This window comes from Ensifer sp. ENS02 (genome assembly GCF_014851885.1).
Taxonomy (GTDB): Bacteria; Pseudomonadota; Alphaproteobacteria; order Rhizobiales; family Rhizobiaceae; genus Ensifer; species Ensifer adhaerens.
Genome location: NZ_JACVAO010000026.1, coordinates 1 through 57,671, shown reverse-complemented (window position 1 = coordinate 57,671; position 57,671 = coordinate 1). Strand labels below are relative to the sequence as shown.

Below are 57,671 nucleotides of genomic sequence, written 5' to 3'. Positions count from 1 at the left end.
CTCGGTTACTGACTTCGTCACCTCGAACCCAATTTCTCGACTATGCCTAGAGCGGGTGCCAAACTCCTCGGCAGCAGCGCATGTTTGAATCGATGTTGAGGGTCCCGGCATTCATCGCCGTGCTCGCGAGTGCAAGCACGGCGGTTGTTTTCTCAGCTTAAGCTGTCATCTCGCGGTAGTCGAAAACACGATAAGGCGCTACCGCATTTTTATCGACCTCCACGCCCAGTCCTGGTGACGTCGGAATTGAAAGCCGACCATTTGCGACGGCCTTCTCCGGCGGGTTCTCCAATACTTGCACGTAGTCATTGGCATCCGAAAAATATGGGTAGGTTTCAAGCGGCATCGACATAGCCGATGCTGTAATGGCTTGCAGCGATGCTGCAGTGCAGAGTGAGCTTGCACAGTTGTGTGCTGAAACGCGGACGTTATAAGCTTCAGCCATTGCGGCAATCTGAACGAACTCGAACATGCCGCCGCAATTGCCGATGTCAGGCATAATGATATCAACGCCGCCCGTATCGAGCAGATTGCGGAAGCCATTCCGGGTATATATCCGTTCGCCTGCGGCAATTGGTACCGACCAACGTCCTGAGAAATCGCGCAGGCCCTGCAGATTGAATGCGTCGAAAGGCTCCTCTACCCAAATCAGGTCCAGTTCCGCGCACACATCCATGAAGCGGATCAGTTGGTCGTTATTGAGTCCACCCGAGAGATCAAGCATTAGCCCGATGTCTGGTCCGACAACCTTTCTTAGTGTCCTGACGCGATCGACCGCTCGCTTGTAGGCCTCGTCGGAGAGATGTCGACGCTGAACATGGCGTAGGGTGGAGCCTTTAGCTTCAGATGCCAAGGGATAGCACTTCAGAATCCGGTACCCGTCCGAAAGTGGGCGCTCTGCCGACTTCGCCCAGCCGAGGACATCGTCATGCTTGCTGCTCCACCCGTTGGCGTAAACATCAATCGACCCCTCGAACTTTGCGCCGAACAGCTCGTAGACAGGCACTCCTAAGGATTTCGCCTTTATGTCCCAAAGCGCCTGGTCGATTGCGCTCAGAGCTGCGAACACAATGGCGCCGCCACCTTTTGTCCAGAACGAGTTGTCATACACTTCATGCCAAACGTGCCGGGGATAGGTCGCGTCTGCCCCGATAATCTTAGGCGCCAAATCAGACAACATCCCTGCAGCTGCGTTCGCGCCGAGCCCGTAGGCTACTGCAGCTTCGCCATATCCTGTGATCCCATCTTTCGTGACAAGTTCAACGATTACAGGATGGATCCCTCCACCCCGAATGTTGAATACACGCATATTTTCGATGGTCAGCATGATGGTTCCTTTTCCAAAATGGATTTTGTATCGTTTCTCGACGCGGCATTCAGATGCCAATGGCGAAGTTAGATATGGCGGAGCCGCTATTGTTGGCTGTCACGCTAATGGGTGAGGATGCGGTTCAGGAATAGCGCCAAGCGCTCGGTTTTGGGCTGCTTGAAAATTTGTTGTGGAGGCCCTTCTTCTGCGACTCTCCCCCCGTCCATGAACACCACCCGATCGGCGATCCTCTCGGCAAAGCCCATTTCGTGCGTGACGACGACCATCGTCATGCCAGAGGATGCGAGCTCGGACATCGTATCGAGCACCTCCGAGATCATCTCAGGATCAAGTGCAGAGGTCGGCTCGTCGAACAGCATGATGCGCGGTTGCATACAAAGCGCTCGCGCAATGGCCGCCCTCTGCTGCTGTCCTCCGGACAATTGTGCAGGATATTTATGAGCTTGCTCGGAGATCCGCACACGCGCCAGATAATCAAGGCTTCGAGATTCGGCTTCTGCTCGTGAAAGCTTGCGCGACTCCATGGGAGCCAACGTGCAATTTTCGAGGATAGTCAGATGCGGGAAGAGGTTGAAGGACTGGAAAACCATCCCGACTTCACGTCTGATGTGCCGCAAGGTGCGATCGGCAAGGACGACACCCTCGACAGATATTTCCCCCTGTTGATGCCGCTCCAGCCCGTTGATGCAACGGATAAGCGTTGATTTACCGGAGCCTGATGGACCGCATATCACGATCTTCTCACCGCTTTTGACTGAAAGCGAGACGTCTTTCAAAACGTGATGCTGCCCGTAATGCTTGTTCACGCCCTTTAATGCGATGACTTCACTTGGTCCGCCATCGCTCGACGACGTCGATTGCTCAGTCGCATACGGGTTTGAATTACTCATTTCGTCACCTCTGGATTATTCGCCGTGAGGCAGTTGTTGCGCACACACAAGCAATGGTTCCATTGAAAGTTCGCCGGAAAATAGTGCTCGCCGAGACGGGCTGTATTGTGGAACGGAAGTTGGCGTACGAGACGTTCATCACGCCGCGGTCCCCCCGAACAGCCCGATCCGTCCTTTGCCAAAATGGCGTTCAAGCGCTTTCTGCATCAGGCCGTAACCCAAAGCCAACAGAAGATACCAGATCGCAACGACTGCGATGACCTCAAAGTATTTGAAGTTCATACTAAAGATATTTGTCCCTGTAGCGAAGATCTCAGGAATAGCGATAGTAAACAGGAGGGAAGTATTCTTGATCAGATTTATGACCTGGTTGCCGGCGGGGGGGATCGCAATTCTGACCGCCTGCGGAAGAATGACCTTCGTCATCATTGACCGATAGCTCAAACTTAGCGCCTGTGCGGCTTCCCTTTGACCACGCTCGACCGATTGGATGCCCGATCGGACGATTTCGGTCATGTAGGCACCTTCGTTAATTCCAAGGGCGACAATTCCCGCGACCACTGCGGGGAGATTAATTGCATTGTCAGTGAGTGCCGAGAGGCCGTTGTACCAAAAAACGATTTGGACAAGGACGGGAATTCCGCGAATAGTGGCAACGTAAGTGCTGACAATTCTACGAAGGCCAACCCATGGTGATGTCAGGATGATACCACCGATAGTTCCGATGAAGGTGCCGATGATCATCGAAACGGCAGCAATCCAAACGACGGTCAGCACCGGCTTAAGGAATTGCGTGGAGAACAAGAGATTCCAGAAGTAAGTTGCATCAAAATGCAAAGCCGCCACTCCTTTGTGGGTGCAATAGTATGCTGATCGATCACTCGAAGGTTTTGGGTATGATCCCTCCGGACAGGCCCTGCTGCCGCGGAGGGATCACATCAAATCCGATCAGTCGCCCTTCTTGCGGATATCACCGTCTGCGAGGTTCCATTTCGCCAGGAGCCTGTCATAGCTTCCGTCAGCGAGGATGGCGTCGAACGCCGCCGAAAGCGCATCCTGTGTCGACTTTTCACCCCTGCGCACCACGAGACCGTTGCGATTGCGCTCGGTGTTAGGCCCCTTTCCACTGAGGACCGGGCTCGCTTCGATGAAGTCGTTCGGCCGCTGCTGAATCACATATGCTGCGAGTGGCCAATCGACATACGCAGCGCTAACTGATTTCTTTGCGACCTCATTCATGGCCTCGATTTGATTGGTAAACGTCTTCATGGTCATGGGCTTGTCGGAGGGGCACTCGCTCTTCACGCGTTCCAAAGCCGCCATCTGGGTCGACCCTGCCACGATAGCCGTGTCGTGTCCGCAGACGTCGCTCTCCGTCTTAAATCTCAGTTCGCTTCCTTTGTTGACGACCAGACGAAGACCACCTTTGAAAACCGGAACGAAATCGAACTGCTTCTGGCGCTCTTCAGTAATGCCAACACGGGCGGCGATGATGTCAAACTTCTTGGCCAGAAGACCCGGGAACAGGCCGGTGAATGTCAAATCGACAAATTCGGGTTTCAGGCACATTCTCTCGGCGATCTGTGAGACCAGATCACTGTCGAATCCGCTGGGTGTCGTTCCGTCCAGAAATCCCATTGGGGGTCCCGCGAAATTGGTGCCAATCGTCAAAAAGCCTGGCTTCACCAAGCTTTCCGGAGCCGGGAGGCAAGCCGCGGAGGCGAGTTCCGTAGTAAGTGTGAGCAGTCCTATTGCGAAGCAGACGGATGACAAGTTTTTCTGTTTAGACACTGCAGTTCCTCTCTTTGTTTGCTAAATTGCGGCAGGAGACCCGCCAGTTCTCATCGACAATTGCTTGCATTCGCCGATAGAGTTTTGAAACCCGCTCTTTACGCAGCTCTCGGCAAATTCGAGTTCCCCGGCATTTGCTCCCAGACACGTGGATTGACTCTGTGCGTGGCCCCTTGAGTATCAGCAGGAGTAATCGCGATGTCCGCAGCCGCGATGTATCCATCTGTTAAATCGCGTGAACGAGGCTTCCGGCCTTTGGTCAGCGTCGCTTACGCCTCTGGCACCACCAGTCTCGATCCGGATGTTCTCCCGCTGTTAAGAGTGAGATGTTGCGACAGACGATTGGCCGAGCTGGCTTTCTCAGTATTGGTGAAGATTTGCTTTTAAGGCCTGACGCCGTTGTTGTTTTTTTGGCTTCAGACCGTTCCCGACCCAAACCGTAGGGCGATTGCGCTACCACTACAAATAGCGTATGAGACGCAGTCTATTCGAAAATGTTATAGCCATGATCCAACATAGGCAGCTCGAAGCTTTCCACGCCGTCGTTCTAATGGGAGCGACGACGCGCGCGGCTGAGATACTTGGTATTTCTCAGCCTGCAGTTAGCCGGTTGATCAAACATCTTGAGCATTCGACCAAGCTTAAGTTGTTCAAACGCAGCAACGGGCGTCTGATTTTGACGCGTGAAGGGGAGCTGTTTCACTCTGCCGTGAACAGAGCATTCCAGACATTGGGGAGCCTCGGAGCGGTCGCGGAGGATATCCGCAACTTCAGGGCACAACCCCTAAAAATCGGCGCTTTGCCCGCGATGAGCTTCTCGTTCGTCCCCTACGTCGTTGGCGCAGTTCATAAGGCGCATCCTCAAGCAATAGTCAATTTGGAACCTGCAAACTCGGACATTGTGCGAGATCTGGTCGCTGCGGGCCATCTTGACATTGGCTTTGTTGCGGATGAGGTCGATATATCTGGAGTCTTCGCCGAGCAGTTTGCGATGCCCCCGGCCGTGTGTGTCCTTCCGAAAGGTCACGAACTTTCGAACAGGGCCGTCATTCACCCCAACGACTTGGCTGAGCAGCCCTTTATCTCGCTGTCTCATGCTGATCGTGGCAGACGGCGCATTGATCAAATTTTCGATCGGCAACACATATCGCGGAAAATTGTCGCGGAAACGCATTTCGCACTGACGATCTGCCAGTTCGTTCAACAGGGTCTCGGTGTCGGACTCATCAATCCGTATTGCCTGGAATGTGTTGAGCCTCATAGCATTGTCGTTCGGCCATTCCTGCCGCAGATCAGCTTTAAGACAATGATGATCTACGCGCCCACTTCGCCAATTACCGGTCTTGTTGCAACCTTCCGGTCAACCTCTCACGAGATGGCAACCTCTTTTCTTTACGGACTCATGCGCCGGTTCGGGGCGTTTGATAGCTTTGAGGGCGAGAAAGCTTTTGGGAAGCTCACAGAACCCGGACCGTGGATACGTAATCCATTGGCCTAACAGGTCCATGATTCTTTCGGACGTCCGATTGAATTCTATGAGGCTCATTCCGTCGGAAGTGTACTGCGCTTGGCTAGTGCCGGGAACGGTCATGAATAGCAAAGCCGTTCCCGCTATCGTCGCGAACAGCCTCACTTTCGGGTCGAAACAGATCTTTCTGGAGTCTGGAGTTGCGATGATCGTGACATGGCGGCGCCTATCTCAACTGAGCAGCGGGGAAAACAATGTCATGGTCGACAAGAACGTTGAACTTGTAGCCGGCCCTGATCTCGAGGGTCGGCTGGACATCCATGTTGCGCTGGATCGTCCGATCTGCGACGCGCCCGAAGGTCTCCGCGAAGTTTCTCCTCGCTGCATCAGAAGCCGTGTCCTGCGTCGCCAAGGTCGAACTCTGCGGGACCGCCATGTCGATGCCTGTCCCGATCAGGGCAATCAAGACTGCCGAGCCGAAAGTCTTCAGATAGTGATTATTCACCCTGTCGTTGAAGCCGCTATAGCCCTGGGCATCCGTGCCGGCCATACCGCCAATCTGCAACGTCGAACCGTTGGGGAAGATGATATCGGTCCAGACGACGAGCACCCGGCTCTGGCCAAACGAGACCTTGCTGTCGTAGCGGCCGAAGAGCCTCGTACCCTGCGGAATGAGAAGGCGGTGTCCTGTAGCACTGTCGTAGACGTTCTGGCTCACCTGCGCGATGATGCGGCCGGGAAGGTCGCTGTTGATGCCTGATATCAGCGTCGCCGGTATGACCGACCCACGTTTGAGCTCATATTGCGATTGCTGCGGTAGCACCTGGTTCGGCAGATAGCCCGGTTCCCTGATGTCGGCGTTGAAGAAACTCTCCTTCGAGGTCTGGCCGTTCGGATCGACGTTCTGCCCACCAAGGCCGTTTCTCAGAGCGGCGGAATAGAAATCCGACATGCTGGTCGAAGACGCACTGTTCTGGGCGTTGACCGTATTGAACCGATCCGCCGCCACCTCGGAATTCGCCTCGAGCTTGCTTCGATCGAGAGCGAGCGGCGCATCATAAGCGGCGGCATTCGCCTGCAGCCTTGCCATACGCTGACGCTGTCGCTCACGCAGATACTGCTCTTCCTGCTCGCGCTGGAGCCGTGCGCGCCAGACCCCATCCGGTTCAAGTTCGCTTTTCTTCTCTTCCACCGTTGTCGTCGGCTGGGCGCTGAAGGGGTTTTTCTTCGTCTCCTGTCTGGTCTCGACGGGCGTCGGCTGGAAATTCTGCGTCTGCTGCGGCTCGCCGATAATGCCGTCGGTCACGCCCTGCTTCAACTGGTCCGCATAGGTGGAAGCCGGCGTACCCATCGACTGGTCGATGCCCGCATCCTTGCCGAAGTAGAGCCCCCTTCCCGCCAGTCCGAAGAAGATGACGGCGAGGAAGAGAACGGCAAGGACGATCACGATGATGACCGGCAGGCGGTTGACCCGACGCATGCCGGAGGACTGGTTGTTGTTCGAGGCTCCGCCGAGCTGTAACGATTGGACCATCTATCCCTCCCCTATCCGCGCTGCATCACCGAAAGCGGACTTGCCGGTGCAGCACCCGCGGCGGTGATGCTGTAGGCGCGTCCGATCTCGACGCCGGTGGTCGACAACCGCGCGAGTACCTGTCCCTCGAACGGCTCGATCCCATAGGTGAGCGTGACGAGCTTTTCCTTTCCGTCCGTCTTCTGGTCGGTCACCACCGCATAGCCCCATCCCTTCAATGCGCTTTCCAGCGCCTGGCCAAACGGCGAGTTGTCCTGTTCGAGAGCGACCGTCACCTTTCCCTGTCCGATCTGCTCGGCGAGCCGGCTGACCATGTCGCCAGCGATGGCGCTCGCGGCCGGCCCGGAAAGCTCCGGCGGCGCATTGCTTACAGTCAGCCCGTGCACGCCGGAAGACTGGCAACCGGAGAGGAAGACTGAGACAGTTGCGGCGATCGCCATGGCGCGGATCCTGGATGAAAACCGCATCACCGCCCTCCCCGCTTGATCGTCACCTTCTGTTGCTTCCAACCGACCCCGGACACCAGCACAGCGCGATCGATTGTGTAGTCGACCACCATCATGCCGTTCCGCATGCGGTAATTGACGATGCGGTTCTCGCCGCCCGAGACGACGAACAGAACCGGGGCGTCCTGGGAGGACATGGACTTTGGGAACTGGATATAGGTCTTCGTCCCGTCGGTGTAGACCCGCGTCGGCCGCCAGCTCGCGCCGCCTGAGACCGAGTATCCGAAGTTCAACTGCTCGGCTGGGACGCCGGCGCCGGGGATCGTGCTTGCTTCCAGCCGAGCGTTGATGTCTGCCAGTTTTGTGGAAACATCCTCGGGATATTCGAACCCGACACGCGCCATATACTGCGTGGGATGCGATTTGAGCTGGATATGATAGGTGCGGCGCGACGTCGTCACCACCATGGATGTGACAAGGCCTGGCTCGGCCGGCTTGACGATCAGGTGAATCGCCTGCCCGCCGACGGCGCCTGAAGTGGCCGGCTCGACCTTCCAGCGCACGGTATCGCCGACCAGGACGTCGCGGACGATTTCACCGGCCTGAAGCTCGATGTCGCAGACCTGCAGGGGCGAGCAGACCACCGAGGGCTGCACCTCACCGAACAGGAAAACGACCTTGCCGTCGGTCCCTCTTGTGACGAGCCCGTTCTTGCCGCGCCATTGTCCGGAGATATTCGCGCCCTTCGCCTCGTTGGCGCTCATACTCTGGGCGAAGGCGATGGGGGGGAACGCGGGGAGCACTGCGAGGGCGGCAGGGGCGGCGATTGCAAGGGCGGCCCGGATGGTTCTGGTTCTCATCTTCATTGCGGCCATGCCTTTCAAAGCTGCGCAGTCCAGTCGAAATCGCGGACGTAAAGCCCGAGGGGATTGAGCCGGATGACGGCCTCGTCCTGCGGCGGCGTAAGCGTCACGGTGGCGACGCCACGAAAGCGTCGGACAGCCGTCTCCTTGCCCTTCCGGTCACGCTCATATTCCGTCCAGTCGATCTGGTAGGACTGGTTCGAAAGGGCGACGATGTTGTTGACCTCGATCGCAACGGTGGCGTTCTTCGCCTTCTCGAACGGCGAATTTCCCCGAAACCAGCTGTTCACCTTCTCCGTCGCAGGATCACCCGTGCGCAGGAGTGCATAGGTGCGGTCGATATATTGTTTCTGGACGACCGCGTCGGGCGTGACGGACCTAAAGTTCGTGATGAAACCGCCAAGCGTTGCGCGCACCACGCGCGGATCGGCATATTCGATCTGTTGCGGAAAGCCGGCATTGGCCGCCGTGCCCAACTTGTCGACCTCGACGATGTAGGGGACCAGCTTGACCTGCGTACTCTGGAAGAGCGCATAGGAGAAGCCGATCACCGCCATCAGCATGCCCGTGATGCCAACAATTCGCCAGGCGCGGGCCGCCTGAACGTAGGAGCCGTAGCGCTCGTTCCATTCCTGTCTTGCCGCGAGATAGGGGTTATCGGGTACGTCGTGCGATGCCATGCGCCCTCCCCGCCGCTGTTGCGAATTCCTGTCGTCTCATGTCGTACCCCTATTTCCCGGATGAGCTTTTGGGCGCGAGCGCAGATTTGCGCGACTCTTCGAGTTTCGCGTTGGCAAGCCCCAGCGTCGATGTGCCGTAGGTGCCGCGGCCGCCCATCGCCTGGTCGCGTGCCGCTGACGCAAGAGCGCCGCCTGCGGCCCCGATGCCGCTCGCCATGCCCTTGAGGGCAGCACCTGCCATCGAAGAACCGGTCGATCGGGCGTCGGCATAGGCTGCGGCGCCCACCTTTGCGCCGCCCATACCGAGCGAGGCCGTGCCGACGGTCGCTGCAGCCGCAAAGCTTGCGGCCTGCGAGCCATGGCGGATAGTCTCCATGCCGCCGGTGACCGAGACGCCCTGGACGACGCCCTGCATGATGTTAGGCACGTACATGGCAATCACGAAGACGACGACGGCGATGCCGGCGATCGCCAGCGCCGTCTGGTAATCGTCGCCGACGGTCGGACTGCTGGCGAGGCCGATCAGCACATCCGAGCCGATCTTTGCGATCATCACCAGTGCCATCAGCTTCATTCCGACCGAGAAGGCGTAGACGAGATAGCGGACCGCGAAATCCTTGGTGTAGGAACTGCCGCCGAGACCGAGCATGATCATGCCCGCGAGCAGGCCGACATACATCTCGACCAGAACGGAGATGAAGATCGCGGCGACGAGCGAAAATGCGATCACGCTGACGATCATCGCAAGTGCTGCCGAAAGCGCCAGCGCATTGTCTTCGAACAGGCCGAAGCTGATCTTCTCCGACATCTTCGATGCGACCGTCAGGCCCGCGTTAAAGACGTTGGCAGGCGACGCCGAACCCGAACCGGCGCCGAGCTGATAGAGGCTATCGACGACAGCTTTTGCGACAGTCGGACCCTGTTCGAGTATGAAGACGAACAGGCCGATGAACATGATGCGCCGGACGAGTTCGGCGAACCAGGCATCGAGCGATGCGGCGTTGATCGCAAGCCAGACGGCGGCGATCCCGACTTCGATCCCCGCAAGAATCCAGAACAGCGACCGCGCTGCGTTCATGACCGTCGTCTCCCAGCCTTTTGCGGCGGTAACGATCTGGTTTTCCAGTTCGGTCAGTACGCTACCTTCCTGAGCATGGGCCGGCCCGGCACCCAGCAGGCAAACGAGCAGAACGCCGTACGCAGTCAGCAATCCTCGCGGCGATAGAGCGAATTTTACCATCTCGGGCGCATCTCCTGCCCGCCCTTCAGATCGTATTCGCGCTTCTCCCCAAAGAACTCCTTTGCCCGTTGCTGGCGGTCACCAATGCCGTGCGATCCAGCCGGAGCGGCATCGACCGGCCGATCGGCTTGTATTGCGGGGATGACCAACCAGATGAGCCCGCCGGCGGCGGAAGCAATGAAGAGAGCGATGATTGTGATTTGTAGCCTGGACATCACCATCTCGGTTTCATCTCCTGTCCGCCCGTCATGCTCGGCGTTTGCGGTTTGAAGAACTCTTCTCGCCGCGCCTGCGCGAGATCCTGTCTTGCCTGCTCCGATTGATACCAGGTCCCCATCATGGTCATCTGCTGCGAGACGAGCCCACGCAGCTTCTGAAGCTGACCCACCTCCTGCGCGGCGATCTCATGCCCGACCTGCAATGCCTTCATCTGCCCGTCGGCCGACTCCGACATCGAGCGCAGCGACGACATGGTCGATTCCTCGCTGGAGAATTGCTCGGCCGTCAGGTTGGCCGTCTTCAGCGTTCCGGCGATCGTGTCGCGATTGGTGGTCGACCAGGTCTGGTAGGTGGACGAGAAGCTCTCATTGTTCGGCAAAGTGGTCTTGAAGTCGGCGAAGCTCTGGAAACGCTGGCCGAGGACGTCGTCGACATTACCCATCGAAAAGGCGATGCCCTGTCCCTGCGCCGCGATGCTCTGTAGCTGCTTCAGGTCGTTCTCGACCTGGCCCCAGATATGCTCCGGCAACTGCGCAGTGTTCTGCAGCATGTTCTCGTAGATACGCAGCTGGTTCTGGATCTGCTCCGCCAGCTGGTTGATCTGGGTGATCTGATTGTTCACCTGCTCGGCCGACTTGCCGACGAGGCTCATCAGCTCTGTGTTGTTGGCGATCTGGGTGAATTCGGTCGCCTCGCCGGTGACGCCGCCGGCGTGAACCGTGGTCGTTGCGGCCGGCAGGACCATGAATGCGGTCGCGATCGCGGCGAGCCCACTAACTGGCGTTCTGAACAAGCGATGCCGCATGGGCGATCCCCCTCTGCTGGAGCCAATGGACGGGCCAGTCGGCCCCATGTTCGGAGTGAAGGACGTGGATGCGCGCCAGATCGTCCTTGCCGGAAGCGCCGACGAAGGAGAGCGCGATGGGACCGAGCGCCATGTCGAAGAGACGCCGGCCTTCCGGCGAGGCGACGTAGTATTCGCGCTTTGGCTGGGCGGTCGCGACGATCTCGATCTGGCGGGGATTGAAGCCGATGCGCTCGTAGAACTCCCGCGTCCCCGTTTCGCGTGCCGCCCCGTTCGGCAGGCAGATCTTGGTCGGGCAGCTTTCCTTGAGGACATCGATGATGCCCGATCGCTCGGCATCGGAGATCGACTGCGTGGCGAGCACGACGGCGCAGTTGGCCTTACGCAGCACCTTCAGCCATTCGCGGATCTTGTCGCGGAAGACGGGATGGCCGAGCATCAGCCAGGCTTCATCGAGGATGATGAGGCTGGGGGCTCCTGTCAGCCGCTTCTCGACCCGGCGGAACAGATAGAGCAACACGGGTACGAGGTTGCGCTCGCCCATATTCATCAACTCCTCGACCTCGAAGCACTGGAATGCGCCAAGCGCCAGTCCGTCTTCCTCTGCGTCCAGTAACTGTCCCATCGGTCCATCGACCGTGTAATGGTGCAATGCCTCCTTGATCTCGCGCATCTGCACGCCGCTGACGAAATCTGAAAGCGACCGGCCGCGCGATTGCGCCATCAGGCCGATCTGGCGTGAGATGGCGTTGCGGTAATCCGGAGTGATCGTCACGCCCTGCAGCGCCACCAGCGTCTCGATCCATTCCGACGCCCAGGCGCGGTCGCCGTCGGACGACAGCTCGGCAAGCGGGCTGAAGGCGAGCTGCGGCGATGTGCCTTTTCCGTCTTCGGGACCATTGCCACCGATTTCGTAGTGGTCAGCGCCGATCGCAAGCGTCAGCGGCAGCATCGATCGGCCTTTGTCGAAGGCGAAAACCTGCGCACCTGCATAGCGGAGGAACTGCGCGGCGATCAGCGACAGCAGGGTGGACTTGCCCGAGCCGGTCGGGCCGAAGATCAGCGTATGTCCGACATCGTCGACGTGGAGATTGAGCCTGAACGGCGTCGAGCCACTGGCGACCTGCATCAGCGGCGGGCTCCCATGCGGGTAGAACGGGCAAGGTGCGGTCGGACTTCCCGACCAGACCGAGTTCAGCGGGATGAGATCGGCGAGATTGCGCGTGTTGACCAACGGCTCGCGGATATTGGCGTAGGAGACGCCAGGCAGACTACCGAGGAAAGCGTCGGTGGCGTTCAACGTCTCAATGCGGGCGCCAAAGCCTTCCGACTGGATGAGCCGCCGGATTGCTTCGCACTTCTCAAGAAGCCGGCTGTGGTCTTCGTCGAACAGCACGATGACCGGCGTGTAGTAGCCGTAGGCGACGAGTTGCGACGATGCCTCGGCGATGGCGTCCTCGGTCTCGGCCACCATCAGCATGGCGTCCTGGTCGACCGAGCGGCTTTGCGTCTGGAAGAGTTGGTCGAAGAACGGCCGGACCTTCTGCTGCCACTTTTTGCGGGTGCGCTCCAGCCGAGCCTTCGCCTCCTCGGCATCGAGGAAGACGAAACGGGAGGACCAGCGATAGGTCAGCGGCATCAGGTCGAGTGCGTTGAGGATGCCCGGCCAGCTCTCCGCCGGAAGACCGTCGATCGCGACAACGCCGAGAAAGCGGTTCTCGACCGTCGGCGTCAGCCCGTGCTGAAGTTCGGCGGTGACCAGCCAATCGAGATACATCGGCATATCGGGCAACCGGACCGGGTGGTTCTCCCCCGTCACGCAGAAGCGGACGAACTGGAACAGCTCGTCATAGCGCGCGACGCGAAAACCGCTGCGCTCCTCTGTCTCCTGCGTCACCATTCGGCGGATGGTGACGACATTGGCGAGATATTGCTCGACCTCTCGAACTGAGGTCCGAAAGCTGTCGAGCGCTGTATCGGCATAACTGGCCGAGCGGCTCCCCGCATCGGAATAGACGTAGCGCGCCAGGCCCGATCGCCGCGGCTCCGGCGGCCGCCAGGTCAGGATCAGCGCGTGCCGGCTCTCGAAATGCCCGCTCTCCCGCTCGAAGTGTGCCCGCCGTTCTGCATCGATCGCACGCGTGACCGGATCGGGGAAATGACCGGCGCCACTTGCGGGATAGTCGGTCGCAGGCACTCGGATCGCCTCGACCTGGATCATCCAGCCGGAACCAAGTCGTGACAGGATTGCATTGATCTGACGCGAAACCTCGTTGCGCTCGGCGTCCGTCGAACTCTCGCTGTCAGGCCCTGAGAAATACCAGCCGGCCATCAGCGAGCCGTCCTTCAGCAGCATCACGCCATTGGCGACCAGTCCCGCATAGGGGACGAGATCGGAGAAGGACGGGCCGGTTTGCCGGAAACGCGCCAGAGACACCATGGCCGCCCCTCAGTACCGGCGCCACGGCGTCGATGTCGCGCGGTAGGTGCTCTTGTATTTGATATGGCGGACATAGACCTTGCGCATCAGCGGGTCGGCCTTTGCCATCATGCGCAGCGCGGCGACGGCAATGAGCCAGATCGCAACGCCAAAGATTGCCGCATACCAGGTCAGCACCACGAAGATCAGGATGACCGCAGCAAGAGCTGTAACCAGCACAAGCTCGCGGTCTGCGCCCATCAGGAGGTTCGGGCGCGACAGTGCGCGATGGATGCGCGAGCGCGCGAGAAGACTTCCTGGCTCAGACATGAGCGCTCTCCCCTGCCGGAAAAGCCTGCGGGGAATGTGTCTCAACCCCGGCGATCACCGCGCCGGTTGCGCCGAACAGCGCGACGATCTGGGTGGCGCCAAGGAGCACGCCGCCGACGAGCGCAATATAGCAAAGGCGCCTTGCGAAATCGTTGAGTTCGCCCCCAAAGATGAGCATGCCGCCGGCGATCGCGACGGCGGCGAGCGCGATGAAACCGGCAACCGGGCCGGTGATCGACTGCTGGATCTGCTGGAGCGGCGATTCCCATGGCAAGCCGCCGCCGCCCGAGGAAGCGAATGCCGGCTCGATCAGCATAAAGCAAAGGGCAAACGCCAGAGCGCCGGCGATAGCGAGTGAATGGCGGTCACGCGACATGGCGTTCCTCTTCGATCTGCGGATAGGTTTCTGTTTCGTATTGGGTGCCGTTGAAGCGATCGACGTGGACGACGTCGCGAACGCGGCGGCCCTTCGGTGTGCGCTCGATCGAAACCACGAGGTCGACCGCCTCACCGATCACCTCGCGCATCGGCTGCTGGCTGACTTCGGCGGTCAGTTGCTCCAGCCGCCGCAAGGCCGACATCGCCGTGTTGGAATGGATCGTCGTGACGCCACCCGGATGCCCAGTGTTCCAAGCCTTGAGTAGCGTCAGCGCTGCGCCGTCGCGAACTTCCCCGACGATGATGCGGTCGGGCCGCAGGCGCATCGTGCTCTTGAGCAAGCGGGCCATGTCGATCGTGTCGCTCGTGTGGAGCGCCACGGCATTCGAGGCGGCGCACTGGATCTCGGCCGTGTCTTCCAGAATGACGAGCCGGTCGTCCGGCGCATTCTCGACGATCTCGGCAATCACCGCATTGGCGAGCGTCGTCTTGCCCGACCCCGTCCCGCCGGAAATGACGATGTTGAGCCGCGACGAAATCGCACTCCGGATGACATCGGCCTGACGCTCGGTCATCACGTTCGATCTGACATAGTCGTCGAGTGGAATGAGACGTGAGGCTCGGCGCCGGATCGTGAAGGTCGGTCGAGCAACCACGGGCGGAAGCAGACCCTCGAAGCGATGTCCGCCAATCGGAAGCTCGCCTGATATAATCGGGCGGTCCTCGTCGGCCTCCGATTGCAGCGCATGTGCTACACTGCCGATGACGACTTCGGCCACCGCCGGCGACATCTCGCCTGCCTGGGCGATGGTGTGCCCAAGGCGTTCGATGAAGAGCTTGCCGTCGGGATTAAGCATGATCTCGACCACGCCGGGATCGTCGAGCGCGACGCAAAGCTGATCACCGAGGGCCTCCTGGAGTTTGCGGATCAGGCGCGGATGAGAGCGGAGTTGGTTCACGTCGAACTCCTCACGCTGCATGCCGAAGGCCGGGAGGCATCATCGAGCAATATCCGGATGGCCTCACGCGATTGAAGCTCGCGATATCAGCGGCAAGAGAACCGGCCACCGCGATGGTATTGCCGATCTGCTGCGGCTCACCCAGGCGCTGCATCGGCCAACCCGCGCGCTTGAGGATCCGCTCGAAGCGGATATCGGTGGCTGTGACGATCTCGTCGTAGCCGTTTTCCATCGCCCATTCGATTATGCCGGCAAACATGGAGAGAGTGGCGTCGTGAATTGCCCCTCCCCTGCCCTCTCCGATCGAGGTATCGACGCAGAAGCGGGAGCTTTCGATCATCGCTGGATGCGACGTTAGCCGGCCTGCTGCGAGAAGCTGCGGAAAGGTCTGTTCCAGCATCGTCGGACCCGTTGCAGGGAGCAGTCTTGCGCAGCCAGCAACAGTGCCGTTCTCGATCACGGCAAGGATGTAAGTCGGGGACAACGAATCGTATTCGTCGGCTTCCTGGCCGTCGACGACATCGACAGACCATTCGAGCCGGTCCTGAAACACCTGTGCCCGCAAGCGATGATGGCGCTCGATCAGCAGCCGATCGCGGTCGTTGGAAGCGTCACGTATTGCGTGCAGTCTCATGCAAAACATCTCCATCTTCGGTAGGCGGCGGGAGATGAGCACAAACAATCGGAGTGCTGGAGTGTAGAATTCTACAGTCCCTGAGTCGGGTGAGTCGGAGAGGGTTGCGGGTAGACGCGGTCAGAGTCTGGCTTTTCGCGAGTAGGATCCAGCGGTCTCCCCCCGTTTATAAACGGGGGGTGATTTCAGGAGGGCACGCACAATGAAGCGTGCTAACACGCTGAAAAAAAAGAGGGAGTTCACCTATGGCGTCCGAAAGACTGCTGCTCAGTGGTCGGCGTTAACCTTTCCTTAACCCTAAACTTCTTGCAAACCTCGACGGAATCGGTTGTGCTATCCACGGCAAATTGCTGTGTTTACGAAAATTACCGTGTGTACGAGAGGATATCGTGGAGAATCCCGCCCAGCTTCAGAAAGCTATCCATAAGCTGATAGCAGCGCACGCGCGAGATCTGTCAGGCGCGCTTCACGAGCATCGCGTGAAGCTTTATCCGCCCGAAGCGCGAAAGACGCTCCGTTCCTTTTCCTCGACCGAAGCCGCCAAGCTGATCGGCGTCAACGACGGTTACCTTCGCCACCTTTCCATCGAAGGCAAGGGCCCGCAGCCCGAAATCGGCAACAACAATCGCCGTTCCTATTCTGTCGAGACCATTCAGGCACTCCGGGAATATCTGGACGAGAACGGCAAAGCGGACCGTAGGTATTCACCACGGCGAACCGGAAAAGAGCATCTTCAGGTCATCACCGCGGTCAATTTTAAGGGCGGAAGCGGTAAGACGACAACCGCAGCGCACCTCGCCCAATATCTGGCTTTGAACGGATATCGAGTCTTGGCGATCGATCTTGACCCGCAGGCGAGTATGTCTGCTCTTCATGGCTTTCAGCCCGAATTCGACCTCGGAGATAACGAGACGCTCTATGGCGCGGTTCGATATGATAGCGAACGACGCCCGCTAAAGGACGTCATCAAGAAGACCTACTTTGCAAATCTGGATCTCGTTCCCGGTAATCTCGAGCTCATGGAATTCGAGCACGACACCGCGAAGGTTCTGGGTTCGAACAATCGCAAGGACATATTTTTCACCCGCATGGACGAGGCGATCGCGTCAGTTGCCGACGATTATGACGTCGTGGTCGTCGACTGCCCTCCTCAACTTGGATTCCTGACCATTTCGGCGCTCTGTGCTGCGACGGCCGTGCTCGTAACCGTTCACCCGCAGATGCTCGACGTCATGTCGATGTGCCAATTCCTCTTGATGACGTCTGAGCTGCTGAGCGTCGTGGCGGATGCGGGGGGCAGTATGAATTACGACTGGATGCGCTATCTCGTGACCCGCTACGAACCGGGCGACGGGCCGCAGAACCAAATGGTTTCATTCATGCGAACGATGTTTGGCGATCATGTTCTCAATCATCCGATGCTCAAGAGCACAGCGATTTCAGACGCGGGCATCACTAAGCAGACCCTTTATGAAGTGGGTCGCGACCAATTCCACAGAGCAACCTACGACCGCGCGATGGAGTCGCTCGACAGCGTGAACAACGAGATCGCGCAGCTCATCCAAACCTCTTGGGGGCGAAAGTCATGAAGACCCGGCTTCCCATGGTAAGCGCCGAAAAGTTGCCAGCCGGAAACTTTAGACCTAACGGACTGAAGTCGTTCGCTGTTTTCGCATATCTCGATGCGGCCGAAGGAGCAGAAAATGGCTAGAAAACATCTTCTTTCCGATCTCGCGGGGCCGAAGTCGAATGAGCAGGGCCAAAGCGATCCTTTCTCCCGAGATAGCGCTGCCCCTCAATACGCCCCGCGCGGCGCGATCGGTGCGGTTTCTCGTTCGATCGAGCTTTTGAAGTCTCAGTCGCTTACGGAGCTGGACCCGGATTTGATCGACGCACCGGCTGTGATCGATCGCCTTGATGAAGATGGCGAGCAATTCGAGGAATTTGCCCGCAACATTCGTGAGAATGGCCAGCAGGTACCGATCTTGGTGCGCCCCCATCCCACCGTTGAGGGGCGCTACCAAATCGCTTATGGGCGTCGTCGCCTGAAGGCAGTGAAAGCGGCGGGCCTGCAAATCAAGGCAGCTGTGCGCTCGTTGAGCGATGATGAGCTCGTCCTAGCTCAAGGGCAGGAAAACAGTGCTCGCCAGGACCTCTCGTTTATAGAACGGGCCCTCTACGCTGCGGAACTCGAAGCAAAAGGTTTCCAGCGCTCTGTTATCATGGCAGCACTCGCGGTCGACAAGAGCAATCTTTCCCGTCTGATCCAGGCGGCGACGCAGCTGCCGGCCGATATCATTCGGCTGATCGGTGCAGCCCCTAAGACCGGCAGAGACCGCTGGGGTGAGCTGGCAACGCGGTTGGAGAAGCAGGACGCAATCACTACAGCGCGCGAAACTCTCGCCGATGACACTGTGAAGCCCCTCCCCTCTGACGAGCGGTTCGCCCGGGTCTTCGAGGCGGTTGCTCCTAAAAAGGTCAAGAAAGAGAAGGCTCAAGCGGAGGTCTGGCAGGCTGACGATGGCGTCAAGGCCGCATCGTTCCGTCAGGACAAACGCACTCTCACGCTTATGATCGACAAAAAGGCTGCCCCGGAATTCGGGGACTATCTCATGTCGGTCCTCCCTGAAATCTACGCATCGTTCAAGAAAACGAAGCGATAGATCCGATGAAACGAGGAAAGGATCGTTAGAGCAAAGAAAAAGCCCTCCGAAACGGTGTTCCAGAAGGCCTCTCTCAGTTTGGTCGCTTAGAGAATCGCACTTCCCGGAATCACAGTCAAGAGTCAACGCCGTGCCGGCGTAGCCTTTTCTTTGCCTTGTGAAAGGTGAAGGACATGGAAACGGGATATATAACGACGCCCTTTGGGCGGCGGCCGATGACGCTCGCCTTGGTGAAGCGCCAGATCAGTACAGACAAGGATGTCGCAGGGACATCGGTAGACAAGTGGCGAGTGTTTCGAGACGTCGGTGATGCTCGCACGCGTCTCGGCCTTCAGGATAGACCCCTGGCGGTCTTACATGCGCTTCTGTCATTTTTCCCCGCCGCAGAATTAAGCAACGACAAAAATCTTGTCGTCTTCCCATCGAATGCTCAGCTTTCGGCGCGTGCCAATGGCATTAAGGGGACGACACTGCGGAAGTGCCTCAGTGCGCTGGTCGAGGCAGGTGTAATCATTCGCAAGGATAGTCCTAACGGCAAGCGCTACGCTCGCAAGGGCGAAGAGGGCGATATCGAAGATGCCTATGGCTTCAGCTTAGCGCCGGTTCTGACCCGCGCGTCTGAATTTGCAGCGCTCGCGCAGGACGTTGCCGCTGAGCAGCGCCGCTTTCGTATTCTGAAGGATCGGCTGACGATCGTTCGCCGCGACGTGCGTAAGCTGATCTCCGTTGGGATGGAAGAGCAGCTGGCCGGTGACTGGGCATCCGCAGAGACCTGCTTCATCGACATTGTCGGGCGGTTTGCGAGACGTCCTACGCTGCAAGATATTGCTACGAGCCTGGACGAGATGACCCTTCTGCACGAGGAGGTGTCCAGGATGTTGGAAACACAAGAAGAAATCACAAAAAGCGATGGCAATGCCATCGTATCTGGCTGCCACATACAGAATTCAAATACCGAATCTTGCAATGAACTTGAACCTAGCTTCGAAAAGAAGCAGGGCGAGAAGCCGAAGCCAGACAAGAAGACCAAGCGGAAAGACGAACCCGAAGTGTTTCCGTTGTCGATGGTTTTGAGGGCTTGCCCGGAAATCGTACCCTTTGGGCACGGTGGGTCGATCAGTAGCTGGCGGGAGATGATGATGGCCGCGGTGACGGTGCGATCCATGCTGGGTGTCAGCCCGTCGGCCTACGAGGAGGCTTGCGAGGTGATGGGGCAAGCTGGTGCCGCCATTGCTGTTGCGTGCATCTATGAGCGGGCTGGCCAAATCAATTCGGCCGGGGGATATCTTCGGGATCTGACTGCTAAGGCGCGCCGCGGCGAGTTTTCGCTAGGGCCGATGCTGTTTGCACTGTTGAGGGCAAGCCAGGTCACTGAGCGAATATCGGCATGAAACCGCGAAAACTCGTGAAAAATTCGGTTAACATACTGATAGAATTAGATAATATCTGATAGTTGCCAGCCGGAAACTTTCGATCTCGCCTCTACAGGCTTGTGTGAGAGCGGAAGGCGGCATCGAAGCGACAAGGAAATGGAGCACGGGAATGGAGGAGTTTACGTTCGAGCACCCTGCCCCCACGCCTGAAATGCTCGAAAACCTCGAGCGCATGCGCGAGGCGGTCGAGGAATACATGATCAAGGAAGGCCTGGTTGGTGACGCCTCGTTCTGCGAGATTTCAAAATGGGCGGCCCGCGAGGAGCCTTATCTGAATGACGCCCTTCTCATTTTGCTGATCGACGGCAGCCCGCTTTACACAATCCTGAACTATGGCGGCGATCAAGACGAATTTGACGATCTTATCGCGTCCTTCGGTTTCTACTACGAGCTAGGTTTTGCGTGGTGCCTCGGGTTTTATCCCCTCCCCGTCTACGACTATCGACGATCAAACCAACCATACTCCGCAAAACTTCGGGACCCGCGGTGGAAGGCAAAGGCGGATCTTGTCAAGCGAAGAGCGAACTACGCTTGCCAGGATTGCGGAGCAGACGCTCCCCTCGACACGCATCATTGCTACTACATGAGCCTTCGAAGTGCACGCGAGCCATGGGAATATCCGTTGAGCGCGTTCCGGGCACTGTGCCGGTCATGTCATAGCGAGAGGGAACGAGCTGAGATCAGGATGCGGGCCTTCGTCGCGCGATTGACGAGGTTCGAAATGGATGGATTGAGGGAGGCACTCGACGACTTGTTCCTGGGCCACGTGGAAGGACCCGCAATCGCGACGCTCAAAAAGCTGACCGCCTATGGCTCCACGGTCGAGGAGATCCGCTCCCTCCTTGAGCAAAGCAAACGTGAACGGTAGGATTTCCCGGCGATCGTTCCAATAGCTAGCCGGGTGGCGTGTGCCGAAGAAATTCTCAAGAGACGAAATCATTGCGCATTTTCGGGCCGTTCACGGCGAGCGTTATGACTATTCTCAGGTGGTCTATAAAAACACGGCGACGAAGATCTCTGTAATTTGTCATTCACACGGCCCGTTCGAAGTTATTCCCGGCCACCATAAGAACGGGACGGGATGTGCAAAATGCTACTTTGCATCGCAAAAAATTTCCCGAGCAGACTTTATCGCTAGGTCGCGCGAACAGCACGGCGACCGCTATAATTACCGCCTCGTCCCCGAGGGGCTGGACGTGTCGGCCGATACAGTCACCATTCGATGTGAGTTCCATGACGAAACGTTCGTACAGGCCGCCAGCAACCATATGCGTGGACATCGAGGCTGCGCAAAATGTGTGGCGTTAAGTTTGACCGGCGCGGCCGCGACCAGAGGCGAATTGAAGTCTCAGAATGAGCTCAACAGGGGCTTCATCGACCGGGCCATGGAAGTCCACGGCGGACGATACGTCTACGAGCGCGTTATCTACATCGGGATTGCTGCCAAGGTGGACATCATCTGCCCAGACCATGGTTCGTTCGACCAGATCGCTGGCAATCACCTCAGGGGGTCCGGATGTCCAGAGTGCAGTCGCCTCGAAGCCCATTCTGACAGCTTCAAGCAGAAGTGCATGGAGAAGGGCATCGACTATCATCGCGCCCTCAAGCGGCGCGAAGCGGGAATGAGCGACGAGCGCATCTTCGAGCGGGAGATGCTTCGCGGTTTTAGACGGGTCAACGAAGTGTCCGTCGATGGACACCTTTATCCCAATCTTGGCGCTGCAGTTCGCCACATTCGACCACCGGCAACCGCAACGACAATCGCTCGTTGGTTGGCGGACGGGATGACGCCAGAAGAGGCATTCAGCCGCATCCCGAACCCAGGTGTTAAGGATGGTGCAATCTATCTCGTCACGCATTGCGAGACTGGCAAAAAGTATGTCGGGCTCACGGTGCAGACGATCGAGCGGCGATGGGTCTACCATCAACAACAGGCTCAGGCCGGATGGATCAAGAGCCTTGAAGGGTTACATGCTGCGATCCGCAAGTTCGGCCCGGATGCCTTCGTCATCGAACGCATTGACGGCGGGAGGACGAAGATCGATCTGGAGGGCAAGGAGCGAGCCTGGATCAAAAGACATAACAGTTTGGTACCGGCTGGCTTTAACATCAGCACCGGCGGAGGCAGCGGCGGTGTCGGCGCCAAGCCCGTGACCATCGACAACAAATCCTTCGAGAGCGCCAAGCTCGGAGCGACTTATCTGGCCGAGACACGGGGTATTTCCTACGAGGCAGCCAAGAAGCGTCTCTCCAAAGGCCGTCTCGATGTTCGGAAGCCCGCTGCAAAGGGCGAAAGTCTCGTTATGACCAGCGCTTACAAGGCGTGGTCGCATATCCGGTACGGCGTCATCAATCCCAACTCCAAAGATTACATCGAGGGCGTCGATCTGCATCCCGCGTGGTATGATTCTCAGGTGTTCATGAATGAGGTGGGCCAACCACCTAGAGGTGGCATGTCGTTCGTCCGGATCGATAAGACATCGGGTTATAGGCCGGGGAACTGCCGCTGGATCGATAGGTCTGAGGCGGCGAGGCTCGCTGCAAACCACCAGGCATCAAAACGATCGCGTACGGTACAGAGTTAGGCGATGCGCTGGCCGTCGTCGTCCCAGTCGAATTGGATCGTCACGCCAAAGCCGGTGACAGGATCATGCGTTTGGGAAAATGACGTGATTTTCTTGCCGCTCTGATCAACATAGCTGATTGGTGTGAGAGGGGGCAGGGGCGTTACTTTCGTGTAGAAAGTTGCCTCGAAAGTGATCGAGTCTATAAAGCGTTTACCGCGATTGGTGAGGGTATAAACCTCGCCTGGCGCCAAGGATGCGCTGATCCCTGCTCTGATCTCGGTACGATCACGCAGGTGGTCCCGTAAAAGCTCCTGCTGCAGATCGCAGGTCTCTTGAAACAACTCTCCGATCGTGATCTCGCCTCCATCCTCATCTGCCGCAAATGCTTGATTCTGGGAGAGACGGTCTAGGACATTGGCATCCAAGCCGAGTTCGCCGTGCCCGTCATCTTGCGGCTCGCGACGGAATTTGATGCTGGCCGAGACATCCTTCCAGGCAACTCGATGGCAAGCAATCTGCAGACCACCGACGCACCGGAGGATGAACTCATCATCAACTTCTTGAATGCTGCGAACGATTAGCCCGTGCGCCTGGGCGAACATGAGGGCTTCGGGAGTGAAACCCGACCGTGACACAACGATAGTCTGAGCAGCGCCTATGCTTTCCTTCTTCGTTCGAACCTGCTCCAACCATGGCACACCCTGTCGGCCCTTCCGGTCGCGGCATTCGATCGTGATGAGAATTGGAACGGATCCCACCACATGCCGAATGGACGCATCAACTTCACGCAGACGCCCGGTCACCCGATCGCGGATCCTGTCTGGTGATTTGACCTCTGCTCCGAAAGGCGCGAGCATCTTTTCGATGCGCGAGATCAGCTTTTCGAACTCACGCCAGCCCTCAGTTTCAGGCATTTTGCTTCCTCATTCGGCAGCAAGCAAACTCCCTATCTCAGGATCCGCGCAGCACGGCAGCCGCGTCTGTTTGCGTGGTTATAGTAGTCCGATGCTTGTTGAACCGAACGATGTTTCGATTGCTCCATGGCTTCAGGCAGAGGTATTCCCTGGTTCGCGGCTTCAGTTAGGTAGCCGGCTCTCAATCCATGCGCCGAAAAGGCGTTGGGCTCGAGTCCGGCCATCGCTACGCGGTGCTTCACGATATCATTGACCGCGCTCGGGTCTAGGGGTCGGTCTGACAAATTCCCCCATCGATCAATCCGTCGGAAAATGCTGCCAGCAGCTATGTTCGCCATCGCAATCCAGTCAAACAAGGCATCGACCGGTGTACCCGTCAGGTAGACCAGCTCATCTTCAAAGCCGTTGCTTGTCTTGGTGCGCCCTAAGTGGATCGAGACAGAGCGTAGGATGCTTCCATCTTCGGCTTGGATGGGCTCTTCTTCCGTTATTTGCTCGCGCCGGAGGCCAGCGATCTCACTTCGTCTGCGCCCTCCCGATGCGAAGGCGACCATCAGGATTGCTCTGTCTCGGACGTCTCTTTTATCAAGACGATCACAGGTCGCGACGAGTTTCATCAAAACGTCACTAGTGATTGCCTTGGCGCTCTTGCGGCGACGGGGCTGCGCGTGAGCTCGAACAGCCAAACGTAATGCCGACTTTAGGGAAGAGGAGGAAAAGTATCCATCGGCACCACGCCATTTCGTGAGTGTGGACCAGTTCGCGAGCCGGCGACGGACCGTCGCCGGGGCGTGCGGTCCAGACGCTCTGAGAAAGCGCTGATTGCGGAGGGTATCCTCGACGTCTTTCGGCATACCATGATCGGGGTCGCTTTGCCTTTGGTCGGGCCGCCAAAGGTGATGGGCTACGAATTTCAGAAGCAGAGCTTCTGGAGCGGGCCAGGGGAGGGACGTCCCGATCGCGGCAAGCGACCATGCCTGCAGATACGCTAGATCAGATGTCAGGGCTCTCAATGTGTTCGGCCCCATTCCCTCTTCGACCAGGTGACGGAGCGTCTCCACATCCTGGTCCGTGAGCAACTCGGCCAGTTCGTCGCGGCGATCCATCGGCAAGACCGCCGCCATCGTGTCAAGTCTCGCGGCCCGTAAGTCGACGGCGTCCTTCATTTGAAACGCCATTTCAATTTCTTATTCTCCTCAGCGACTAGTTCTTCATAGAATCCCTGCATTCCGTCGAGTGGATCCTCTCCGGCGTCAGCACGACGAGCGAGCTCCTTCAGCGCGGCAAAATTGATCCGTGACTTCGGACGTTTTAAGTCGATGAAATCGTCGTCCGGCAGCATGGTATGCGCATGCATGTGAGGAATGAGCCAATGCGCGAGCGCGCGATAGGCTGGGTCCTTCTGATGCTGCAGCAAGTCGGTTGTGGCTCCCGCGGCGATATCCGCAATCTGTAAGGTCGGATTCGCTGCTGACGACCCGAAGCGAAGAGGATTTGCAAGGTTTGCCTTGATCGTCGCGGACTGACCCCCTCCGCCAACGACATCAGCGCTTTTCGTATTGCCGACGAAACCGTTCAAGACATGGGCCATAGCCTGGAGAGGTTTCGAATCGTCACAGAGCACGTCCAGGCTCTCATGCCGATGTCCCCATCCGTGCAAGATAAGGCTGCAAAGGCAAGTTGTCGTCAGGTCGAGTGTCCATTTGCCGACCGGATTGACGTCCTTCCTCAAGGTCTCATTTTGCTTTGCGATGATCCCCGCGTATCCGCGGGCAAATCGCAGGACGCAATCGAGGATCTCGTCCGTTTCGGCGTCCTGGCCGGCGGCGGCAAACACCGTCGGCGCATCTGCCGGATCGAAAGACTTCATGAAAGCCTGGAGCTCTTCAGCGAGCTTGGGAACCGGCCCGCCTGCTTTGAAGAACACGCGGTGAAGCGCGTGCATCAGGAAACGGTGAAGATCGTAGTGATAGAAGAGGGCGCATTGCTCTTCGAGGACCGGCTCGAAAATATACTCGAATGTCTTCCCACCCAGGTTTAACCGCTTATCCGCGGCAATGATCATCACCCGCTGCTTGAGGGGGCGAGGATATCCAGCGCGATTTCCGGCCAATTCTCGCGCTTGCGGAGGAGGCCGGCCTTTAGCTCTGGGGCCTGGATGTGATACTTTTTCCGGGTAGCGCTGACGATCTCGGACGCTTCTTCTGGGGTGAGGTCGAGTGAAGCGTATGCAAAGTACGGCTGGTCGTCATCGAGGAGCTTAGGCCCGGTATAGCCGGCCTCGTCGCAGGAGATCAGGCGGGGAGGCGAGGGCTGAGACATATTCGAATGCACCAATTCTTTGATCTGACGCGGAATCTGTCCGATTTTCTTATCTATGTCTATCACCTTCGATAAGAGTTAGTTATCGAAGGTGATAGCACCAACTGTGGCACATACTCACTGGCGAACACTAAAATATAGATAGAGTTCCTTTAAGAATTCATTTACCATAAAATCAATGGCTTACGACTTTTCGAAAATCAGTATGAGCGTCCTGATGCCCCCGGCTTTCGACGCCGGTGTCGCCCTGACGCGCCTCGACGAGCGCATCGCCCGCTCGCCGGTCGGGATCGGCGCTCTCGAGCGCATGCACTTTGCTGACGCCTGCGCCTCGCTTTGGATCGACGGCGAACTCGTCCACCTCGAAGACCTCGTCCTTCACGACGCGACCCGCGACATCCGCACCCCTACCCACGAACTCACCATCGCCCGCGACGTCTTGCGCACCCGCCGGCGCATTGCTGGCCAGCTGCCGGATTGGGCATTGTCGGCGGAGGGTATCCGAAATCTACGACAGATGTCGGACATAAATCCGGTCGATGCTGAGGAAGGGGTAGCCGGCGGCACCATACGTCCAGCGGTCAACAACATCGCGGAAGGGGAGGGGGGTAATGATAATGCGGACAATCTACCTGGTGTCGACTATGCCGCCATCGATGCGCTGCTCGCTCGATCCGAGGCAACAATTGAAGAGGCAAAGCGTCCCGGCCGAGCCGACAGCAACAGGCCGGCCGAAAAGGATCCACTGGTCTACGATCTCGACTGGGACGAGGATGCCCGGCTCGATGAATGGCGCGCCGTGCTGCGCCAATTACAAGAACTGCCAGCGGCGCTGCAGGCGATCATCGCCCTCGATGCCTGGACCGAAATTTCCGCCCTACAGCATGCGCCCTGGCTCGGCCGGTTGTTCGCCGCTTCGATGCTTAGAGAAACCGGTATAACGACCGGGGCCCATCTCGCGGCCATCAGTCTCGGCCTGAAAACCATTCCGGTTGATCGCCGCCGGCATCGCGACCGGGAGATTAGACTGCTCGCCATCGCCCACGGCCTGATCGCGGCCGCCGAGATCGGAATGAAAGAGCATGATCGGCTGGTTTTGGCGCGCACGCTGTTCGAGCGAAAGCTGGATGGGCGGCGAACGTCCTCAAAACTACCGGAGCTGGTCGAGCTGGTGATTGCAAAGCCATTGGTGTCGGCCGGGATGGTGGCCAGGACGCTCGAGGTTACGCCGCAGGCGGCGCGGCGGATCGTTTTGGAGCTCGGCCTGAGGGAGATGACGGGGAGGGGAAGGTTTCGGGCCTGGGGCGTGATCTAGTGCCGACGAGGCGAGCCAGGATTGCGAGCGGGTCGTTCGAACTGGAAATTGGTGGGGCTAGTCTGTTCATAATCGGTACCGTAGCCCTCAATCTAGTTGAAGATTGCTCGCTGTAGCTATCATACTCAAACGAAACGCTAAGTTGTGATTTGCGGTTGCGGATAAGATTCGGATGAAGATTGATTTCTTGAGCCCTAAAGGCCCACAGCCTGCCGAGCAGTTTGGTTTGAATGAGTTTCGCTCCAAGCTACCGCCTGGTTGGAAGGGATTTGCGAATTTCTACATCCGGAACGAGAAGCGTCGCGGGCAGGACCGCGAAGTCGACGTTGTTCTGATCACTCCAGACCGACTGATCATCGTCGATCTCAAACACGGGCGAGGAAAGTTCGAGAGCCGCAGTGGGGCATGGTTTCAGAATGGAGAACCAGTCGGTCAGTCGGCGGCGGTAAAAATCCGTGAGAACGCGAAAGTTCTCGCGAGTGCGATCCGAAAGCATGTGCAACAAATCTCTGGCGCCCCACCCGTTGAAAGCGCGGTGGTTTTTACAAATCCCCACGCTGATTTTTCGGGACTCGACCAACATGAGAAGGACCGTTGTTTCACGATCGACGACTTCACTCGCATCGGAAATGAGGGCGTTTTTCGGACATATTTCACGACGCATTCAAATTTTGGCGGTTCGGCATCTCTGGCTGCCGGACAGCACTTGTTCGGGCTGCAACGATTTTTCACAAATGACCGCCACGTCGGCGCGACGCCGGCGAAATACCACGGCTTCGTGCCAACCGGGACGCCAGAATTCAAGCATCCTTTGTATGAAGAATTTTCATGCTCGGACGAAGCAAATCCAAAATACACTGGATTGCTCCGGCTCTGGGACTTCAGTCGAGATCCCGAAGCCTTTGCGGTTGAAGAACTCCGTCGCCCCGTAGCGGAACGCGAGCGAACCGCGCTTGGTCATATCCGTGCGACAAACCCACACTATTTTGACAACTTCGTTCTTAGATCCCAGGCGCATGACCGCGAATACGGGCTTAATTTTTCCGAAGTTTTCGAGAAGCACCCTGATCTCGTTCGGCTGACCCGCTACGTCGGAACCATCTCTGAGCTGCCTGCAGACAGGCGGGTGGATATCGCCAAGCTCCTCCTCGACAGGATCGCGGAACTTCATCGCGTCAAGTTGGCTCACAGAGATATAGATCGGCATTCAATTTGGATCGACGAGAGGCGAAGCAGCGTCGTTCTGTCGGGGTTTGGCGCTTCTCACTTCCCGGATGTCGAGACTATCGGGGATAAACGGGCGAAGCTGCTAGCTGGAGGGAACAGAACTCCGGAAGATACAGCGCAAGGACCGGTCGCGTCTCCGTTTCGTCAGGATGTTTTCCTTTCGGCTGCGGCAGTATTTGGAATATTGACGGGCCGACGAATTCAGCTTGTAGACGACGTTCCCTACTGGTCCGATGAGCTGTTAGACAGCACTGAAATGAGTGAATATCGACATTTCAAGTCTTGGTTTGAGAGAGCCTTGGACTGGGACCCGTCGAAGCGCTTCAAGGATGGAATCGAGGCCAGTAGCGCATTTGTCGATGCCATTTCCCGAAGCGCGTCATTCAACGTCGAAAAGCAGCTAGCCCAGTATCGTCGAGAAATCGACCTCATGGACTACGCGGCCAAAGTCGACGAATGGTTTAAGCGTATGCCTTACCGGGTGATGAAATCCGGTTCATTGCTGATAAAGAATTGGCCCCAGCAATACATAGGAGACCCCAAAACCTCAGCTCTTGCGCTTTTAGCCTTTTTCTCCCGCGGAGCTCGGCTTGAAGGACTTGCAGCGTCGTGGGCTCCAAGGATACGGCAGAGCTGCCTTTGTATGGATGGACTTTTCCTAGCTCAAGACTGGGTTGAAGGAACTAAGCTTTCGGAAGCCGATTGGTCCGCCCACGACGAGGGTAAAATTACGTCCTTCTTAAGGGCATTGTTTGACGCCGTCGATGAGCTTCATGCGGCAGGGCTGTCGCATGGTGACCTAAAACCAACAAATATAATCTTGTCCCAAACAGCGGACGAAACAACCGTACCCGTCTTCGTCGACCTCCTCGATTATTCCCGTCCAAACGATGGCGATCGATCAACTCCGGCATATTGCCCTCCGCATCAGAATGACGACCTTCAGCTTCGAGACCGGTTTGCTGCCGGACAGATAGCGGTCGAAGTGATCGATGGCTGGCTTCGAAGCGGTGCACAGGACACTCGTCTTCAAGAGAGAATGGCGGAAGGTATCCTGAAATCGAATGATGACGCCGATTACTGGGCTACGCTGAAGCCGCTTCGCGACGCGTTGTCCGAGGCGGAAATCACGGGCGAAGGGGGCGGTCTCGATCTGTCCATTGAGTTTCGCGATCCGCGGTTCCCTGGAGCGATGCTCGCTGACAACGGGAAATTCAACGTTGTACTTCGCGATGCCAAAGACCAGATCGAGATTTACGGCTTCGACCAGAAAATTCGGATCGACTTTGATCGAAAGGATATGAAACCCCGCAACGCGGTGATGCATAGCGTCGACGCGAGGGAGTCCAACTGGGCAGGGCAAAATAATGTGCTGCAGTTCAATGGCCAAGTCCGTGTAGCCCATTCATTGACGACACGTTTTTCTGGTCTTGAACCTATCTTTGGACTGGTGGCTGACCTTCTAATATCCGCCAAGGAAAACGGGTCACCGGTAGAGGTGAAAAGCGGGTCCGGCACCGTCGATGGTCCAAGCGCAAAGCAAACTCTCTCCATGCCCGCCGCGATCGTAAAAGCTGTCTTTCCAGTGGCCAAGTTTTGGGAAGAGACAATCATTGCGGAGGAGGAAATACTTCCCGAGATAAAGCTTGTTGAAGCCCCACGAGAGACGCATGAACCCGGAACGATTGTTTTGACCTGTGCAGAATTGCCTGCAGTCGATGCGATCGATGTAAGACCGGGGCAATTTGCTACAGTCACTTGGAACGGTGATCGCGTCGGAGACCTGGATACGGCGCGAGCGGGGCACGGAAAAATTCTAGTCCGTAACGCACGGTCATTTCGCCGCCTTCAGCCCAACGATGTATTGAAAATTCAGTCTCCGGATAACAGATCCAGTTTTCGTCGACGATCAAAGGCCGTGGACAGGATCCTGCGTGGGCAGGCGCAAATCGCCAATTTGATCTCCTATTTTAACCCAGTCGCAAAAATTGAGCCGGCGCTGATGGCGGACCAAATTCCCGCCGGCGCGCTGGACAAGTATGGCCTTAATCCACAGCAGGAAGAAGCCTTCAGGCATCTGTGGTCGAACGGCCCCGTAGGGCTCTTGCAGGGGCCTCCTGGAACGGGCAAGACATATTTCACATCTGCATTCGTGCATTGGGCGCTAAACGAAGGGAAACTTCGAAACGTTCTGGTGCTGTCACAGTCTCACGAGGCCGTAAATACCGTCGCGGAGCGGGTGCTGAAAACATTCGACGACCATGGTGGTGATGTAGACCTCCTGCGCGTCGGCCAATATGACAAGATATCTCCGCAGCTCCGACGCTACCATTCGCAGTCCGTTCAGGATCGATATCGCGAGCTTTTTCGTGCTGAATTGAAAGATCGATTATCAGCGGTATCCCGAAAGCTCGGACTAGATCGCGGATATGTTCGAGAGGCTATCGAAATCGAGTCCTCGATCGGCTCCCTCGTTAGACAAATCGAGTTGGCAGAGGAAGATCTGGCTTCAACCGACCTCGATCCGGACGTTGTGACGGCCGCCGGCAGGCGGCTGGGTACACTAGGCCGGACTTTAGAAAGATTGCTCGCCGATGACATAATCCCGCGTGAAGGGACACCGCCAGAGATACTGGAGGACCTTAGGGACGAGGTAGCAAATCGACACCACGTTTTTGATCCTGATGCGCGTGACCGCCTTCTTCGATTGCTTGATCTGTCGAGGAATTGGCTTTCGGCGCTGAGCGCTCGGTCCAGGAACCTAGAGGAGTTTCTCGCTCGCAGCAGAAACTTGGTTTGCGGGACATGTGTGGGTATCGGAAGACATGGGCTTGGTCTCGAAAGAGGCGTTTTTGACCTCGTCATTATCGACGAGGCGGCCCGGTGCACGCCCGGTGAATTGGCAGTCGGCATGCAGTCCGGAAAGAGGATCCTGCTAGTGGGTGACCATCGGCAGCTTCCACCGCTATTCGAGCATGAAGCCCTCAAAGCGATGGCAAAGAAACTCCCGGGCTTTGGTATGGAAGACTTCAAAAAGAGTGATTTCGAACGAGCTTTCTCTTCGAGCTATGGAAAATCGATCGCTCGAACGCTCAAGACCCAGTATCGAATGGCCGCTGAAATCGGCGCGCTAGTTTCTAAGACCTTTTACCCGGGCCAGGAGCTGGAAACAGATCGTGCCTCTCCATCCGAGGTCTATGCTCATTTGCCGGCTCCCTTCGACAAACAAGTCGTGTGGCTCGATACCGGACATTCGAAGAAGGGAAGCAATGATGCCGGGGCAGGAACAAGCTTTATAAATCGCCGGGAAGCGGCCGAAGTCATCAGGCTCTTGAAATCGATAGCATCGTCTTCGGCGTTTTTATCTGAGGCGCCAACAGCGTTGAAACTGAAAGACGGGGAAGCGCTTATCGGCGTAATTTGCACCTACGCTCAGCAAGCGGAGCTCGTCGAAAATATGATTGTGGCGTCGGACCTTCCCTCGGATTTCCGATCGCTGGTCAAGGTCGACACGGTCGATGCATATCAGGGGAAGGAAAATCGCATAGTGATACTGTCCCTCGTCCGGAACAATGCCGAGGACGCGATGGGTCACGTTAAGAGCCGCAACCGAATCAATGTCGCGATCTCTCGCGCTATGGACAGGCTCATCATTATCGGAGCAGCCACGATGTTTGAAAGAGGAAACAACTCGTTGAAGCCGATTGTTAGCCATCTCAAGGCCCGCGACCGGATTGTGCCAATCGCAACGCTTGGTGGTGCATGATGCCAAGTTCAGCCGATACGACATCGCAAACCACTTCGCTTTCACCCATTGAGGTTGACGAGGTTTCCTTTCTGGTCCGCGCTCAAAAATTCCGGATTTCCGCGACGGCGATGAAGCGTTCGGCTATATCGCTAGCGACCGAGTATGCAATTCGACTGATCCATCTCGTCCCAGACATAGGGCCGGAGGCGATCGGCGACTACTTTGGTTTCGAAGAAGTAGAAACCCGGGTTCTCCTTCAAGATATTTTGGAGACCGGTTTGGTGCTGGAAAACTCCGGTAGATTGACTTTGTCCGCCCGCGGATATGAAGCGATCTCCCCGGTTTCTGAGGAACTGGAGATCTTCGCTCGTGAGGAAATCAGGACTTCTCAATCCTTTGACCTGATTGCCCTTGCACCAGTGGATGAGGTCTCGCTCGATCCCAGCATCGCACGAAGGATTGCCGAAATAGGGATTCCAGACCGAGAGAGAGCAGCAAATGCGGCGTCTCAGGTCGGGCGCGCCTTCGAAGACCATTTCTTAGAGTGGAGGCAGCGGAATGGGGCGCGCAGTCGCGCCGATGACCTCATGTTTGAAGCGGCGGATGACATTCAACAAATAAAAGTTTTCGCAGCTCCATTCCACATTTCGATCCAGTATCACCAAGAAGATCCTGTAGGTTTGGAGCCGGATTTTCGGCCGTTGCAAACGAAGGGGAGGGCGGGCTCGAGAAAGCCGTTGATCGAGGCGCTCAGCGCGCGGATATCGAGCATGCGCGCACCTCCGGACGCCGATACAGCTTTTCGATGGCTTCGCGAGATAGATGGGGACCTTTTGTCTCGCTCGGGCTTCAATGAGATGTCGGACGTGCGACCTTGGATGGCGAGATGCCAGGACGACACCGGTCGACGGCTGGCGCATCCTTTCGATCCCGGTCTCCGCTTAGCGGGCTCGATTTCTGGCAAGATCACCCGAAGTGCGCTGATAGACTGGACCAAGCTTCAAGGACAAGGGGACCCAACTCCCGTCTTTTGGATTCCGCCAGATGCCGACTACTGGGGAAGAAGTCTCGCATTTGCGACCGTGGTTCGCGAACTGAACGCGCAGGAAAGCGACGGGATAGTTTTATTGGCGCGAAACAGTCTCGGGACACGCGAGGCGAGTTGGTGGCGCCGGTCGTTCGGAAGAAGTGAGAAACACAATTCACTTTTCGATCGTTGTCTTGGCGTCTCAGGCGATCTGCCGAAGTCCTTGGAGATTGTGGTCAAGCCGAATTCTTGGGCTCTAGCGCTTGTCCACACTACCGAAACAAGGTCGAGTCTTCCTCTTCCCATCGGATATATAACAGCCGATGATGTTGTTGTTCAGGCTCTTACACGAGCGGTAGCTGACGTCGCTAGCACGGCCCCAAGCTCGAAGGCGATTATATGGGCCAGGCAAGATGAGACACATGATGCTGCACTGAGCACTATCGACACAGCACTTGGAATCGAAACAGTCTAGGCATTCTGTTCGCTGTCCATATCGATATGCGTCACCGAAGACATGACTGAGTTGGCCCACATGGTATTGCACTCAATGTCGCCATCGCTTTCAAACCAGTGTGTTGCCCCGGGGATGAGATCGAATGGGATTGGGTGAGTTGCCAAGGGGTTGTGAAATACTTCTAGCTCTTGGCACCAAGCTTCGCCCCACGGCCAAAGCGCCTGATATTCTTCGCTCCCGACCACAAAGCTAAAATTGATTGGCTCTAATGCGCCGGGTGTTCGGTCAAAAAGCAAACCGCGCCGCGTCATTCTTAATCCTGGTGGTCTCCAGCCAGCGAGGAAGCCCATGCGGTTGAATTTCCCAAACGAACTGATGTCGATTGAACGAACCTCCGAGCTTTGGGTCAGAAAGAAGTCCTCAGCGGACGAAACAAGCGGGACGCTATTGTGAACGTAGGGGCACCCCGCAGCCGGCTCGCCCGCGCAATGAATGGCTCAATCCGCGTAACGCAGGTTAGAAGGCGCCCCAGAAATGCAATCCTCGCGATCCGTCGACCTGTACTGGGTGGTAGGGCCAGAAGTCACGAAGGACGGCGGCATGAGGGTGTTTGTAGCCTTTGTGGTCCGGATCGGATGAAAAAATGCTAGCTTCCGGCCTCAGAAGCGAAGCCAAGCCTGAGTGCCAGTTACCCTCTGCCCCGTGATGCATGACCTGAAGGATGCCGGCACGGTCAAGTCGGCTTTCGGGTCGATAATGCCGCTCGAAGTCGGCAAATTGCTTGCCCGCGCCGAGCGTTCCGTCGCCCGTATACATCTGCGCAAACCGGTTGCTTCCGAAGAGGGAACCGAGCGGACGATTGGAGGAGTGCCAAAGCAGAACCGCAGACTGATTGACGGGGCCGGAATAGACGAAGAGCGAGATGATATTCCGGTTTTTGGACGATCTCCCAAAGTGGGTATCGTAGAGCTTTTTTAGCCTGCCGAGCGCAGCGCTTCGCGTCGTCGGCACGGTCAAGATATCACTCACCAGTTTCGACGCCGCCACCTGGAATTTTTTCGTGGCCTTTGGCAGCATTGATGGGTCGTTATAGGGTAGAAACTCCCAGTCGAAGGGCACCGATATCGTGCCGCCACGCTTCAGATAGCGCACATTCGCGTTGGCTTGCGAGCTGAATAGCTCGTCCTGCGATCCTTCCGGTGGCGTCTCTTCGGAGAATTTGATGGGGGGCTCTTCTGGTCCCTCAAGATCTGGACGCGGCTCAATGGGCGGAGGTGGCGGGCCGTCTTCTGGTCCAGAGGGCAACACAAACACGATCTCACCTATATCGCTTCCATCCAAGCCCCTGAGATAGCCGACCGGGTCGACGTAGAAGCCAAATTCGGCGTCATCGGTTGATACGCCCTGCTGAAGCGCCAAGACGAGGCGCTGCAGGGGCGTGAGATAAGGGAGCAGGATCATTCGAATTCGAGATGCCTGCACGAGGCGCGAAAATCCGCTGATATGATCGCGGTCGAAATGTGAGAGGACAGCCAGATCGAGCCGGGTGAAACCCAGTGCAGAACGCCTGAAATTGCAGGACGCTATGGCATCCGCCAAGAGGCTGTCCTTGGATGTCGTTCCGCAGTCATAGACCCAATTGAAGCGGGGGCCGTTGTCCGCCAAGATTGCACCTGAGGAAAAAAGGCCCTGGCCTACAGGCCACCAATCGAGCAAGAGATATCGTCGGCCATGCCCTCCAAGAGAGGGACCGCCAGCAGGCGGCTCGAACAGTGTCGCGTCAGGATAGACGCCAAATTCGCACGCGAGCATAAAGGCGCGTACCGCTGTCTCCGATGCGGGTCTGATCGCGCTAAACCAATGGCCTTTGCGAATCTGCCCGATTAGGCGGTGATTGAGGTCTCGATCCGGGTGGGTGAAATAGGCCAGGATTTTCTGATCAGTTGGCCGGGGGCTAAGATTCAGCATACCCTTTATGACGCTGACTTCTGCCTGCGATAGAGACTTCACGGATGCCAAATTTCCCCCCAGGAATGTCTGTAAACGGGCGTGTCGCATAACGTAGTTTATGGAACTAAGCCATTGATATAGTGAGATATAATGGCAATTCTAGCCTACATGAACCGTTACGTCATACCCAAGCGATCGAAGGGCTTTGCTGGTCCGCCCGTTGCGCGGCGGATATCTGTCCGGCAATGCCCACCCTACAATTTCCCCCAGAGCGCTCACGCCGATCAGTTCGATTTTCCTCTTGGGGTCGACAATCGCGTTCCAAAGGCGAATAGGGACGTCTTCAATTCGACCATCATAGAGAATGTAGGATAGTGTCTCCAATGCGGAGATCCCCCCGCGGTTTGGCGCCCTGTAGATATGTCTCGCCAAGGCATCAACTTTCTCGGGTATGTCGTATGGCCGGTCGCCCTTTAGCCCGATAAGTCGATTGGGCGCACGACGGGCAAACTCCCGGGTTGCGTGGATTTTGCCGAGAACCTCAATGAATTCATCTTCAGTAAGGCGTTGTAGACGGTCTTCTGCAAACGCCCGCCGCAAGGCGGGGGCAGTCTTATTGAGCATCCGGTTCTCGTCTGAACTGTCCGGCCGCTTCTGCCACCATCGAATCGCAGTCTCAACGGCGGTATCGGGATCCAATCTGTTTCTGCCAAAATGCGTCTCGAAGTCCGCTCTCCTGCCGTCGAATGTATTCTGGTAGTAGTGGGCATGGAGGAACTGGTCGGCATGGACACCCAACGGCGCGGTGGCGCTCACCCAAGATGGCCTGTTTCCGTCAACCGAAATCTTGACAGAGATGTCTCGAATAATTTGAAGAGTGCTGTTCCACTCATTCAGAAACGCTTGCTTGCGCTGCTCCCCCGCCGACTTCGCGCTTGATCGCGCCAGCCCGGGAAAATGGGGAACGAAGGTGGTTGCGGTGAACGCTTCATCCGAAGCCTTTTGAGCAATTTTGCGCCTAGTCAGTTCCTTGTTCCTGGCCGAGAGAAGATCGAACAGCTCCTGAGTCAACGGGGCAGCATGGGTCTCGATCTCAGCAAAGAATTGCTCCAGCTGAAGATCGTGACCGCTATCCACCAGCTCGTCCTCGGTGAGGAAAACACCGGCCTCGACGTTATTCCACCATGCGCTTTGGGTAAGGTTTGCAGAGCCGATGTATGCGCCGAAGCCGCGCCACCAGATTACCTTGGGATGGAATTGGCGCACGAGCTTGCAAGTATAGCGCCCCGACCTGCGAGAAAGGAAACGTTCGAGAATGGGGATACTCACCGGTACCTGTTCATCAAAGCGTCCCCAGAAACGCAGCGGTAGTTTGTTTTCCCAACACCAATCAAAAAGGAGATCGTTCTCCGTGGCATAAGCGACTGCAGCATCAACCCGATCAGTGTCTTCGACAGCATTCAACAGAATGTTTCGGAGATAGTTGCCGTTGATCCCGTTCAAAAGCAATTCCAAGCGGCGCCCCCCCTTTTTCTTTCACTGATCTACACTCTTGAAGGTTGTTGCGTCAAAGTCTGGATCTTCTCCTGCGACAGCCAAAGGCTGCGACGGCGCCCTCGTATCAAAACACGGGAGCCGGGCGCGGCGATCCTTCATATGGATCGAAAAGCGCAGTGGGGAGATCTTCATGGGTTTCAGGCGGGTTTTCAGCAATTTTTGGATGTCTTTGTTGTGGCTTTGATTTTTTCTGGCTCTTCGAGCGCGCCCACCATGAGGACACGGTTGTTTCGAGAGTTGGCGATTGTAGTATGTGGCGCATACCTACGGGAGTGTGCTCTATTGCACCGCCGCTGGTCGCCGCCTTGCTCCGACCAAATGCGGCTCCACCGAACCCCGAAACGGGTTTCGGCCGTCCGGTCACGATCACATTGCGCAGCTCGCCTCGGCACGCCTGGGCGAGAGATCGGAAGCGCGCCAGCGCGCTAGCTTTCACAAGGAGCATCCGCCTCGCGGTGGACGCGGTTCTTTTCCGTGACACTGCCGCTCTTACGATAGGGTGGAGATCAGGCCAATGGGCAAGCGCGCCCGAGGGCGCTGTCGGCCGTTAAAAAAATAGGCTTTCACCGCTTCGCGCCGAACCTTCCGATTTTTTCCACGGCCGACCCATGACCGGATCTCCACCCTACCGGGAGCGGGCTTACGCCCCCTCCCTTCGTCCCGAGAACGTGTGAGCACGTCCTTCGGACCAAAGGAAGAAGGCTTCGCCCACAGCGGGTTTTGAAAACTCAAGCCAACGGGAAATCAGGAGATTGAAGCCATGACGACGACTATCCTCATCGAATTGAACAAGTTGGACGCCGACCCCAAGAATGTCCGCAAAAGCTACAGCGAGGCCAAACTCGCCGAACTCGCCGCAAACATTGATGCCGAAGGAGTTCTTCAAAACCTTGTGGTGCGCGCTGGCGACAAGAGTGGCCGGTATTTCGTGACGGCTGGTGAACGGCGTAGGCGGGCGCTGCTGATGCTGGTGGAGCAGGGCAAGATTGCAAAGGACCACCATGTCGAATACAAGGTTCGCGAGGCGGCGGATGCAACGGAAATCAGCCTGTCGGAAAATGTCTTTCGGGAAGACATGCATCCGATCGACCAGTTCGAGGCTTTTTCGGTCATGATCGCGGAGGGTAAGACGATTGCCGATATTGCCGCGAATTTCAGCATCACAGAAATCATTGTGCGCCGCCGTCTGGCGCTGGTGAAGGTGTCGCCAAAGCTTCTTGAGGTTTATCGCGAAGGAAAGATGACGTTCGAGCAGCTTTCCGCCTTCACTGTCTCTGATGACCATCAACGGCAGGAGCAGGTCTGGGAAAATCTGCCCCAATGGGACCGCCACGCCCAGAGGATCAAATCGAACCTCGTGACCGACGAAGTCGCCAGCACCGACAAGCGTGTCAGGCTCATCGGCGGCCTCGACACCTATGAAGCGGCTGGGGGACCGGTGCGCCGTGATCTGTTTGGCGAGCAGGGTGAAGGTTACGCACTGGACGTCGCATTGCTCGACAGGCTCGTCTCCGAGAAGCTGGAACAGCTCGCCCTGCCCTATCGCGACAAGGGTTGGAAATGGGTTGAAACACAATTCCAGCGCCCGGATTGGATTTTCTCCATACCGCGCATCTATCCCGACGACGTCGAGCTTTCTGCTGAAGATCAGGCCGAATATGACGCGCTCGTCAACGAACACGGCGATCTGGCTGAACTGATCGATGGGGAAGCGGACGACGAGGCCGCCGGACAACGTATTGCCGAGATCGACAGGCGTTTGGACGAAATCTCCGCGAAGAAGGAAGCCTATCGACCGGAAGACATGGCTCGCAGCGGTGTGGTTGTCTTCGTCACCCATCACGGCGCGGCAGAGGTGGCCCTTGGAATTGTAAGGGATGACGACGAAGCCGACGGGGAACACGACACGGACGGCGGTGGCAGCGGGAGCGCGGCGATAAATGAGGAGAATACCGATACCCCCGCAGGATCAGCGAGGCTGCAGACCAAACTCCAGCAGCATTCTCCCCTCCCCAATCCCTCATCGAGGTTCTGACGGCGAAGAAGACCGCTGCATTGCGGGTGGAATTGGCGAACAATCCTGACGTGGCCTTGGCTGCCTTTGTTCACGCGATGCTGCTGCGCATCAGCTACGGCGGATGGGTGGATGAAAAGAGCGCCTTGCAGGTGTCGCTCACCCATGAGCATCTCGACAAATGGATCAAGGAGCCGGCGAAATGCCCGGCATCGACAGCCTTCGATAGTTTGCGGGAAAACTACGGACATAAAATCCCCGGTAACCCGGCCGACCTCTTCGATTGGTGCCTCAATCAGAGCCGCGAGGAATTGCTGGCGCTGCTGGCCTATGCAGCAGCACATGCCGTCAACGCGGTAGAGGTCAAATTCTCAGACCGCCGTAAGGGCATCGATCAGGCCAATCAGCTTGGTCGCGCCCTCAAGGTCAAAATGAACGACTGGTTTGAGACCACCGCCGATAGCTATCTCAACCATGTCAACCGCCGGGGCATCGAGCAGGCGGTTCTTGAAGCCCCGGGGGCCAGAGGCGGCCCTTGCGGTTTCTTCCGCAGCCAAGAAAGCAGAGGCTGTGCTGATCGCGGAGCGTAAGATCAAGGGTTCGGGCTGGCTCCCCGGTCCCGTCCAGATCGCAGCTGACCCGGATGCGGAAGCTGAGGCCGAGGCGCAACCCTTCCCGATGGCGGCGGAATAGTCCTCCGCAGCCAGCCGGTCGCGCCTCTCCAGCGCGGCCGGTTCCCCCCCAATTCAGCCGAGAAAACCCAATGTTCGACCAGACGCCCGACCCAACGCTTGCTGCCGAAGTCTGCTGCAAACTCATCAACGCCTATCTCGCCGGTCATGAATCCGTTGAGTGGGCCGACGTTCAGAAAGCCCTGAACATAGCTCTCGAAGCGTTCGATCTGCCGCAAAACGCAGTCGTCAACAGATCAGAGCGTGACATGCAGCGCTGAAAGGGCCTGCCGTGGCATCGAACCCCGGCAGGCCCTTACGGGACATTCCGTCCCAAATTTGAAGGGCAGAGGGGGGCCGAGGACTTCGCCCTTCTCTCCCCCAAACAGTCTTCCGCCCACCTTCCTCCGCTACGCCGTCGCTTCGTGCAGGCGGTTCCGCGCGAAGCTTGTTTCCCCCTTCCAGCCCACCACTCACGCGGCCCCGGAAGACAGGAGCGGCGCCCTGACTTCGCAGGATCAGAAAGCCGCTTTGCGGTTCGACAAAGCATTCAGGTCATTCCATGAACAATTCCCGCCTCAAGGCGATCGTCAAGCTATTCGAGACTTGCCGCTACAAGTACGACCTCTATTCGGTGTTTTCCGATTGGTGCGAATGCGCGGCCATTTCCCTGAGCAACGCTATCGATCGGGTGCATTTCGATAGACTTGAAGCCCGCTATCTTGAAATCATCGGAAAATATGACGCCGCGACGATCGAGACGTTCACACAGGTCATGGGCGAGGTCATCATGGCGATGGAGGACGCACCGCAGGACATTCTCGGCGCGACGTTCCATGCGCTCGAACTGCACAACAAGGCGCGGGGCCAGTTTTTCACGCCCTATCCCCTTTGCCGGATGATGGCGATGATGCTCGCAGGCAGTAGCGAGGAAATCGGCAAGACCATCGAAAAGCGCGGCTTCATGATTGCGCAGGAACCCGCCGTTGGCAGCGGCGCGATGATTGTCGCGCTGGCCGAAGCCATACGGGATGCCGGTTTCAATTATCAGAACACGCTGCACGTCACTGCCGTGGACATTGACCGTCGCGCCGTTCACATGGCGTATATCCAGTTCACGCTTTTGCATATTCCAGCAATCGTTCTTGTCGGCGACAGTTTGGCAATGCGATTTCATGACGAGTGGCGCACGCTGGCCCATATCATGGGAGGTTGGAACGTCAAGCTTCGCACCGACAAACGCGACCTGGGGGACACTGCTCAGGTCCCTAACACGGCCCCACCCGAGCGCTGTGCTGCCCAAGAGGCTGAACGGCTCACTACCGAGGCGGATAAGCCGCCCTTCGGTTTGGACAAGTCAGGTCAGCTCAGGCTGTTCTAGCGCTCATTCGCGAGGCGGAAACCGATGCTAGACCCCTGCCGAGTCGACATCGATCCGGCAGCTTGCTGTCACTTGCCGTATCGAACGGCGCGCGCCAGGTGCGAGGGGTGCCCTGGCGCCCCACCCCTCGAAGCTCCCCGCCCGCCCGTGAAAAACGGAGCGCAAGGACCGGGGACAGTCGATCCCGCTTCCCCTTCGGGCCGCTACGCTGAAGCTCCTGCGGCTGCCCCTGTTCCGCACCTTTCGCGGCGAGAATTCCCGAAATCCGGGCCGTCGGCCGGCGCTATGCTGATTTCTCCGATACTCTTCATTTTTGTTGGAGCCGGTTCGTTCGCCGGAACGGCTGGCAGACTACGCGGGTACGATGAGCGCCTTGCTCCAGACAGTGACTGCATTGCCTGTCTGTGGATTGGCAAAAGTCGGGCCAGCTTGGAATCCGGCTTTCTTGAACATGCCCTCACTCGGGTCGTTTCCGGCCCTGATTGTGCATTGTATCAAACGCGCGCCATCGCCCTGGGCCTTTTTCTCTGCGACAGCGATGAGCCGGCCGCCGAGGCCCTGGCGAACAAAATCCGCATGCGTCGTCACATGAGAAATCTCAGACTGATACCATTGCACGCGTTTGAGCTGGCAACAGCACTTTACGCGACCATCTTCCGAGAGATCGAACAGATATTCATCTGCTTTCTCCAGAACACGTTCGGCGTCGTACTCTATTGCCAGTTGATTGTGCTTGTTTAGCAAATCAGCGATCTGCGAAGCGTGGCCATGCTCCATATTCATAGTCCCGTCTTCCAATGCTCGTAGATCGTTTTGCGACGGGCGAATGCCTCCGGACCGCCTTCCATGATCCTGATGATGCGCGTCTGGCAGTCGGCGACGTCGATGCTCGCAGACAAAACGGCGATCTTGTCGTCACTCGAGCTGAATGCCGACACCAGTTCCGAGTCTCCAAGGACTGGAAAGTTCGCGTTGTGTGTGGCGAAGATGAACTGCCTGCCAGATTTGATGTCGCGGATGCGCTTCACGACCTCTTCGTAAACTGTTTGGCTATCGAGATCGTCTTCAGGCTGATCGATGAGAACGAGGTCATGTTCCTGCTGACTTAGCAGGAACAGCATCATCGCGGACGCGCGCTGGCCGAGAGAGTGGGAGCGAAGCGGGCGCCCGTGATAGTTGATCTCGTAAGTGTTGGGCACCTGGAAAGTCAGGAGTGCCGGCAACGCTTTCAGAAAGTATTCTCGGAATGCGTCCGCGCGCCCTTTGGCGAGCGCACAGGCCCCATCGAGATCAGCGTATATTGCCGCGAAGTCCACGTATTTCTCGCAGATCGCCTGGATGCTATCGCTTCGCACGCTGCTGCCCTTCATCGCCGTCTCAAGTCGAGTCGTGAAGGTTCTCTTGTCGCCCTTGAAGGTCGGGGTGATCTTCAGTTCAGTCTGGGCGGCGTTGATTTTTTCGAGGGCTGCCGCCGTTACCCGATACTCCTCGAGCCATTTTTCGTTGATCGCACTGCTCGTCGTGGCGACCAAGCCGCTACGCTCCTCAGCCTTGGAGGTTGCGGTCTCAAGTTCGGCGATTTTGCCGTCGATCACAAGTTTGCGGTCTGTGCTCTTTAGGTAGTCGTCCGGCTGCAGGGCCGTAACACCCTTGCCGGCGAGGGCTTCCAGGAGTTCGCGCTCAACGGAAGCGAATTCATCCTTCAGGCCACTGATCGTGCCGTTGAGCGTCGCGTGCTTCTCGCTCAATCTGTCACGAATGTTGTCGATCGCTGATTGGACCGATTTGATCGAGGCGACGGATGCTTTCAGCTCCGCGAGCACAGGCGCGTAGTCAGCGAAAAAATCGGCATTGTACTTAGATCCGGGGACTGCAATCGTTTCCAGAAGCTCGGCGCCCTCCTCCGCGAGACTACCGACAGCATCGCTCCAGCTTTCCGCTTTTTCATCAACCGAGGTGACGAATGCTGCGTCCTGATTATAGGCAAGCTGCTTTTCCAGCTTGTCCTTCACGCCATGCTTGTCGAACTGCTCGATCTGATATTCGAGAGCGGATAGTTCCCGGCGAAGCTCGGCGAGCTTCTCGGTGTCGGTTTCGATCGCCTGAAGCAGCCCGACCGCAGCGGTAAGTTCGCTTGCTTTTTCGGCGATCGCTTCTCGAACAGGTCGCAGCGACTCGCCTACCAGCTTCTCGACCAGGTCTTTCCCAAAATCCTGGCCCGCAGCCGACAGATCCTTCTGCCCGAAATATAACGGGTTTCGGATCACGCTTTGCCGAACAGCGACCCCTTTGCGGAGGACGCCATTCAAAAATATCTCTGGGTCATGCCCCCAAATTCTGCGAATTTCGTAAGAGGATCCGAGAGGATCGACAGCCTCCACGACAACTCGGCCACCACTTTTCAGGACGAAGGGGACCAGATCCTCCTTGTATTTTCGGTCCTGCGGGCGCTCGCCGAATGGAATGTCGAGCGCCCATCGAAGGCACTCCAAGGCCGATGACTTGCCACTTCCCTGGATTCCAATCAGACAGTTCAGGTTCGGCGAGAAGGGCATGCGAACGCCATCAAGCAAGCCGCCCTCAAAACGCATGGCGGTAACAAAGCCGTGGCCCGCTTTCGGTATTTCCGCCGCGACACGGTATCTGAAGTCGCGCAGCGCAAACTTGACCGCCTCAAACGTCAGGTCCCCGAGCTTGAGCACACATTGTTTGCCTTTGCCAATCTCCTCAATGTTTTTCGGGTCGCTCCCTTCTACTTCCGCAGGGTATTGCGGCCACCACTGTTTGACTTTCATGCGACAAGGCCTGTCGGGCACGTCGTGCGTGCGAACCTTCTGGAAGCCGAGGCAATATTTTTCCACCAGAGGATTGGTGGCCAACTCCTCCATTCGCCCGCCCTTCAATTCGTTCCATAATCCGCTCGATGCCTCGACATGGGCAAATATAACGAAGAAGTCTCGATTGAAGCGTTCGAGAGCTGTCAGGGTTGAGACAATGTCATCATTTGATCGGGAGTTCTCATTTTCATACTGAGAGGGCGTGCGGCCGCTGAAAGTGTTCCCGAGAAACGCGTTGATGTAGTCGTGACCGCCTTCAAGCCATTCATCGGAAAATACGATGAGGGTGTGGACACCGTTGCCGCCGTCATTCACGGACAGTTCTACGCCAGGGAGCAAGCCAATACCCTCATGCCTTGCGGCGCGTCGCAGAGCTTTGAATTCCTGCAGGTCGAACTTGTTATGGTTCGTGACCACGCCTAAGCGGATACTCGCAGCCTTTAGGCCAGCAATGTACGCGCCGACGAAATCGTTGGCCTGGCCTCCAAAGGTAAATTCCTTGTCAGCCCTGGTATGCAGATGAAAATCTGCCCGGACCCAAGTGGATCCGTTGGGAAAAAATGTCTCGAAATTAGTCTCCTCCAGTTGGCCATGCGGCACAGTGCCTGATTATCACACCCTCAGGGGTTGCGCGATATGAATCATCTGTGTCGGTCCGAGACAATTAGATTTACAGAAGTTGAGGCGCCAACCAGCGATCGCTGGACGTCCGCGATCCTGCCAAAGGTCATCCGCTCGCAGCGAGCGGCCCGCGCTCTATGCCGATGGCACGGAGCCGACCTTTCGGCCGTCTCCGCCGATTCCGGTGACGATCGCTTGTCCACCGGGCGCCCACGCACCCGATCATGAAGCCCGTACCGGGCCGCTTCTGCCTGTTTGCGCCCATGACATCACCGGCCGCCCGGATCAAGGGGCAGGCGCGGCAAGCCGTTTGTCGCGTCGGAGAAAAGACGGCTTTCCGCCTGCGGCCGAACCTTCCGTTTTTCCCCGCCACGACCCCTTGACCCGAACAGCCGTCGCCGAGGGGCGGGCTTTCGCCCTCCCCCCTCTGTCCGGGGGAATGTCAGAGGCCATTCCCCCGGAAAGACCGGGGAGGCTTCTCCCGAGGGGGCTTGCCCTTCGGGGTGCATCGGGAAACTTTGGAGAAAGACAATGACCATCTATACCGACACCGCACGTTTCGATACCGGCCGTTCGCTGACCGAAACCGAAATGCGCCGCATCGCCCCCTCCATCTTCGCCCTGAGCGCGCACGAAAGCCGGTCCGAGCGTTTCCAGCCCATCCCCACCATCGAAGTTCTGCGCGGCCTCATGCGGGAAGGTTTTATGCCGGTTGGTGCGAAGCAGTCGCGCAGCCGCACGGAAGGCAAGGCCGATTTTACCAAGCACCTTATCCGGCTCCGGCGCGTTGACGATGGCAAGGTCTACAATGTCGGTGACACGGTTTGCGAAATTCTCCTGAAAAACGCCAATGACGGAACCAGCGCCTACGAACTGATGGCCGGGCTTTTCCGCGTCCGTTGCCTCAACTCTCTGGTTGCGCAGACCGGCACCATCGATGCGATCAAGGTGCGCCATTCCGGCGATGTGCAAAACAAGGTTATCGAGGGCACCTATCGCGTTCTTGGCGAGGCCGAACGCACGCTTGCCGCCCCACAGGATTGGTCGACCCTGCGCCTCAACAGCGACGAAAGGGATATTCTTGCGGACGCCGCGCATGTCCTCCGCTTTGGTGACAGCGAGGGGGAAACCACGACACCGATCAAGGCGCAGCAAATGCTTGTTCCGCGTCGCCATGATGATCGTGCCGACGACCTCTGGACCGTCTGGAATGTAGTGCAGGAAAATGCCGTCAAAGGTGGTCTGCGCGGGGTCGGCCATGACGATCTCGGAAGACCGCGCCGCGTCAAGTCCCGTGCCGTCAACGGCATCGATCAGGATATCAAGCTCAACAAGGCGCTATGGCTACTTGGCGAGCGGATGGCGGCTTTGAAGTCGTGACCCTGTTTGCAGAAGCGCCGCCGATAAAGGCGGCGCATCTCCTGCATCCATCAACACGACGATCATACACGGTTGACGCCGCGTGCCTGCCCCTTGCCGCATCGAGCGGCGCGCGACAGGTGCGAGGGGTGCCCCTAGCGCCCCACCCCTCGAAACTCCCCGCCCGCCCGTGAAAAACGGAGCCCAAGGACCGGGGACAGTCGGTCCCGCTTCCCCTTCGGGCCGCTATGCTGAAGCTCCTGCGGCTGCCCTTCTTCCGGCCCTGGCGCGGCGAGATTTCCCGAAATCCCGGCCGCAAGCCGGCGCTATGCTGATTTCTCCGATACTCTTCATATTTTTCGAATTTGGCTACGCGCATTTCACTGCGCGAAGGCGCGATCGACAAGACAAAGTCGGCGCGCAGCGCTGCCATTTCGTTTTCCAGCCGCAGCGCCGACGGGCGGCGCGACCGCGGCCGGAGCGAGCCTTGGCGAGCGAAGCAGGCGGAGGAAACCCGCGCTCCCACATAGCGCCGTAGGGTTTTCCGGAGCCTCGTGGGAAACGAACGCCGTGCCCACGGCTCATATCGTTTGACCTGAAACCGCTAATGGCGATTGCACGGAGCCGGCCGGTGGCCGGTTTCGCGGATCTATGAATTGACGAGCGGTCGCGAGAGCGCCCTGTAATGAGGCCCATGGCGGGCCGTTTTTGCTTGTTTTCGCCCATGACATCGCCGTCTGTCCGGATCAAGGGGCAGGCGCGGCAAGCCGCTTGTCGCGTCGGAGAAAAAGCGGCTTTCCGCCTGCGGCCGAACCTTCCGTTTTTTCCCCTTCACGACCCCTGGACCCGGACAGCCGTCGCCGAGGGGCGGGCTTTCGCCCTCCCCCTCCGTCCGGGGGAATGTCAGAGGCCATTCCCCCGGAAAGAACGGGGAGGCTTCGCCCGAGGGGCTTGCCCCTTTGGGTTGGCAACCGGAAACAAACGGAGAAAGACAATGACCGACTACGCAAACTTCATCCGCTTCGGTGAGAACAGCACGCTCACCGGCAACATCGCGTCCATTTCCTATGATCTCGACATCATCGGCAAGCAAAACCGCAGCATCAATCCCGATGCTCCGGTCTTCCGTCTCTATGCCAAGTCTCCGAGGGGCCGGGAGGTCGAAATCGGTGCGATCTGGCAGCGGAAGAACCAGAACGGGGGAGACTATTACAGCCTCAGCATCAATACCGGCCATGGAAGGCTAAACGCCAATCTCGGCCGCTATCCCGGTCAGGACGACGAAGAGCTGATGGCTGTAATCCCGTGGGATTGAGGGGACAGCCACCGTTGGGTTGATCAAAACCGGCAAATGGAACCGGTCGGAGCTGTCACGAGGGGAGGGCCGGTGCGACTGGCCCTTCTCGAAAGAACTGATCCCGGCGATCCTCGCTTTTGAGCCTTCGCCAGGGTATCGAACCCCGCCGCCGGCTTTGCTACGCAAGATCCGCATCTGTTGTTATTGACAACAACGCTCAGTGATGTTATCGAAAACAACATGGAAGCCGTGCTGATCGAGAAATCCAGAACCGTCGTCAGCGACACCGCGTTTTTCGAGACGGTTCTGTGGCATTTGCCGGCGCCCGTTCCCGGTAGCAACCACCCGTTCAAATACCGGCTGGCGCTGATCGTCAACGGCGAATGCGTCATGCGCTACGACAACGAGCGGGGCAAAGGTGACCATCGCCATCTTGGCGATATCGAGGAACCGATTGAATTCACAACGCTGGAAGCACTGTTCGACGCGTTCCAGGCAGACATGGAAAGGATACTCGCATGAGGACGCTGGTCATCAGATTAAGCTCGATTTCCGATGCCAAGGCCCGCTTCGTGAATGCCGGGCAAAAGGCATTGGAAGGCATCGTCGTGCCCGCCACGCCATCTGTGAACTTCCAAAGCTACGACGATATGCACAAGGTTCTCGCGCCTTCCCGGCTTGCGATCGTCAAGGCGATGGCCGGTCAAGGCTCGCTGGCGATAAGGGAGGTCGCTCGCCGCGTTGGTCGCGACGTGCAGGCTGTGCATAGGGACGTCACGACCCTGGTCAACGCGGGCGTGCTGGACCGGACGGAGGCTGGCGTGGAGTTCTGCTATGACCAGCTTCATTTCGAGTTCGACGTAAAGGCGGCGGCCTGATCCAGCCGCCACTCAGGCTATCGTGTCCTGGCCCGAGAACGGAATTGGCCGATAACCTCGCGAGCGCTTCTTTCTCGCCAGTGTAAGGAAGAGCATGACCGCTTCCTCTTCCCGAAGGAAATGGTGTGTCTGACCCTTGCCGCTGGAGCCGATGCGTCCCCAACGCCGCATAAGGCAGGCTTCACCAAACAACGTTGGCTCAATAGACATGGCATAAAATCGCGCCATGTTTTTCGAAGCGTCGATGCGTTCGACGTAGAGCTCGTACGGTTGTGTGATCATGCCGTACAGAATTGAGCAAGCCAGCCTTTGCGTCCAACAATAGATTTGAATCGGTAGGCGTCGACTGATTCAAAACGGTGATGCCTTATGTGACCGGCGTCGGTTCGGCATTGCCGCCATCGTCCTCTCTCGTCACCATTTCTTCAGACACTCGATAGAAGCGGTTCTCAGTGACGCGCACCTTCATATCATCACGCCGGAACCATATGGCGCGGCCGCATCGCAGCGGCAGATTGCCCGCCGTAAAGATGATCTGTTCGTCGGCGCGCATCCGCATCACTTCATGGGGCAGAATCAGCCGGCGGCTGGCGAGCTGCTTCGATCGCGTGCGCGAGGAACCGGACGATTGCGTCGAGCGGCTGAGCTGATCGACCTCGACGGTGGTGTCGCCGCAGCGCTTGGAGATATAGTCGGCGGTGTCGGGATCGTTGATCGCGGAAAACGAGATCCAGCTTGCGCTTTCGAACCATTTGGACGTGGCGTCGCGACCACCGTAGGATTCGCGCATCTGTCCGAGCGACTGGAAGATCATCGTCAACGTGATGCCGTATTTCCGGCCTGCGTCCCGGGCGGTTTCGAGGATGCGCAGATAGCCAAGCCGGGCGACCTCATCGAGCAGGAAGAGCGTCCGCCCGATAACGCTTCCATTCCGATTGTAGATCGCGTTCAGGAACGATCCGATTACGACGCGGGCAAGACCCGGATGGGTCTCCAGCACTTTTAGATCGAGGGCTATAAAGACGTCGGTCTCCCCTTTCGCCAGATCGTCGGTCGAGAAGGTATTGCCGGACACAAGCGCCGCATAGTTCGGATAGGACAGCCAGTGCGTTTCCTTCACCGCATTGGCGTAGACGCCGCTAAAGGTTTCCGGTGTCATGGCGATGAACGGCGCGACATTCTCCTTCACGAAATCCGATTCCGACTGGTCGTAGATGCGCGTCAGGCGCTCGCGCAGCTTCGGCTCCGGCTCGGCAAGATTGGCGCGAACCTGACGCAAGGTCTGGTGCTTCTTTTCCGTATGACCGGAGAGGCAGACGTCGGCAATCAATGCCGTCAGGAGCTGCATCGCGGAAGCTCGGAAGAAGTCGTCCCGCGCCGATGCTTGCCGTGCATTGTCGGTCATCACCCAGGTTGCGACCGCGACGATATCCTCCTCCCTTGTGCTGCCGAAGCGCCCGATCCAGTCGAGCGCGTTGAAGCCGGTTTCCGGTGATGCTGGATCGAGCACGATGACGTTGCGACCGGCCCGTCGACGATGCTCGCTCACCATTGGTGCGACCTCGCTCGACGGATCGAGCACGACAAGGCCGCCACCCCATTTGAGCGCCGTCGGTACGGTCACCGAGGTCGTCTTGTAACCGCCGGAGCCCGCAAAGACGATGCCATGCGTCGAGCCGAAGCTCGCATCGAAGCACAGCAGCGGAGGCTTGCCGCCATTGCCCCAGGTCTCGTGTGTCTCGGCACGAAACGCCACCGAGGCAACGCTGTCGCGATCGACCCGGTAGCGTTCGCCGATGACGATACCGCCGGCGTCCGGAAACAGTTTCGCCGCCTCCGTCATCTTCATCCATTCGGTCTCGCCGTGGATGGCGCGCTGGCCGCGAATGCGGCGCGGCGCGGGCTTGGCGAAAGCCGCATTGCCCTTCATCGCGACGCGCAGGGCGAAGACGCCGGCAAACAACGCGGCACAGACTCCGAGCGATGTCGCCGGATCGATATAGGCGAAGGCCGAACCGCCCGCCGGCACACTGCTCGCCAGATGCAAAAGCCGGACTGTCTCGCGGACCGCAGCGACGAGGACCGCGACGGCCGAGCCGCCCGCAACGCTCCATCCCGCCGCCTTGATACTCGCAGCGCCGTTCGCCGCAAACAGGAAGACGACTCCGATCGCACCGGCCGCCGCATAGGGCAATGCAATGCCGATGCGTCCCAGCATCATCCGCGCGTCGTTGGTCTTTCCGAACGCGGGCAGCCATTGCTCGATCCCGGTCATGGAAAACAGGACGGCGATCATCAGCAGCGCCGGGATAACCGTCAGCAGGATCCTATTCGCCGTCATCGCCGAAGGCCTCCGCGCCGATGGCCGTCCATCGGGTGCGTTCGTGTTCGTCACCGCGCAGACGGCGGGACGCGTCGATCAGCAGCCCGAGCAACATCGCTCGTTTCTCGTAGCGCAGACCGGCTTTGACGATCAGGCCGCCGAGCTCGATCTTCTCGCGCGTGTCCTTCTTTCGCGCTTCGGATGTCGTGGAACGCTTCATCCGCTCAAGCCTCGCCAGCGCTGCCCGCATTCGCGCCAGGTGTGACCGTCGCGGACGGTTCGCCACCCGTCCTGCTCTCACCGGCATTCTTCTTTCCGGTCGCAGCTGCCTTTCCTCCGCGAAACCGACCAGCGACCTCTTCGAAGGCCACCTGAAGCTCGGCCTCCTCGATCTCGATTTCGCCGAGACCGGCCTTCAATGCGATCCTACCGATGCGCTCGGCCTCGCGGGTTTCGGCTGCCCTCAGCTGATCCTGCAGTTTGGCGATTTCTTCCCTGATCTTCGATGACGGTTTCTTCATTCCAGTTGGACCTCCTTGGGCGATATAGCGACGCGTGGAGCCCGAGATTGCCGGGGGGAGGCGCGAAGCGCACCCCCGTTTATTCTACAGTCGGCAAAGCCGACGCCTTGGGAGATGATCCCGCCGTTCCGAAGGAGCGGATCCAAGGGCGCAGTAATACGTCGCTGACGCGACGCCTGCATTTGGCCTCGTCGAGGCCGGGCCTCCGCCTCCTGACGAACACGGTGCTCGTTCCTGTCAGGAGACTGTTTTCCCCGTGGCTATCACGCATTTCACGCCCCAGCTCATCGGACGCGGCAATGGCCGCAGCGCCGTGCTGTCGGCCGCGTATCGCCATTGCGCCAGAATGAGTTACGAGGCGGAGGCGCGCACCGTCGACTATTCGAACAAGCGCAATCTCGGACATGAGGAATTCCTGCTGCCGCCCGATGCTCCGAAATGGTCACTTGCGCTGACCGCCGATCGCTCGGTCGCGGGTGCGGCCGAAGCCTTCTGGAACAAGGTGGAGGGGTTCGAGAAACGCGAGGACGCACAATTCGCCAAGGAATTCATCATCGCGCTTCCGGTCGAACTGTCGAAGACCGAAAACATCGCCCTGATGCGGCAGTTCGTGTTCGAGCAGGTGCTGTCGCGCGGGCAGGTCGCCGACTGGGTCTATCACGACGAACCCGGCAATCCGCATGTGCATCTGATGACGACGCTGCGCCCACTGACCGAGACCGGTTTCGGGGCGAAGAAGATCGTGGTCGCCGGCGAGGACGGTCAGCCGCTACGGACCAAACGCGGCAAGATCCAGTACCGCCTCTGGGCCGGGGAGAAGGCCGAGTTCTTGCAACAGCGCACCCGCTGGCTCGACCTGCAGAACGAGCATCTGGCCTTGCGCGGTTTCGAGATCCGCGTCGACGGGCGCTCCTATGCCGAACGCGGGATCGATCTCGTGCCTTCCGTTCATGTCGGTGTCGGCGCCCGCGCGATCCAACGCAAGGCCGAGCAGCAGGGATGGCAGCCATCGCTGGAACGGATAGATCTTCTGAACGCCCAGCGCGGCGAGAACGCCGCGCGAATCCTGAAGCGGCCGGAGGTCGTGCTCGATCTCCTGTCCGCCGAGAAGAGTGTGTTCGACGAGCGCGACATCGCCAAGGTCCTGCACCGCTACATCGACCATGCCGGCACGTTCCAAGGCGTTATGGCCCGTCTCCTGCGCAGCGAAGAATTGTTGCGGATCGATCGTGACGCCATCGATCTTACGACCGGCGAGCGCATCCGCGCCCGCTACACGACGCGGGATCTGATCCGGCTGGAAGCCGAGATGGCCAGACGCTCGATCTGGCTGTCGGAACAGGAAGGCCACGGCGTAAGAGAGAAGGTGTTCGAGACGACGTTTGCGCGTCATGGCAACCTCTCGCCGGAGCAGAAAACGGCAATCGAACATGTCGCGGGCAGCGCCCGGATCGCCGCCGTGGTCGGCCGAGCCGGGGCCGGCAAGACGACGATGATGAAGGCCGCCCGCGAGGCCTGGGAGATGGCCGGCTACCGCGTCGTCGGCGGAGCGCTCGCCGGTAAGGCGGCCGAGGGCCTTTCGAGCGAAGCCGGTATCGAAAGTCGCACGCTGGCGTCCTGGGAACTGCGCTGGCGAGAAGGCAAAAACACACTCGATGCGAAGAGCGTGTTCGTCCTAGACGAGGCCGGCATGGTGGCCTCGAAACAGATGACGGTGTTTCTGGAAGCGGTGGTGCGGGCCGGCGCCAAGATCGTGCTGATCGGCGATCCCGACCAGCTCCAGCCGATCGAAGCCGGGGCCTCGTTCCGGGCGATCGTCAATCGCATCGGCTATGCCGAACTCGAGACCATCTATCGCCAACGGGAAGAGTGGATGCGCTCAGCCTCGCTCGATCTGGCCCGCGGCCGGGTGGCGGAGGCAATCGGGGTCTATCAGGCACAGAGCCGCGTCATAGGCGAGAAGCTCAAGGCGACCGCCGTCGAGCGGCTAGTCGATGACTGGAACAACGAATACGATCCGGCAAAGACCACGTTGATCCTCGCGCATCTTCGCCGCGACGTGCGCGCATTGAACGATCTGGCGCGGACCTGCCTGGTCGATCGCGGTATCGTCGGCGAGGGCCATGCCTTCGCCACAGCTGAGGGCGTCCGCGAGTTCGACGCCGGCGACCAGATCGTCTTCCTGAAGAACGATACGGCTCTCAATGTGAAAAACGGTATGATCGCCCGTGTCGTGGAAGCGGCGCCCGGCCGCATCGTGGCCGAGGTTGGCGATGGCGATCAGCGACGTCAGATAACTGTCGACCAGCGCCTCTACAGCAACGTCGACCACGGCTATGCGACGACCATCCACAAGTCTCAAGGCGCGACCGTCGATCGGGTGAAGGTGCTCGCATCGCTGTCGCTCGATCGCCACCTGACCTATGTGGCGATGACGCGCCACCGCGAGGACATGATGCTTTATTATGGCGCCCGTTCCTTCGCCAAGGCCGGCGGTCTCGTGCAGATCCTGTCGCGGCGCGCGGCCAAGGAAACGACGCTCGACTACGAGCGTGGCGAGCTCTACCGGCAGGCGCTGCGCTTTGCTGAAAACCGCGGCCTGCAGATCGTTCGCGTCGCCCGCACCCTGATGCACGATCGGCTCGAATGGACCGTCCGCCAGAAGCAGAAGCTCACCGATCTCGCAGTTCGCTGGCGCGGCGTCGGCGAGCGGCTCGGCCTCATTGAAACCCGCAAAACCCAGACCAGAAAGGAGATCGAACCGATGGTTGCCGGTATCCCCCTCAACCCGACGGCGCTCGACGACACAGTCGAGAAAAAGCTACTCGCCGATCCCGCTGTGAAAAAGCAATGGGAAGAACTGTCGAGCCGCTTCCGTTATGTGTTCGCCGATCCGGAAACGGCCTTCCGGACGATGGACTTCAACACCGTTCTCACCGATCGCCAGGTTGCCAAACAGACGCTCGACCGGCTGGTCACAGCTCCCGCCACGATCGGCCCACTTGCCGGCAAGACAGGTCTGCTCGCCTCGAAGGCAGACAAAGAATCAAGGCGCATTGCCGAGGTCAACGTGCCGGCGCTAAAGCGCGACATCGAACGCTATCTCGATCTGCGGCAGGGCGCCGAAGAGCGAATCCGCAAAGAAGAGCAGGCGCTGCGCCATCGCGTTTCGATCGACATTCCGGCGCTGTCGCCGGCAGCGCTGACCGTGCTGGAACGGGTGCGCGACGCCATCGACCGCAACGATCTGTCGGCTGCTGTCGGTTACGCAATCAGCAACCGCGAGATCAAGACCGAGATCAATGCCTTCGGCAAGGCGGTGGCGGAACGGTTCGGTGAGCGCAGCCTGCTTGTGAACGCTGCCCGCGCCCCGAGCGGAAGCGTCTTCGACACGGCGGCCGAAGGGCTCGGGGCCACCGAGCGCGAGAAGCTGGCAAAGGCCTGGCCCGTGATGCGAACGGCCCAGCAGCTTGCCGCCCACGAGCGCACCACAGAGACGCTCCGCAAGACCGAGAGCTTGCGCCAGACGCAGGGTCAAAACCAGGTCTTGAAACCGTGAGCCGGCGGCAAGTTGTCGTCTTCATCGGCATTGCCGGAGCGGGTCTCCTCGCGGTCTCCGCCGCCGGGTGGTTCGCAGGGTTGCGGATCAACCTCACTCCCAGCGAGCCGCTCGGGCTGTGGCGCATCGTATCAGTCAAACGCCCGGTCGCCCGCGATGATCTCGTTTTTGTCTGCCCGCCGCCGACGGCGGTCTTCGCTCTCGCGTTTGAGCGTGGCTATCTCCGCCGCGGCCTTTGCCCCGGCGGCTTCGCACCGCTGATCAAGACGGTCGCAGCACTTCCCGGCCAGCGCATCGAAGTTGCCGGCAATGTTGTCATCGATGGCGCGGCGCTGACGCATTCTGCCGTTCGCGCGCGCGACGGCGCGGACCGGCCGCTTGAACCGTTTGCCGGTGGGATCGTGCCGGCCGGCTTCGTCTTTCTCACCTCTCCTTATGAGGCTTCCTATGATAGTCGATATTTCGGGCCGGTCCCCGCGAATGGCGTGCTCGGGCTTGCTCGCCCGCTTCTCGTTTTCGATCCGTGATGGCGTCCATGCCGCGATGCTGATCGGCGCATCCATCGTCGTCGGCGCAGTCGGCTGGAGCGGCTATGTTCTTGCCCTTCCGATCGCGATGCTGTTTCCGGCGCTGTGGGCGCATTCAAGATCGCGCACGGTCGCGGCTTTCGTCTCGGCCGGCTACTTCCTGGCAGCGTCACGCGGCCTGCCGGAGGGTGTCGCCAATTTCTATGACTCTGATCTTTGGCCCGGGCTTTTGCTCTGGTGCGCGGCGTCGCTGTGTTTCGTACTTGTGCAGACGGCGCTCTGGTCACATCGCCTGGGATGGGAAAGCGCGCTGCGCTATGGAGCGGCGGCCGTGCTGATGGCCGTGCCGCCGTTCGGGATTGCCGGCTGGGCGCATCCGCTGACGGCGGCCGGTGTTGTCTTTCCCGGTTGGGGCTGGTTGGGGCTTGGTGCTGCTGCAGCCGGCCTGGCGGTTATGACGACGCGCTGGTGGCCGGCTGCCGCCATCACCCTTTCAGGATTCTGGCTCTGGTCCGCCGCAATGTGGACGGATGGGATTGTACCGGAGGGGTGGAGGGGCGTCGACCTCGAACTCGGTGAGAGCCTTGGCCGAGATAGTTCGCTTGACCGCCATCGTGACATGATTGCGACAGTTCGGGAGGCGACGGCCGGCGGCGCGCGGTTCGTTCTCCTGCCCGAAAGCGCCCTCGGCTTATGGACGCCGACCGTCAGCCACCTTTGGCAGGATGGCCTGCGCGGCCGTAACGTGGTGGTGATTGCCGGTGCGGCGGTGGTCGATCCTGACGGCTACGACAATGTGCTGGTTTCGGTCTGGGCCGGTGATGCCAGGGTTCTTTACCGTGAGCGGATGCCGGTTCCGGGCTCTATGTGGCAGCCCTGGCGGGGCTGGATAGGTCAGGGTGGAGGGGCCCGGGCGCATTTCTTCGCGAACACGATTGTCGACCTGGCGGGAAGCCGGATCGCGCCACTGATCTGCTACGAGCAGCTCCTGATATGGCCAGTCCTCCACTCGATGATCTATTCGCCCGACATGATCGTCGCGACCGGAAACGGCTGGTGGACATCGGGCACCTCGATCGTCGCCATCCAGAAAGCCAGCGCCGCCGCCTGGGCGCGGCTGTTCGATCTGCCCCTCGTCACCGCATTTAACACATGAAATATGGAGAAGTACGGATGGTCGATGCCGCCCTGATCAAGCAATGCGCCGATCCAGGTTTGAAACTCGCGATCGTCGAAAAATTCATTGAGCGCGCCGGGTCGCCCGATCCGCTGACAGTCACTGTGCGCTCCGGCAACCGAATCATTCTCGTTCCCAGACCGAATACGGTCGAGGAGGCGATGGAGCTGATCCGCCAGAATCTCGGCCGAAACGTCACGCGTGTCGGAATCACCCAATATCCGGCCGGTCTCGGCATTCTCGAAGCTGGCCAGCTAAAACCCGATCTGGTCGACACTTGCGAGAACATCCGCATGGGGACGGCGCTGTTCGCAAAGGTCTACCGGATCGTCGTCAAATGGTACGGCAATCCTGTCGATGAGGCGTTCGACGATGCCATCATTGCCTGGCAGACGGGATATTTCGAGGGGACGGCTGTATTCAAGGCGCCTGATCCGAAAGATGTCAACGTGGCCGGGCTGAAGGAGGCGGAGCCAGCTGAAGACACAAGTGAAGAGCCTGACGAAAGCTCGCGAGGTCCCTTCCGTGACGAGGCTGCAGGGGATCCGAACAAGGCCAACATTCGCGTCGATCTCTCGGGGATCGGCAATACTAAACCTTGACGTAAACGTGTCCGTTTCCGGCCGCTGTTGCTGCAAAAACTCTAAAATTCTCGAGCTTATCTCTGGTTATATGAAGCGGTCGGCTTTATAAGATCGGCAGGGCAGTACGCCTGCCCGGGGGTGTGGAAACCCTTACCTAGCGGTTGATGTCGGCCGTTTCGACATCAGAATCCTCTGGCCAACTGGCCGGTGGGCCTGCGACGCATGTCCAGGTGCTCCGGTGCTAAAGGTCGCAGGACTGTCTAGGTACAGTTTCCAACCCCCGGCTTGGGATCAGGGATTAACGTTTGCGGGGGCGGACCGCAGACCAAATTCGAACTCGGTGATTGATGCAGAAAGTCGACACGCAGGAAGATTCAAGCGGCGGTAACGACTGCGCACGCCTTGCCACTCTGAGTAAGGCTGAGCTGGAGCCTATTGTCGTCGAAGCGATGCGTGAGCACCGCCGGCTCATGGAGTCCGACCAGGTCGTGTACGACGAATGGGAGCGCTCGAAGTCGGATTGCTCCATTCCCTTCGCGCAGGTCGAGAGCCTGGAAGCCGAGTGCCTGGCTCGGCGGAAGAAAACATTGGCGCAACAGAACAAGCTGTCGGATCTCTTGGATGTCTTGGGCTACATCCCCAAGGTGCCCACGGACTGTCCGGGGGACAGTTGCCCGGAGGAAGTCACTCCGGCTCCAGGAGCCCTCGATCCTTCGCGATCGCGACCGCATGGGTGAGGTTTGTAGCGCCGAGCTT

General features: G+C 58.4%; 52 protein-coding genes (1 of these 52 running past the window's edge). 23 read left to right on the top strand and 29 right to left on the bottom strand.

From position 1 onward, the window contains the following. A protein-coding gene (locus IB262_RS33005; RefSeq protein ID WP_192494402.1) for a D-2-hydroxyacid dehydrogenase crosses the window boundary here: on the top strand, positions 1-12 show its 3' end. It extends 996 nt beyond the left edge of the window; the window shows 12 of its 1,008 coding nt (coding positions 997-1,008); the start codon falls outside the window, past its left edge; the stop codon is at positions 10-12. 145 nt (positions 13-157) lie between these two features. On the opposite strand, the gene IB262_RS33000 is transcribed toward IB262_RS33005, so the two are convergent. The 4 genes from IB262_RS33000 to IB262_RS32985 all read right to left on the bottom strand — a co-directional run bounded on the left by IB262_RS33000 (position 158) and on the right by IB262_RS32985 (position 3,906). Then, on the bottom strand, positions 158-1,327 hold the full coding sequence (locus IB262_RS33000) for a mandelate racemase/muconate lactonizing enzyme family protein (protein ID WP_246802799.1): 1,170 nt from the start codon (positions 1,325-1,327) through the stop codon (positions 158-160). Between the two features lie 104 nt (positions 1,328-1,431). Beyond that, positions 1,432-2,220: an amino acid ABC transporter ATP-binding protein gene (locus tag IB262_RS32995; RefSeq protein ID WP_192494401.1), complete on the bottom strand. Its 789-nt coding sequence runs from the start codon at positions 2,218-2,220 to the stop codon at positions 1,432-1,434. Between the two features lie 138 nt (positions 2,221-2,358). Further along, positions 2,359-3,057 (bottom strand): amino acid ABC transporter permease, encoded by a 699-nt coding sequence (locus tag IB262_RS32990; RefSeq protein WP_192494400.1) that lies wholly within the window; start codon positions 3,055-3,057, stop codon positions 2,359-2,361. 111 nt (positions 3,058-3,168) lie between these two features. Next, entirely contained in the window at positions 3,169-3,906 is a 738-nt protein-coding gene (locus IB262_RS32985) for a transporter substrate-binding domain-containing protein (RefSeq protein ID WP_192494399.1), read from the bottom strand. A gap of 610 nt (positions 3,907-4,516) precedes the next feature. Between IB262_RS32985 and IB262_RS32980 the strand changes: the two genes are divergently transcribed. Further along, positions 4,517-5,509 (top strand): LysR substrate-binding domain-containing protein, encoded by a 993-nt coding sequence (locus tag IB262_RS32980; protein ID WP_192494398.1) that lies wholly within the window; start codon positions 4,517-4,519, stop codon positions 5,507-5,509. 196 nt (positions 5,510-5,705) lie between these two features. Here the strand turns inward: IB262_RS32980 and trbI are convergent, their stop codons facing one another. The 12 genes from trbI to traI are packed head-to-tail and all read right to left on the bottom strand — an operon-like array spanning position 5,706 to position 15,986. Beyond that, the gene (trbI, locus tag IB262_RS32975) at positions 5,706-7,013 is read right to left on the bottom strand and encodes an IncP-type conjugal transfer protein TrbI (protein ID WP_192494397.1); all 1,308 of its coding nucleotides are present in this window, start codon (positions 7,011-7,013) and stop codon (positions 5,706-5,708) included. Between the two features lie 11 nt (positions 7,014-7,024). After that, positions 7,025-7,480 carry a conjugal transfer protein TrbH gene (gene trbH / locus IB262_RS32970; RefSeq protein WP_192494396.1) on the bottom strand — a complete coding sequence of 152 codons (456 nt, stop codon included), beginning with the start codon at positions 7,478-7,480 and terminating at the stop codon, positions 7,025-7,027. Continuing rightward, complete coding sequence (gene trbG / locus IB262_RS32965) at positions 7,480-8,325, bottom strand: P-type conjugative transfer protein TrbG (protein ID WP_192494395.1); 846 nt, start codon at positions 8,323-8,325, stop codon at positions 7,480-7,482. The genes trbH and trbG overlap by 1 nt, the downstream gene beginning before the upstream one ends. Positions 8,326-8,339: 14 nt before the next feature. Continuing rightward, positions 8,340-9,002 carry a conjugal transfer protein TrbF gene (locus IB262_RS32960; RefSeq protein WP_192494394.1) on the bottom strand — a complete coding sequence of 221 codons (663 nt, stop codon included), beginning with the start codon at positions 9,000-9,002 and terminating at the stop codon, positions 8,340-8,342. 49 nt (positions 9,003-9,051) lie between these two features. Continuing rightward, a complete protein-coding gene (gene trbL / locus IB262_RS32955; RefSeq protein ID WP_192494393.1) occupies positions 9,052-10,242 on the bottom strand; it encodes a P-type conjugative transfer protein TrbL in 1,191 nt (396 codons plus the stop codon). Continuing rightward, the gene (locus tag IB262_RS32950; protein WP_192494392.1) at positions 10,236-10,463 is read right to left on the bottom strand and encodes a DUF2749 domain-containing protein; all 228 of its coding nucleotides are present in this window, start codon (positions 10,461-10,463) and stop codon (positions 10,236-10,238) included. The genes trbL and IB262_RS32950 overlap by 7 nt, the downstream gene beginning before the upstream one ends. Beyond that, on the bottom strand, positions 10,457-11,206 hold the full coding sequence (trbJ, locus tag IB262_RS32945) for a P-type conjugative transfer protein TrbJ (RefSeq protein ID WP_246802804.1): 750 nt from the start codon (positions 11,204-11,206) through the stop codon (positions 10,457-10,459). The genes IB262_RS32950 and trbJ overlap by 7 nt, the downstream gene beginning before the upstream one ends. Positions 11,207-11,234: 28 nt before the next feature. Beyond that, positions 11,235-13,706, bottom strand: a complete 2,472-nt coding sequence (locus tag IB262_RS32940) for a conjugal transfer protein TrbE (protein ID WP_192494390.1) — start codon at positions 13,704-13,706, stop codon at positions 11,235-11,237. 9 nt (positions 13,707-13,715) lie between these two features. Next, on the bottom strand, positions 13,716-14,015 hold the full coding sequence (locus IB262_RS32935; protein ID WP_192494389.1) for a conjugal transfer protein TrbD: 300 nt from the start codon (positions 14,013-14,015) through the stop codon (positions 13,716-13,718). Further along, positions 14,008-14,391, bottom strand: coding sequence for a TrbC/VirB2 family protein (locus IB262_RS32930; RefSeq protein ID WP_246802798.1), 384 nt, complete (start codon positions 14,389-14,391; stop codon positions 14,008-14,010). Before IB262_RS32930 ends, IB262_RS32935 begins: the two co-directional genes overlap by 8 nt. Then, the gene (trbB, locus tag IB262_RS32925; protein WP_192494388.1) at positions 14,381-15,352 is read right to left on the bottom strand and encodes a P-type conjugative transfer ATPase TrbB; all 972 of its coding nucleotides are present in this window, start codon (positions 15,350-15,352) and stop codon (positions 14,381-14,383) included. Before trbB ends, IB262_RS32930 begins: the two co-directional genes overlap by 11 nt. 10 nt (positions 15,353-15,362) lie before the next feature. After that, positions 15,363-15,986: an acyl-homoserine-lactone synthase TraI gene (gene traI, locus IB262_RS32920; protein ID WP_192494387.1), complete on the bottom strand. Its 624-nt coding sequence runs from the start codon at positions 15,984-15,986 to the stop codon at positions 15,363-15,365. Between the two features lie 389 nt (positions 15,987-16,375). Between traI and repA the strand changes: the two genes are divergently transcribed. The 5 genes from repA (at position 16,376) to IB262_RS36790 (ending at position 22,667) form a co-directional block, all read left to right on the top strand. Beyond that, on the top strand, positions 16,376-17,575 hold the full coding sequence (gene repA, locus IB262_RS32915) for a plasmid partitioning protein RepA (RefSeq protein WP_192494386.1): 1,200 nt from the start codon (positions 16,376-16,378) through the stop codon (positions 17,573-17,575). Between the two features lie 114 nt (positions 17,576-17,689). Then, entirely contained in the window at positions 17,690-18,649 is a 960-nt protein-coding gene (gene repB, locus IB262_RS32910) for a plasmid partitioning protein RepB (protein ID WP_192494385.1), read from the top strand. Between the two features lie 173 nt (positions 18,650-18,822). After that, entirely contained in the window at positions 18,823-20,040 is a 1,218-nt protein-coding gene (gene repC / locus IB262_RS32905; protein ID WP_192494384.1) for a plasmid replication protein RepC, read from the top strand. Positions 20,041-20,191: 151 nt separating this feature from the next. Further along, complete coding sequence (locus IB262_RS32900; protein WP_192494383.1) at positions 20,192-20,950, top strand: hypothetical protein; 759 nt, start codon at positions 20,192-20,194, stop codon at positions 20,948-20,950. 40 nt (positions 20,951-20,990) lie between these two features. After that, positions 20,991-22,667, top strand: a complete 1,677-nt coding sequence (locus IB262_RS36790; protein WP_192494382.1) for a GIY-YIG nuclease family protein — start codon at positions 20,991-20,993, stop codon at positions 22,665-22,667. On the opposite strand, the gene IB262_RS32890 is transcribed toward IB262_RS36790, so the two are convergent. From IB262_RS32890 to IB262_RS32875, 4 genes are read right to left on the bottom strand one after another with little or no spacing between them, the layout of a single operon-like run. Continuing rightward, positions 22,664-23,563 carry a restriction endonuclease gene (locus IB262_RS32890; RefSeq protein ID WP_192494381.1) on the bottom strand — a complete coding sequence of 300 codons (900 nt, stop codon included), beginning with the start codon at positions 23,561-23,563 and terminating at the stop codon, positions 22,664-22,666. The two genes, IB262_RS36790 and IB262_RS32890, sit on opposite strands and share 4 nt — an antisense overlap. Positions 23,564-23,595: 32 nt before the next feature. Continuing rightward, a complete protein-coding gene (locus tag IB262_RS32885; protein ID WP_246802797.1) occupies positions 23,596-24,729 on the bottom strand; it encodes a site-specific integrase in 1,134 nt (377 codons plus the stop codon). After that, entirely contained in the window at positions 24,726-25,628 is a 903-nt protein-coding gene (locus tag IB262_RS32880; RefSeq protein WP_192494379.1) for a hypothetical protein, read from the bottom strand. The genes IB262_RS32885 and IB262_RS32880 overlap by 4 nt, the downstream gene beginning before the upstream one ends. Next, entirely contained in the window at positions 25,628-25,885 is a 258-nt protein-coding gene (locus IB262_RS32875; RefSeq protein WP_192494378.1) for a DUF3800 domain-containing protein, read from the bottom strand. Before IB262_RS32875 ends, IB262_RS32880 begins: the two co-directional genes overlap by 1 nt. 178 nt (positions 25,886-26,063) lie before the next feature. Between IB262_RS32875 and IB262_RS32870 the strand changes: the two genes are divergently transcribed. The 3 genes from IB262_RS32870 to IB262_RS32860 all read left to right on the top strand — a co-directional run bounded on the left by IB262_RS32870 (position 26,064) and on the right by IB262_RS32860 (position 33,677). Next, positions 26,064-27,200: an RHE_PE00001 family protein gene (locus tag IB262_RS32870; protein ID WP_192494377.1), complete on the top strand. Its 1,137-nt coding sequence runs from the start codon at positions 26,064-26,066 to the stop codon at positions 27,198-27,200. A gap of 172 nt (positions 27,201-27,372) precedes the next feature. Further along, complete coding sequence (locus IB262_RS32865) at positions 27,373-32,193, top strand: AAA domain-containing protein (RefSeq protein ID WP_192494376.1); 4,821 nt, start codon at positions 27,373-27,375, stop codon at positions 32,191-32,193. After that, a complete protein-coding gene (locus tag IB262_RS32860) occupies positions 32,193-33,677 on the top strand; it encodes a hypothetical protein (RefSeq protein ID WP_192494375.1) in 1,485 nt (494 codons plus the stop codon). The genes IB262_RS32865 and IB262_RS32860 overlap by 1 nt, the downstream gene beginning before the upstream one ends. Here IB262_RS32860 and IB262_RS32855 read toward each other — a convergent pair. The 3 genes from IB262_RS32855 to IB262_RS32845 form a co-directional block, all read right to left on the bottom strand. Next, entirely contained in the window at positions 33,674-34,009 is a 336-nt protein-coding gene (locus IB262_RS32855; protein WP_246802796.1) for a hypothetical protein, read from the bottom strand. The genes IB262_RS32860 and IB262_RS32855 overlap by 4 nt on opposite strands. A 166-nt stretch (positions 34,010-34,175) precedes the next feature. Further along, the gene (locus tag IB262_RS32850) at positions 34,176-35,669 is read right to left on the bottom strand and encodes a hypothetical protein (RefSeq protein ID WP_192494414.1); all 1,494 of its coding nucleotides are present in this window, start codon (positions 35,667-35,669) and stop codon (positions 34,176-34,178) included. A 99-nt stretch (positions 35,670-35,768) separates the two neighbouring features. Continuing rightward, on the bottom strand, positions 35,769-37,124 hold the full coding sequence (locus tag IB262_RS32845; RefSeq protein WP_192494374.1) for a phospholipase D family protein: 1,356 nt from the start codon (positions 37,122-37,124) through the stop codon (positions 35,769-35,771). Between the two features lie 802 nt (positions 37,125-37,926). On the opposite strand from IB262_RS32845, the gene IB262_RS32840 reads away from it, so the two are divergent. From IB262_RS32840 to IB262_RS32830, 4 genes are all read left to right on the top strand, one after another. Then, positions 37,927-39,201: a ParB/RepB/Spo0J family partition protein gene (locus IB262_RS32840; RefSeq protein ID WP_246802795.1), complete on the top strand. Its 1,275-nt coding sequence runs from the start codon at positions 37,927-37,929 to the stop codon at positions 39,199-39,201. A gap of 20 nt (positions 39,202-39,221) precedes the next feature. After that, complete coding sequence (locus IB262_RS36210; protein WP_246802794.1) at positions 39,222-39,770, top strand: hypothetical protein; 549 nt, start codon at positions 39,222-39,224, stop codon at positions 39,768-39,770. A gap of 173 nt (positions 39,771-39,943) precedes the next feature. Then, on the top strand, positions 39,944-40,132 hold the full coding sequence (locus IB262_RS32835) for a hypothetical protein (RefSeq protein WP_192494373.1): 189 nt from the start codon (positions 39,944-39,946) through the stop codon (positions 40,130-40,132). A 281-nt stretch (positions 40,133-40,413) separates the two neighbouring features. Beyond that, a complete protein-coding gene (locus tag IB262_RS32830) occupies positions 40,414-41,232 on the top strand; it encodes a class I SAM-dependent methyltransferase (protein WP_192494372.1) in 819 nt (272 codons plus the stop codon). Positions 41,233-41,583: 351 nt separating this feature from the next. On the opposite strand, the gene IB262_RS32825 is transcribed toward IB262_RS32830, so the two are convergent. Further along, complete coding sequence (locus tag IB262_RS32825; protein ID WP_192494371.1) at positions 41,584-42,015, bottom strand: GNAT family N-acetyltransferase; 432 nt, start codon at positions 42,013-42,015, stop codon at positions 41,584-41,586. Next, positions 42,012-44,669: a TrlF family AAA-like ATPase gene (locus tag IB262_RS32820; RefSeq protein WP_210337794.1), complete on the bottom strand. Its 2,658-nt coding sequence runs from the start codon at positions 44,667-44,669 to the stop codon at positions 42,012-42,014. Before IB262_RS32820 ends, IB262_RS32825 begins: the two co-directional genes overlap by 4 nt. Positions 44,670-45,221: 552 nt before the next feature. Between IB262_RS32820 and IB262_RS32815 the strand changes: the two genes are divergently transcribed. The 4 genes from IB262_RS32815 (at position 45,222) to IB262_RS32800 (ending at position 48,224) form a co-directional block, all read left to right on the top strand. After that, positions 45,222-46,070: a DUF932 domain-containing protein gene (locus IB262_RS32815; RefSeq protein WP_192494370.1), complete on the top strand. Its 849-nt coding sequence runs from the start codon at positions 45,222-45,224 to the stop codon at positions 46,068-46,070. Between the two features lie 973 nt (positions 46,071-47,043). Then, positions 47,044-47,364 carry a DUF736 family protein gene (locus IB262_RS32810; RefSeq protein WP_192494369.1) on the top strand — a complete coding sequence of 107 codons (321 nt, stop codon included), beginning with the start codon at positions 47,044-47,046 and terminating at the stop codon, positions 47,362-47,364. 222 nt (positions 47,365-47,586) lie between these two features. Further along, on the top strand, positions 47,587-47,868 hold the full coding sequence (locus IB262_RS32805) for a DUF6516 family protein (protein WP_192494368.1): 282 nt from the start codon (positions 47,587-47,589) through the stop codon (positions 47,866-47,868). Beyond that, positions 47,865-48,224: a DeoR family transcriptional regulator gene (locus IB262_RS32800; protein ID WP_192494367.1), complete on the top strand. Its 360-nt coding sequence runs from the start codon at positions 47,865-47,867 to the stop codon at positions 48,222-48,224. Before IB262_RS32805 ends, IB262_RS32800 begins: the two co-directional genes overlap by 4 nt. 12 nt (positions 48,225-48,236) lie before the next feature. On the opposite strand, the gene IB262_RS32795 is transcribed toward IB262_RS32800, so the two are convergent. The 4 genes from IB262_RS32795 to traC all read right to left on the bottom strand — a co-directional run bounded on the left by IB262_RS32795 (position 48,237) and on the right by traC (position 51,068). Further along, on the bottom strand, positions 48,237-48,506 hold the full coding sequence (locus tag IB262_RS32795) for a WGR domain-containing protein (RefSeq protein WP_192494366.1): 270 nt from the start codon (positions 48,504-48,506) through the stop codon (positions 48,237-48,239). A gap of 85 nt (positions 48,507-48,591) precedes the next feature. Beyond that, a complete protein-coding gene (gene traG / locus IB262_RS32790; RefSeq protein WP_192494365.1) occupies positions 48,592-50,565 on the bottom strand; it encodes a Ti-type conjugative transfer system protein TraG in 1,974 nt (657 codons plus the stop codon). Continuing rightward, entirely contained in the window at positions 50,552-50,767 is a 216-nt protein-coding gene (locus tag IB262_RS32785) for a type IV conjugative transfer system coupling protein TraD (protein WP_192494364.1), read from the bottom strand. The genes traG and IB262_RS32785 overlap by 14 nt, the downstream gene beginning before the upstream one ends. Before the next feature lie 4 nt (positions 50,768-50,771). Next, positions 50,772-51,068, bottom strand: a complete 297-nt coding sequence (gene traC, locus IB262_RS32780) for a conjugal transfer protein TraC (protein WP_192494363.1) — start codon at positions 51,066-51,068, stop codon at positions 50,772-50,774. A 256-nt stretch (positions 51,069-51,324) separates the two neighbouring features. On the opposite strand from traC, the gene traA reads away from it, so the two are divergent. From traA to IB262_RS32755, 5 genes are all read left to right on the top strand, one after another. Next, on the top strand, positions 51,325-54,627 hold the full coding sequence (gene traA / locus IB262_RS32775) for a Ti-type conjugative transfer relaxase TraA (RefSeq protein WP_192494362.1): 3,303 nt from the start codon (positions 51,325-51,327) through the stop codon (positions 54,625-54,627). Then, positions 54,624-55,154 (top strand): conjugative transfer signal peptidase TraF, encoded by a 531-nt coding sequence (gene traF / locus IB262_RS32770; protein ID WP_192494361.1) that lies wholly within the window; start codon positions 54,624-54,626, stop codon positions 55,152-55,154. Before traA ends, traF begins: the two co-directional genes overlap by 4 nt. Positions 55,155-55,170: 16 nt before the next feature. Beyond that, positions 55,171-56,310, top strand: a complete 1,140-nt coding sequence (locus IB262_RS32765; RefSeq protein ID WP_246802800.1) for a conjugal transfer protein TraB — start codon at positions 55,171-55,173, stop codon at positions 56,308-56,310. Positions 56,311-56,327: 17 nt separating this feature from the next. Beyond that, positions 56,328-56,933 carry a TraH family protein gene (locus IB262_RS32760; protein WP_192494359.1) on the top strand — a complete coding sequence of 202 codons (606 nt, stop codon included), beginning with the start codon at positions 56,328-56,330 and terminating at the stop codon, positions 56,931-56,933. Between the two features lie 329 nt (positions 56,934-57,262). Beyond that, entirely contained in the window at positions 57,263-57,652 is a 390-nt protein-coding gene (locus IB262_RS32755; RefSeq protein ID WP_192494358.1) for a transcriptional repressor TraM, read from the top strand. Positions 57,653-57,671 lie beyond the last annotated feature (19 nt).

Coding starts and splice junctions, on each gene's coding strand:
- IB262_RS32885 (WP_246802797.1), bottom strand. CDS start 24,729: ATGAAGGACGCCGTCGACTTACGGGCCGCGAGACTTGACACGATGGCG.
- traG (WP_192494365.1), bottom strand. CDS start 50,565: ATGACGGCGAATAGGATCCTGCTGACGGTTATCCCGGCGCTGCTGATG.
- IB262_RS32800 (WP_192494367.1), top strand. CDS start 47,865: ATGAGGACGCTGGTCATCAGATTAAGCTCGATTTCCGATGCCAAGGCC.
- IB262_RS32890 (WP_192494381.1), bottom strand. CDS start 23,563: ATGCCTGAAACTGAGGGCTGGCGTGAGTTCGAAAAGCTGATCTCGCGC.
- trbI (WP_192494397.1), bottom strand. CDS start 7,013: ATGGTCCAATCGTTACAGCTCGGCGGAGCCTCGAACAACAACCAGTCC.
- IB262_RS32940 (WP_192494390.1), bottom strand. CDS start 13,706: ATGGTGTCTCTGGCGCGTTTCCGGCAAACCGGCCCGTCCTTCTCCGAT.
- IB262_RS32995 (WP_192494401.1), bottom strand. CDS start 2,220: ATGAGTAATTCAAACCCGTATGCGACTGAGCAATCGACGTCGTCGAGC.
- IB262_RS32930 (WP_246802798.1), bottom strand. CDS start 14,391: ATGTCGCGTGACCGCCATTCACTCGCTATCGCCGGCGCTCTGGCGTTT.
- IB262_RS32880 (WP_192494379.1), bottom strand. CDS start 25,628: ATGATCATTGCCGCGGATAAGCGGTTAAACCTGGGTGGGAAGACATTC.
- IB262_RS32935 (WP_192494389.1), bottom strand. CDS start 14,015: ATGTCTGAGCCAGGAAGTCTTCTCGCGCGCTCGCGCATCCATCGCGCA.
- IB262_RS32980 (WP_192494398.1), top strand. CDS start 4,517: ATGATCCAACATAGGCAGCTCGAAGCTTTCCACGCCGTCGTTCTAATG.
- IB262_RS32815 (WP_192494370.1), top strand. CDS start 45,222: ATGACCATCTATACCGACACCGCACGTTTCGATACCGGCCGTTCGCTG.
- IB262_RS32855 (WP_246802796.1), bottom strand. CDS start 34,009: ATGGGCTTCCTCGCTGGCTGGAGACCACCAGGATTAAGAATGACGCGG.
- IB262_RS32795 (WP_192494366.1), bottom strand. CDS start 48,506: ATGATCACACAACCGTACGAGCTCTACGTCGAACGCATCGACGCTTCG.
- trbL (WP_192494393.1), bottom strand. CDS start 10,242: ATGGTAAAATTCGCTCTATCGCCGCGAGGATTGCTGACTGCGTACGGC.
- IB262_RS32785 (WP_192494364.1), bottom strand. CDS start 50,767: ATGAAGCGTTCCACGACATCCGAAGCGCGAAAGAAGGACACGCGCGAG.
- IB262_RS32870 (WP_192494377.1), top strand. CDS start 26,064: ATGGCTTACGACTTTTCGAAAATCAGTATGAGCGTCCTGATGCCCCCG.
- traC (WP_192494363.1), bottom strand. CDS start 51,068: ATGAAGAAACCGTCATCGAAGATCAGGGAAGAAATCGCCAAACTGCAG.
- repC (WP_192494384.1), top strand. CDS start 18,823: ATGGAAACGGGATATATAACGACGCCCTTTGGGCGGCGGCCGATGACG.
- IB262_RS32765 (WP_246802800.1), top strand. CDS start 55,171: ATGCTGATCGGCGCATCCATCGTCGTCGGCGCAGTCGGCTGGAGCGGC.
- repB (WP_192494385.1), top strand. CDS start 17,690: ATGGCTAGAAAACATCTTCTTTCCGATCTCGCGGGGCCGAAGTCGAAT.
- trbG (WP_192494395.1), bottom strand. CDS start 8,325: ATGAAGATGAGAACCAGAACCATCCGGGCCGCCCTTGCAATCGCCGCC.
- IB262_RS32860 (WP_192494375.1), top strand. CDS start 32,193: ATGCCAAGTTCAGCCGATACGACATCGCAAACCACTTCGCTTTCACCC.
- IB262_RS32900 (WP_192494383.1), top strand. CDS start 20,192: ATGGAGGAGTTTACGTTCGAGCACCCTGCCCCCACGCCTGAAATGCTC.
- IB262_RS32950 (WP_192494392.1), bottom strand. CDS start 10,463: ATGGTGATGTCCAGGCTACAAATCACAATCATCGCTCTCTTCATTGCT.
- IB262_RS32825 (WP_192494371.1), bottom strand. CDS start 42,015: ATGAATATGGAGCATGGCCACGCTTCGCAGATCGCTGATTTGCTAAAC.
- IB262_RS32810 (WP_192494369.1), top strand. CDS start 47,044: ATGACCGACTACGCAAACTTCATCCGCTTCGGTGAGAACAGCACGCTC.
- IB262_RS32865 (WP_192494376.1), top strand. CDS start 27,373: ATGAAGATTGATTTCTTGAGCCCTAAAGGCCCACAGCCTGCCGAGCAG.
- trbJ (WP_246802804.1), bottom strand. CDS start 11,206: ATGGTCCTGCCGGCCGCAACGACCACGGTTCACGCCGGCGGCGTCACC.
- IB262_RS32875 (WP_192494378.1), bottom strand. CDS start 25,885: ATGTCTCAGCCCTCGCCTCCCCGCCTGATCTCCTGCGACGAGGCCGGC.
- IB262_RS32960 (WP_192494394.1), bottom strand. CDS start 9,002: ATGGCATCGCACGACGTACCCGATAACCCCTATCTCGCGGCAAGACAG.
- traI (WP_192494387.1), bottom strand. CDS start 15,986: ATGAGACTGCACGCAATACGTGACGCTTCCAACGACCGCGATCGGCTG.
- IB262_RS32755 (WP_192494358.1), top strand. CDS start 57,263: ATGCAGAAAGTCGACACGCAGGAAGATTCAAGCGGCGGTAACGACTGC.
- IB262_RS32830 (WP_192494372.1), top strand. CDS start 40,414: ATGAACAATTCCCGCCTCAAGGCGATCGTCAAGCTATTCGAGACTTGC.
- IB262_RS32840 (WP_246802795.1), top strand. CDS start 37,927: ATGACGACGACTATCCTCATCGAATTGAACAAGTTGGACGCCGACCCC.
- IB262_RS33000 (WP_246802799.1), bottom strand. CDS start 1,327: ATGCTGACCATCGAAAATATGCGTGTATTCAACATTCGGGGTGGAGGG.
- IB262_RS32760 (WP_192494359.1), top strand. CDS start 56,328: ATGGTCGATGCCGCCCTGATCAAGCAATGCGCCGATCCAGGTTTGAAA.
- trbH (WP_192494396.1), bottom strand. CDS start 7,480: ATGCGGTTTTCATCCAGGATCCGCGCCATGGCGATCGCCGCAACTGTC.
- IB262_RS32835 (WP_192494373.1), top strand. CDS start 39,944: ATGTTCGACCAGACGCCCGACCCAACGCTTGCTGCCGAAGTCTGCTGC.
- IB262_RS32805 (WP_192494368.1), top strand. CDS start 47,587: ATGGAAGCCGTGCTGATCGAGAAATCCAGAACCGTCGTCAGCGACACC.